The following is a 57192-nucleotide window of genomic DNA, read 5'->3' on the forward strand; positions in this document are numbered from 1 at the left end:
CAGCATGAATGGTGAATCATAAACCCGCTGATTTGGGAATCCTCAACGACTCCCAACAATTTCATCCCGCTCTAGCAGCAATCCCAAGGCGGCGCCGGGACGCCCTGGGGCTGTACCCGTTATAGTGGATAGTGGGCATTCTCTCAGGGGGCTGGGGCAAAATGAACAAGCAATCGTGGAAGACTGCGGTCGAAATCGTCGGCGAATTCAGAAGCAGGCATTACGTCCGGATCATCGAAGACGGCGTTGTGAGCATTAAGGCATTCGATTCCCATACAGAAGCCGAGACCTTCGCCGCGAGCGAAAAGGCGCGGCTCGAAATTGTGCCATCTCGTTGAATACCAAAGGGCGAAAAGGACCAGAAGCCGAAGCCACCGGGCCAAAAGAACCCCAACTTGGAGAGTTCACCGAATCCGGTTGAACGCCATCACACATTCGCGATTGCCCGGCCACAAGAGCAGCCGGGGCCTATGCGCAATCGCGGGGTTGCCCTGTCAGCGAACCGCCACCATCACAAACCGCGCTTGGTGGTCCGTCAGCACTAGGAATTCGGAGCCGTGGATGGCTTCCATCTTCTCAGCGAGTACGCGGGCGAGTACCTCGATTTCTCGCGTTTGGCCTTTGCCTCTGCGACGGTCTTCTTGAAAGTCAGTCGCCATAGGCCGGCACACCACCATCGCCGGCATCCTCCTCGCGGTCGCTGCGAGAGCCGGCAGCCCAATGAAGCTGACAGGCACGTTTGAGATCGCTAAGGCTGGGCTCTGCCGTGCCGTCGTCCTCATCGTCGCAGTTGTCGACTTCAAGGTCGAGCGTATTGCCTGGCCCACCGCCAGCGCACCAGCCTAGCGCCGGCTCGTCGTCCAGTCCCGGCCGCCTTCGGCAGCTTCTCGGCCGCAGCGATGATAGGCGAATACCTTTGCGACCAGTCGTGCAAATTGCGGGAGAAGGCGCGCTCGCCGGCCCCGTCGAGGATGACCTGGGTTCTGTAGCCGTCATATTTGATTTCGTGCAGCCAATCCATCGCTGACTGGCGGTGTTTCAACCTGGATTGGCTCAAGAGGCCTAATAGAGGACAGCCGGGCTTCGCCGGCAGGCTTACGCATACGAACCCCAATGCAAAACTCGAATTTGATTCAATATCGAATGGCGGCTTCGGTTCCGTTAGCAGTTACTGAAACACCTTGCCGCGATTTGGCATTCGCACTAGACTCGGCGCTTCTCGCAGCGTGCCACGCTCCTCCGGTTTGCCCAGGAGATGCCGAATGCGCGACGTTTTGCTTTTCATTCTGTTACTGCTTCTGCCCGTTCCGACGGCATCTTATGCCGCGGCCATCCACGACGCGGCCGTGAAGGGCGATATCGGGGCGATCAAGGCAGCTCTCGACGCAGGTGCCGGCGTCGATGAGAGTGACGGGAAAGCGACACCACTCTATCTTGCGGTCAAGGGCGGGCATTTTGCAGCGGCAAAAATGCTTATTGAACGCGGTGCGGACGTCAACGCCGCCCCGACACCGGTTTTGGGTCCTGCCCTCATGCCAGCTTTGGCAAAACGCAGGATCGACCTGATCAATCTGTTGCTGGACGGCGGCGCGAATCCAAATTCGAAGCGCAGCCGCGAAAACGCTATCCACATCGCGGTCAATCTCGGTTGCATCGATTGCGTTAAGGCACTGGTCGAGGCCGGCGCGGACGTGAATGCGAAGACAAAGGACGGCAAGACACCGATCCATCTCGCAAAACGCAAGGGGCAACGCGAAATCGCTGACTATCTCATGTCGCACGGGGTCGTCTTGCCCACACCAGCTCCGATCTCGATGAAGTTGGCTGTTGCCGACGTCGAGAATGGCCGAACCTACTTCACCCATGTGTGTCACGGTTGCCACAATGGCGAGCCCCAGGCAGGGAGCAAAACGGGACCGAACCTGTGGGGGGTCGTCGGCCGCGACAAGGCTTCCACGGCAAATATGGACTACTCCGACGCCTTGCTAGGCTGGGAAGGTGTGTGGACGTATGAGGACCTGAACAGATATCTTTTCGGGCCTATGCTCACCACGCCGGGCGTGAAGATGGAGACGCCTGGCGTTCCGGACGAGACTGAACGGGTCAACCTGATCGCCTACTTGCGCACACTCAGCGACAAGCCGGTCCCGCTCCCCTGATTGCTCGCAAAGGGAGCCCCGTTCATGAAAGCATACGCGCAGCACGCCTTGGCCGGCTGAGACCAAACATCTGTTTTGTTTTAGGACGGGAATGCTGGCGCCAGTCTTGCATCGAAGAGATTGCCGGTTCCTCCACCGGACTCCTGATGGGGATCAGGATGAGTGCGCCGGGCTTGAGGATTTGGGGTTCCTCGCCCGGCGATCTTCTTGTCGCAGTCGCTCATGATCTTGCTCATCATGAAGACCCCGCGCGGGCTGACCAAACAACAATTGATATCGCCCGCCGTGACGCTATGGTTAACGCTGTCCGGGGTTTTGGCTACCCACTCCCGGACCACCTCGGCCCGGCGGTGCGTCACCGCTTCCCCCCGAAGCAAGACGGCTGCCGGGCCGTTCTACAGCCTCCAGGCTCGTGAGCGCGGCAGGTTCTAGCCGAGGCCATAGCCCTGGCTATGTAAGTTGCCCGCCATTCGAGAGTGCAGAACGAAAAGAGACCAAGAGCGTGGCGACCACCCTATAAGCCGCCGAGGAGAAAGACGGCACTGGTGCCCAGCCGGGTTGAGGCTTCCGACATTCATCTGAAACCTTATGAACGGCCCCGCGTTGGCTTCTCACGATTTCGTTACCGCGGAGGTAAGATGCAAGGTGTGAAGCGGTCGCGCTGGACGGAAACCTACGACCCAGACGAGTTCGCGGCAAAGCACGGTTTGACAACCAGGCAGGCCGAAATTGTCATTCAGAGCAATGGTCCATCCAAGCGCAAATGCGACTTGGCAGCCGAGGCATTTAGGGCCGCGCTTAAATATTGCCGTCACTCGCGAGAAAAAGGTGCGAGAAGATCTCCTCTAAAGTCGGGAAGCAATGAAGCGCCTCAGGGTTGAAGTCATGTCCGGGCGAAACCTCAAGGTGGGCCGACCAGCCTGATGAGGCTCCGGGCTTGTTCCTCCGTGATCCCGGTCTCCCTTGCCGGCCGGTGCGCATAAATAAGCAACGTCGGCGTCCGGTGGCCGCCGGTCGGTTTCAGGACCGCGCGTGTCGGCTTCCGGCGCGACGGCGCCCATCCGTCGCAAGGTCTTCCATTGACCGAGCGGGCTTTTAGGTTCGGTGGGCAATTCTAGACTAGTTTTCCGCAGGGCTAAAGACGACCGCACCGTTATCCCTGCGGACTTCAACGGATATGACCCCGTCATCACCCTTTCGGGTCTGGAACATGGAAATTGCATGATCCCTGGCCGTCTTTTCGGCGTCGAAGATCACCTTGTCGATGATGCCTTTTCGCCCATACCAGATAACAGTGTAGGCCATTGGGGCTCCCAGCTTTACGCTAAGCATATAGGAGTTCGATGCATGGCGCGACGGTCTTTGAGTGCGCCCCAAGATGACGGATCCTCAGATACCTCTTCGGGCCTATGCTCACCACGTTAAGATGAAGATTACGGGTGCCCGGACGATAGCGAACGGGTCAACCTGATCGCCTACTTGCGCACATTCAGCGAACAAGCCAATCCCGCTCCCCTGCTTCCTGGCCGGAGGAGCCTATTTATTGCGTCCGTTCGATGCGGTGATCAAACAAAATCGGGGTCATACCTCGTCCAACGACTACGAGCAGCAGCGTATCTTCCAGTGATTTCACTTTGGCCTGACACCTGACGAGTATCGCGAGAAGGGAGGTGACCTCACCCGCCGGCAAAATAGAACTGCCGATCGCTATCGAGGGCCAAGGATCTGTTGCTTCGAATGAAACGACGGTTCTTCAGTTCGCGCTTGGTTTTGCCAAAGACCTAGAGGCTTCGGTCCGGCTTCGCCTTGGAGTGCAACATAGCGGTCTCTAGCAGCGACGAGTCACTGTGCCAATGCATCATCGGCGAGACCTTGGCCGTCCAGTAACGTCGCCAGTCGCTTTTCTGTCCCCAGCAGCGGCTTCCACGATTAACGCCGACCGAAGCCTTGATCCTGCTTTGATTCCCACTTCCTTCGCTGCGCCCTTAACTTCGTCTCTGTGCATCGTTCTCGCCTTTTGAGCAGCGAAGTCTGCTTACGGCCGCCGGGCAAGCTAGCTCCAATGGCCGGACGGAGGCGCAGAGCTGCCGTCGCGGCATTTTCGCGTTGGAGACGCCATCAATCTTGGGCAATAAGAATTCGAGAAGTGCTGATCCGGTGCGCAGGGCTGTTTAGCCAGCCGCATCCAGAGTGCCTTGGCGCTTCCGTTTTGCTAGAAGTCCCGTCAGCCAATCCGGATCCATTGCCGGGACGGAGGAGAGTAGCAGTTCGGTGTAGGCAGCGTGGGGTGACGTCAGTATCTCGGTTTTTGGACCCTGCTCCACAACCTTCCCTTGGTGCATGACGACGACTTCGTCCGCGATTGCTCTTACTGTCGCGATATCATGGGTGATAAAGATGTAGCTGACGCCGAGTTCGCGCTGTAGGCGTATTAGAAGCTTCAAGATTTCTTCTTGCACAATTTGATCCAGAGCCGAAGTGACCTCGTCACAGATGATGAGCTCGGGATTCGCGGCGAGCGCGCGCGCAATGCAGATCCGCTGTTTCTGGCCTCCGGACAATTCACCGGGCAGCCTGTCGAGGAAACTTTCGTCCATCTCGATCATATGCATGAGTTCGCCGATCCGGCGGTCGCGCTGCTCCCCTTTTAAGCCTAAATAGAACTCGAGCGGACGCGCGATTACCTCCTCGACAGTCTGGCGAGGGTTAAGCGCGCTGTCCGGCGATTGATAGATCATTTGTATACGCCGCAGCAGGTCTTTCGAGCGCTGCTTTAAAGACAAGGGAAGCGGCTGGGCGTCAAATGAGATCGACCCGGACATAGCAGGCAGCAAACCGGTCACGACACGGGCGAGTGTCGATTTCCCGGACCCTGATTCACCCACCAACGCGACTGTCCGGCCACGCGGAACCCTGATGGACACGTCCGACAGCACCTTGACCCCTCCGGCATATGCGGCGGTGACATTGTCGATGGTAAGTATGTGGTCCCGGGCCTCAATCTCCGGCTTGGCAAGTTTGCGCACAGCCCAGAGCGTCCGAGTGTATTCCTGAGCAGGGGCCGTGAGCATCTGCCGTGTACCCGCTTCCTCGACAGTTTGTCCGTGGCGTAGAACCATGATCCGGTCCGCCATCTGCGCCACTACCGCCAGATCGTGTGTCACGTATATCGCTGCAGTGTTAAAATCTTCAACGACCCTGCGGATCGACGCCAAGACCTCGACTTGCGTTGTCACATCGAGCGCAGTTGTCGGCTCATCGAACACAATCAGGTCGGGTCGGCAAGCCATGGCCATGGCGGTCATGGCTCGCTGCAACTGGCCGCCGGATACCTGATGCGGATAGCGGAAGCCTATGGTCTCTGGCTGTGGAAGTTGGAGGCGTTTATAAAGCTCCACAGCATCACGGTTGGCCTCGCCTCGGCTGGCGATCCCGTGCGCAACCGCCGTTTCCACGGTCTGATCAAGGAGCCGGTGAGCCGGGTTGAACCAGGCAGCCGCGCTTTGCGCCACATAAGCAATGCGGGAGCCTCGGAGCCGCCGACGGCGTGCTTCGCTCATCGACAAAAGATCGACCCCATCGAACAGCACCGAGCCGCGGGTAATGCGGCATCCTGGCTTGGCATATCCCATTGCAGCAAGGCCGATAGTGGACTTGCCGGCTCCGGATTCCCCAATCAGGCCCAACACTTCTCCGCGCTTGAGCGAGAAATCCACACCGCGTACGATCGGGTGCCAGCGCTCGTCGGAGAATCCTTCAACGTGAAGGTCGCGGACCGTGAGAAGATCTGTCCCCCTTTCGCGCGCGATGACACTGCTACTTTTCATCACGCAGCCCGCTCGTTGAATGCAGAAACCAGTCCACGACGAAGTTCACCGCTACTGTGAGAAGGGCAATGGCGCCCGCGGGCAAAAGCGGCGTGACATCGCCATAGGTAATCAGCGTCGCGTTTTCCCGCACCATCGATCCCCAATCGGCGGATGGCGGCTGTATGCCGACGCCCAGGAACGACAATGCTGCAATGGTCAAAAAAACAAAACAGAATCGCAGACCAAACTCTGCGATGAGCGGCGGCAGAATGTTGGGCAAGATTTCCTTGCGGAGAATCCATGCGGGGCCTTCGCCCCGCAGCTGTGCGACCTCGACATATTCCATCACCACTACGTTCAGGCCAACTGCCCGGGCCAGACGGAACACGCGCGTCGAATCGAGCAGCGCTATCACCAAGATCAGGCTGGTTATCGAAGAGCCGAATATCGAAAGCAACATCAGCGCGAAAATCAGGCTCGGGATCGACATCAACACGTCCACGGCGCGTGACAATAGTTGGTCTAGCCACCCCCGGTACATTGCAGCGAGAAGGCCGAGCGTCACACCCGCTGCAAAGGACAAGATAGTTGTGATGAAGGCGATGCCGATCGTGTTGCGGGCGCCGTAGATCAGTCGCGTAAGTATGTCGCGACCGAGTTGGTCAGTCCCGAACGCAAACTCGTGGCTCCAGGGCGCGAATGCCTCGCTAAAGACCTGTGTTTCTCGATATGGAGCGATGAGAGGCGCAAACAAGGCGACAACAGCGTAGCAGAGGATCACGCCCATACCGAACCAGGCGCTGAGCGGGGCCTTCTTCAGGGCTATTCTGATGCGAGATCGGCGCGTCCGCCTTACCCTTGGCGCCCTGGTGGTCTGGATCACGGGCTCTGCACTTGTCATCGTGGGTGCAAAAGTCTCGGGTTGGTTGCGATCGAAATGATGTCGGCGATCAGGTTGAGCAGGATGTAGGTAGCGGCGAACACCAGCGCGCAGGCTTGAACAACCGGTACGTCTCTCGATCTCACGGCATCGACCATCAGTTGGCCGACGCCGGGGTAGACGAACACCACCTCGACAACCACGACACCGACGATGAGATAAGCGAGATTGAAGGCCACAACCGTCACAATCGGGGCCCAGGCGTTTGGCAACGCGTGCCGAAGCACGACCACCATTGGCCTCATTCCCTTCAACCGGGCCATGTCGATATAGGGGCTCGAAAGCATGTTGAGAATCGCTGCGCGCGTCATCCGCATCATGTGAGCAACGATGACAAGCGTGAGCGTGGCGGACGGCAGAGCGGCGCGCCAGACATGGTCCCAAAAAGGGGTCTGGTCGTTGATATTGGCCAGTGTCGGGAACTTCGGCACGACGTTCAGGGTCCAGTTGATCGAAATTGCCAGCCAGACGGGTAAAGACTGTGCGAATTCGCTGCCCTCAAAGGTATCGCGCGAGATAATCAGGAAGGCGAGCATGTAGGCTACGAAGAATTCCGGGAACGAAATGGTCGTAAGTGTTACCATGTTTACAACCCGATCGAACCAGCTGTTGCGATACAGGGCCGCGACAATGCCCAGCCCCAGCGCCAGCGGCACCGCGATGAGAGCGGTCATGACCGCCAGGAACATGGTGTTGTAAAGGCGAGGTGCGATGATCTCGGCGACCGTCCGCCGGTAGCCGGTTCGACTGGCAAAAGAGGATCCAATGTCACCCTTCGCCATCTTACCGATCCAGCTGAAGTAACGCTCAACTGGGGGGCGATCGAGGCCGATCTCGTGTTGAAGGGCCGCGACCGTTTCCGGGGTGGCAGATTGACCGAGTGTCGCCTTGGCGAAGTCGCCGGGGAGCATTGCAATCGCCGAAAAAATGATGATCGAGACGACGAACAGGGTAATTAGGCCGAGGCCTAACCGTTGTAGAACCGTCTTTGCGACCGGATTCAAACGCATGCGCGCATTCCCAGGATTGCGCCGTCCGCAGGGCGAGCGACGCAGCTGGCAAACACCCCCTACGCCTCCGCCATCCACCAGCGCTCTGCCATCTTCAGTCCGTCATTTTCCCAATTCGGCGCCACATCGCCATGGCCTAGTTTCTTGGATTGGGCGCTGACGAAGTTGTTAAACACCAGCACGATGCTACCGCTATCGTCGTGGGCCAGCTGTTGCATCTCGCCATACATAGCGGCGCGCTTGGCTTCATCCGTCTCGGCTCGTGCTTGGACAAGCAATTCGTTGAAACGAGGATTTTTCCAGAATGACTCGTTCCAGCTGGATTCCGCTGCGAAGGCTTGTGTGAACATCCAGTCGGCTGTCGCGCGACCGCTCCAATAGGAAGCGCACCACGGTTTCTTGAGCCAGACATTGTCCCAATAGGCGTCCTCCGCCTCGCGCACCACATTGACGTCGATGCCGCACTGTGCGGCAGTCTCGCGAATGAGCGCCCCCGCGTCCACCGCACCTGCGAAAGCGGCATCGGCAACCGAGAGATCAACCTTTAGCTTTTCCATTCCCGCCTTCTTCAAATAATGGCGGGCTTTTTCAGGATCGAAACGGTGTTGCGGCTCCGGGTTCTTGTAAAACTTGATCGCCGGCGCGATCGGACTGTCATTGGCAACGGTGGCATGTCCGAGGAAGATTTTGTCAGCGATCTCTTGACGGTCGATCGCCCACTTCATTGCCATGCGGACGTCCGGATTGTCGAAGGGTGCCATAGTGACGTTCATCGGCAAGGTATAGTGGCCGTAGCCGGTGACTTCGATGATCTCGATTTTTGGATTGCGTTTCAGCATGCCGAGTGTCTTCAGATCGGCGCGGCCAATGTAATCCACTTCCCCGGTGGAGAGGGCAGCCATGCGTGCCGCCAAATCAGTAATGGCGATGAACTCCACCTCATCCAAGTAAGGCTTGCCGTTCTTGAAATAGTTCGGATTGCGCTTGAGCTTGGCCGAAACCCCAGGCTGGAAATTCTCGAGCACGAATGCGCCGGTTCGTGTTCCTGATGCCCAATCCGCCTTCCCGTCCACGCTCGGCATGATGACGAAATGATAGTCGCTCATGATGTAAGGGAAATCGGCGTTGCCGCTGTTGAGGGTGAAGACCACCGTTTCCGGGCCATCCGCCTTGATGTCGGAAACGGATTCAAGCAGAGACTTCGCCGCCGATTTGGTATCGACACCCATGTGATACCGCATCGAGGACACGACATCTTCGGCCGTCACTTTCTTGCCGTTGTGGAAGGTCACGCCCTTGCGCAGCTTGAAAACCCACGTTTTTGCCCCGTTCGAAGATTCGAAGCTCTCGGCCAAGTCCGGCTGTATGCCACCCTTGGCATCGACCTCCGTGAGCCCGTTGGACATAGCGCCCGAAAAGGCCGTTTGCGTGAAGGTATCCGGGTAGCCGGCCGGATCGATGGAATCTGTCGTCGCGCCATGGGCCATACCAAGTTTGGCGAAGCCGCCTTGCTGCGGTTGTGCCCGCGCTGCGGTGACGAAGATCTGGTCGGAGGCAGCGACGGTTAGGCCCGCGGCTAGTCCCAAATGGATGAAGTCGCGGCGGGAAACCTTGCCCCGCCCGATCAGACTTTGCGCGATGCGAAATTTGTACTCAGATTCAGACATTTCCGTTCTCCCATTTGCGGATTTTCCGCGTATTTTTTTGAAACGCTCTTAACAAGCTAGTCCGGGATTTGTTCGTCCCTTGCTTACGTCTCCCTGCACAGGACTACTGATCGTTTTTTGCGGTCACGCCGTCACATAGATATTGCCGTCCTCAACTGTGACCGGGAATGTTCGCGCACGCACAGTTGGGTCGACGAGTGCCGAACCCGTCTTGATGTCGAACTCCCAGCCGTGCCAGGCGCAGCGCACGATCTCGTTTTCTCGATGATAGATGAACCGCGCATCCTCGACCGGCGCAGTCGTGCCGCATTGCGGCCCTTCACAGAGGGGCGCGCCGCGATGCGGACAGATGTTGAGCAGCGCGTGGAAGCTCTCTCCGATGCGGAACACCCCCACCGAAAGGCTGCGGACTTTGGCAATGACGGGTGTCCCGGCTTCGATCTCGTCAACGCGGCAGACGAAGGTTTTCTCGCCCATATTCTACTCCGTCAGGCGGCGTTCGCGGTCAGGATGGCAGGAATGCGCTTGTAGACGTCGAGCGCATTCTGACCCATCACCTTCGCTTTCCAGGAAGGCGGGATGTGGAGCGTATTGGCGTCGTCATAGTCCCAGTGCGGATAGTCTGACGCGAACATCAGCGTGTTCTCGCCATCCATGGCTTCCAGAATGGACCACAGATGCTGCACGTTGGCTGGCTGCTCCAACGGCTGTGTTGAGAAGCGGATGTTACGGCGGCAGTATTCCGATGGCAGCATCTTGAGCCATGGCGTTTCTTTACGCAGCGCCTTGTAGTCAGCGTCGAGGCGCCACAGCACCGTCGGCACCCATGCGACGCCGCATTCGATCACGACGAAATAGAGCTCTGGCCATTTCTCAAAGACGCCGTGAGCGATCATGCTGGCGACGTGGCTGATCGCCGACATGTGCAGGATGGCGTGCGTTTCCCAGAAGAAAGTAGTGGGGGCAGGCGCGACGGCGTTCCAGTTGACGCCTCCGTGCCCGCCGAGGTGAATCGCGAACGGCAATCCCATTTCCGCGCAGGCTTCATAGATCGGGTGGTAGAAGGGATCACCATACGGTTTCACTGAGCCTTGGGAGGCTAGAACCTGGACCATGCGAGGATGACTGCCCAGCCGACGGATTTCAGCGGCCGCCAGCTTTGGATCCTGGGGCGCAATGACGATCGACCCCATGAAGCGGTTGTCCTTCGGCAACCACTCCGCGATCTGATAGTCGTTGTAGGCACTGACCAGGGCGCTAGCGTAATAGGGGTTTGCCAAGGTTGAGGCTTCAATGGGCTCGTCGCCGGTCAGGACTGCCACCCCGACATTATACTTGTCGAGATGTTTTTCCTTCATGATCCGGTAGTTGTCCGCCTCGGTCTCGGGCCGCACATCTTTTCGGGAGAAATCCTGCGGATGAAACCAGGGGCGATGGCCGTGTGGGAAAGATCCTTTGGGGCCAGTCTTCTCGCCCTCGATGAACATGTCCTTCCAGATGCCCGAAAGATACGGCTCCAAAACCGTGGCGCTTGACCAGTAGTTGTGACAATCGCAGTCGACGATAAACACTTTAGCTTTCGCTCCCTGTCTGGCTTAGCCGCGCCGAGCCGTTTACTGCCTCCACCTTCCGCCTTGACAATTCCCGGATCAAGCCAATGATCTCTGGCTAATGATCGGCTTTTTCGATTAAGGCGTGCTGCATGCAGTTGGACCACATCGAGACGTTTCTCGACATCATTGAATCGCGCAACTTCAACCGGACTGCGGACCGGCTGAACATTACTCAGTCTACGGTGAGTTCTCGGATCAAGGGTCTGGAAAGCGCGGTTGGGTCAGAGCTTTTCCATCGTGGTCGTGCTGGCGCTGAGCCGACCGCGGCAGGGCGACGTTTCGAAGCCTACGCGCGCGCGATGCTTTCGACGTGGTCGCAAGCGCGCCATGACGTTCGCGCGTTCAACCGATTCGAAGGGACGCTACGTGTGGCCGCACAGGTTGGCATGACACGCTCGGTGCTGCCTGGGTGGGTGGAGGCGCTCTGCCAGGTTCTTCCAAAGGCCTCGATACATGTAGAATCCGACTATTCCAATCAGATGGTGACCGATCTCAGCATGGGAAACCTAGACATAGCCGTGCTCTATGCACCCCGCTATCTTCCCGAAATTACTTATGAGCACCTCATGGTCGAGGAATATGTGATGGTCTCCACCCTTGCGAGGACACTATCGGAGGTGAATCCTGACAGCTACATTCGCCCGGGGTACACCGTCCTACTCGAGAAAACCCATTCGGAGCTGATCCCTGCCCTGGCAATTTCAAGGCTTTCCATGGGATCCGAAAGCTTGGCCGAAGCGATGCTGCGGCGAACCGGGGGGAGTTGTTATATGCGCAATGACGATGCCCGCAGGTTCACGGCCGAGGTCCCGTCGTTCCTGGTCGAGGGCGCCCCGACGCTTTACCAGCCCGTCCATACGGCCATGCTCGCCCGGCGCAAGCATGAGCCGATCATCCGCAAGGGGCTTCGTGCGCTCCAGCTCGCGGTGATGTCGCTCGAGACATAGATCGAAATACCCGATCAAAAAGTAAGGCTCAACCCGCTGTTCCGCAAAGGCTTCGGCTGGCATGTTGGCGCGTAACTGAGAGCCCAAATGAACGCACACACCTCGGTTCCGGCTTCCGAATTTGTTGCTGCGATGCGGCAGCGGCAATGGGCCGACTCATCGCCGCAGGCAATGATCTGCCGTCGGGTGATCGACGAGACGCACGACGTGAAAACGTTTGTCTTTTCGGCTGCGTCAGACCGCATGTTCTGCTTCAATGCGGGGCAATATGTGCTTCTTCGCCCGAGCGTTGACGGGCTCAATGTGACGCGAGCCTACTCCGTCTCCTCTCCACCGACTCGGCCACTTGATTTGCACATCACGGTAAAGCGGACACCTGGCGGGCTGGTCTCCAATTGGCTCCACGACAATCTGCGGTCTGGCGATGAAATCAAGATTGAAGGTCCCCTGGGTTCGTTCAAACTCGATGGCGATGCCAGCGAAAAGCCTCTCTTTCTTGCAGGCGGCAGCGGGATCACGCCTCTTATGTCGATGCTGCGAATGTTGACAGATCGAGCATCCGATCTGAACCTTCGGCTCATCTACAGCGTGCGGTCGCCACGCGATATCATCTTTAAATCGGAACTCGATGCACTCGCTGCCCGATTTCCCAACGTCGAGGTGACATTCCTTTGTTCCAAGGGAGATTCCTCGTGGGCAGGACCGAGTGGCCGGTTAAATGGCCCCCTGCTCCTGCGCCTTGTTCCCGATCTTGCCAATCGTACAGTCTACACTTGCGGCCCCGAACTCTACATGAAGGCAATACGAGCCAGTTTTGATGAAGTTGGCATTGAACCGCTGGCCTATTACGAGGAGAGCTTCGGAGGCTACGCTGGCGGTGCTGCTCCGGATGAAGCCTCTGCCATTTCGTCTTTTGTCCACTTCACCAAGTCTGGAATAGAGCATTGCTGCGCGCCCGGAGAGACCCTGCTGGATGCAGCGCGCAAATGTGGCGTCCATGTCCCCACCGCGTGCCAGCAAGGAGTTTGCGGCACTTGCCGAATAGCCAAGCTCTCCGGCGAAGTGTCGATGTGTGATCTTGGCGGGCTCACTTCCGAAGAGAAGTCTGCGGGTTATGTGCTGGCCTGTTGCAGCCGGGCGCAAGGCAATGTTTCAATCGATCTTTGACGGCCCCGGCGTGTGCCCCCCTGTGCAGTGTCGGGGTAAAGCGCAGCTCTACGTCAAAGTCCGTCCTTCTGAACGGAGGCGCGGCAAAGACCTTCCGGCCGTCGCGTCCGTGCGAACTTCACTCGACTGCTGAAACCGGGCTGATTGCGGCCGCTCGAGCACATCATCGCCTCACCATTAGGCACAGTTTCAGCCGGCCAAGCCGCCCTCGCGGTGCTGCATCGCCTCGAAGACGACTTCGAACACGCTATCGACCTCGTCGTGGAACGCTTCGGGCGAGATGCCTTCGCGCACTGCAGCCACCATCCGTGGCCGCCTGCGAACGTCCCGATGCCAGCATTCTCGAAAGGGCGCACAGTCTCTCAAGGCATGCTGTGAACGACCTTGCCGGCTTGTGATTCCGGCTCGGATGAAAAACCAACAAATGTTAATGTGGATCAGGGTGACCGACGCCACAATGAGTCAGGCCTATCGCAACGCAGTTTGCTGACCATATTGGGCCCCTTGTTTTCCGACGACCGTCGACACACGCCAGGTCCCCCGCTCCGCTCGGCGGTCGTCTTCTTGTTTCCAGAGCAATCCAACAAATGTGAGCGACGACGCACCAGCGCTGCTCATGGCCGGAACCTTTCCGTGTGCCAGACGATCTTGCCGTCTCCCTTCATGGGCTTGTGGATCATAAGCTTCCTCGGCAGATGCTCGGGGTGAACCTCGACGAGCGTCACCTTGATCTCTGGCTTGCAGCGGCTGCAGTCGAACCTCAGGCGGAATGGATTCGCGCCCCCGCCGTAAACCATCATGAGGTCAGCCGACCGGCAGTAGCGTACGTTCCCGCAGGCGCACTCCAGCTTCAAAAGCATGTTATGCCGGGTCGCCTTGCCCAGCGTGTCGATCATCTCATGCGCCATGAGAACAGAAAAAGAACAAAAAACTTGAACGTCAAGCCGGCCTATGGAATCTTTTTTGGCATGAGCGACGAACCGACACGCACCGGCGAGCCTTTGCAAACGCGCGAGCGCGGGCCTCTCGGTCACGCCTGCGAGCACGAGGGATGCGGGAAAGATGCGGGCTGGGGCTTTGCTCGCCCGAGGCAGCCATCCCACTGGTTTTGCTTTGAGCACCGTGGGGAGGGGGAACTCTACCTGTAGCGGAGGCAAATCATGACACGTGAGACGATAGCAACCGACCAGGAAGTTGCAGCCGACCAGATTGCAGAGATCTCGAGAGCCGACCTTCAGGTGATGCTCCGCGACCCGCCGTCCAATCATCACCTCGGACGTTCACTTCTATCCGTTGGTCGCCCGCTCTTAAGTTCACGTGCCGTCTTCGGCATTCAACCGTAATGGAACTTCGGCTTTGGCTCGGTACCCTCAAATTCGACGCCGACGCGGTCATTCTTTCGCCAACGAACGACAGCTTTGTAAGCGATCCCGTCGACGGGAACGTAGAGCAGAAAGCGTGCTGGGATCTGAATGTCTGCGGCTACCTTCAGTTCGGCTCCTTGGGAGTGCTGATTGCGTAGAGAGCAGCTGATTTCCGAGTTTCGGAAACCAGTGATGATCGTTCCGCCCTTCAGCACGCGCGGGCGGTGTTCTCGACGGGGAGCGTCTGGAGGTGGGGTTTCCATAGACTTATAACGTGAACGGCGTTCCAGCGCTCCGTCGAGCCGAAAATTATGGCTCAAGCAGGGCGGGACCACAGAGCGCCCAACCTGCTCACAGTTACCTCGTCAGGCTCGGTGTCGGCGGTCCTTTTCCTATTTGAAGGCAAATTTGTAGACCGCTCGATTGGTGTCGTCGGTGACGCGAACCCATTGGGCCTCGTCTCGACGGTCCTGTACCTGGCGGCCGGTCACCCATTCAGCGGCTGCTTTCGGTGAGGTGGTCCTCGCGTAGGCAACAGAGACCGCTTCGATCCCCGACATCGTTTCAACGGTATAGTTGTTCATTTGAAAAGCTCTTCAAATAAGCGCCGCCAATACATTGAAAGAGCCCGAACCGGTGCGGAAAGGGCTCTTTTGTCGGGTCTCCTCCTGACGAATCAGCCCGTTCCAAATGGGGCCCACATGCCATCCCGACGCGTCGCTATAACAGCGCCGCTTAGATGCCGAACTTCGACAAAGGACAAAGGTTCCTAGGAGTTCCTCACCGGCGGCTTTTGTTGAGGTCCTTCCGGCTGGTGTCAGGCGAATAGGTCAGGGTGATGCGCCTTCCGCCGCATGCGGCGCATTTCATCTTCGGCCACAAGTTCCATTGCTGGCGCATCAGCGCCCACGCGATCGCGTAGCGCCGGCAGATCGAGCTTCTGATGACGATGGGAATCGAGGCACCGCTGTGACGAACATGCCCGCGTTGATGTTATTGCGTCCAGCCGTCGCTCATCTGAACGACACAGGTTTCCAAGGTCAGAAGACCAAGAGCCCGCTCGCTGAGGGACAAGCAGCGCTCCAGGGGTCTCTGCTACCCAACGGCACAACCTCTGCTGGCATCGCGCCGCGAGCCCGAACTCGCAAGCTGCTAGAATGTTCCCCGATGCAATCGAAGTCGGAGTTTACCATCAGGTGAAGCCGAGGCGACCCGGCCTGCGAGCGGGGAAGTCGGGGGACGACTAGAGCGGGACAGGCCGGGCCTTTACCCCGTGTTGCGAGCCGGGGCAGATGCACATTATGCGCTGCCTTTTTAGCGACTGACATTAACATTTTCTAAGGCTTAGCTAATAAAGAGCCCGGCGCAGCTTTGTATTGCCGAGGGCCAGCTACGCTCGTCGGCGCTTAGAAAGCGCTCGCAGTAGGTCTGCTTCCTCGGTGGTGCCGTCATCGAAGGCTTGAAAGACCTCCCTAGCAAGATATTCCCGCTGTTCGCGATCCTTCTTGGCTAGGCGTCGCTCGTCGCACAACCGGTCAAACACCCGCTGGAGCAATTCCAGATCAGCCGGCCTGTATACGCCACTGCAACGCGCCGATGACATGAACGTCGCCCCTTGTACGCGGCATGTGCAGATTATCTCAAACCCGCTTTTCTTAGCTACGCCTAAAGTTCTGATGTCAGCCCCCCAAAAGGTGGCGCATTCTGAGGCGAGGTCCGCAGGAAGAGCCCGCCGCACCTCCTCTCCGCCCGGGCTCTTCTCAAAGCCGTTTTGCCTATTTTTGTGGGCCGCCGATACGCGACAAGCGGTCGAATGTCCATTGAGACACTACCAAGAAGTCCTATCGGTCGAGCTTCGGGCCAGACGGGGAAACCCGAACCCTCGCTACAGCATTTGACGGGCCCCCTCACCTTGCTGGTCGGTAGCAGCTAGACTGATGCCCGCCATTCCGTGCCTGGAGTGACGGGCATCGGCTGCATCAAGGGATCGGGTCTCTGATTCGCATCGTCAACCTCCTCTAGTCTCCAAGGGCTAAGCCATCTTGAGTTGGATTTTGCGGGCCTTGGCCGGCGCCGCCTTGGGCAGCACTAGACGCAGGACGCCGTTCTTCTGCGACGCCTCGATGCCGTCGCGGTCGATGTCCTCGGATAGCGTGAAGACGCGCTCATAATCGCCGGCGCTGTATTCGGCATAGACCTGACGATAATTTTCATGCTGTTGATCGGCCGCGTAGCCGCGGATCGCCAGTGTCCGTTTCTCAAGCGTGATATCCACTCCATCCGGGGCGACGCCGGGCATATCGACGAGAAGGACGACATTGTCCTGCGTCTCATAGATATCGGCGCGCGGCACGAATACGGACCGCGAGCGGGTCCGTTCGCCGCCGTCAGGCTTGCTGATGACCTGGCGATCGGTGGTCTTTAGTTCCTGAGCCATGTTTCCCTCCTCTCATCCCTTGATCTGGATCTTCTTCGGCCGATCCGCCTCCGGTCGATGCAGTTCGACCTCGAGCACCCCGTTGCCGAAACGCGCCTCGACCTGTTCCGGATCGACGCGGAACGGCAGTTGCACCGTCCGGGAGAAGCTTCCAAAGGGGCGCTCGCGGCGATGCCAGACGGCTTTCTCGTCCTCCGCCCGAGATTCGCATTCGCCCTTCAATGTTAGTGTATTGTCGCGCACCGTAAGATCGACCTCATCGGGCGCGATCCCAGGCAGTTCGGCTGTCAGCGCTACGCTATCCTCTCCGACCCAAAGATTGACCGGGGGAAACTCCTGGGCGGCACTGGTCAGGCCGGCCAGGCGCTGATTCACTTCCTGTTGCATGCGCCGCATTTCCAGAAACGGATCGAATCCGACGCGGCCCAAATCCGATAGCAGCATGGGTATCCTCCTTCGATTGACACCAGACGTTGCAACGCACGAAGCACGCGTGCACCGGAGCGAACTGGATCGAAGGCAGTGGGGGCGCGATCAGGCATGACCGAGACGGCCGAGAGCGCCACTCGCAATCGCGAGGAGGGAGGTTCGGGCAAACGCCGGAACACATCCTCTATGCGAGCGACATGAACCGAACTCGATCCATGATAGGACCGTTGTTCCCGTGCCAGGACCCGATAGCGGCATCCGGCAAAAATGAGTTAGGGAGGGCCAAATTGCGTTTCAAGAGGTGATCTTTGAGACGCTCCGCGATCGCCGACCGGGCCGGTTCCGCCGTGACCGTGAGCCTCACGGCGCCTTAGTAACGGAGCGCCAACCCAAAGCTCGACGGCCCTGCATCGATTGCAGAGAGGCCGTCGGGAACCGTCAAACCGGCAAAGAGCAAGCCGGCATCGGGCTATCGAGTTCTAGGCCCGCTTGGCGCGGAAGGCATAGCGGCCCTATTTCGGCCGTGACCAACTTTCGGATCTATGCCCCGCCTACCGTTGGTCACCGGCAGGGCAGCGCCTAGCTCGAGCACAGGATCGCCAATTGCATAGGTGGTGCTGGGGCGAGATTTCGCGGTGCTAGCGATTGTCAAGCAAGACGGCCAACTGTGTGGTGCCGGCGCTTTCTACAATCAGTTCTTCCAGCCATAGCTCGCTGGCACGAGTAGCAGGTGCGCGACGTCTGACGACACGTATCGCGTCTGATATGGAAACTGCTGTGGTCTTCGCATGATCATCCAGGTATCGACCCACTTCAATCACGACATCCGCATCGACGTTGGGCGGCAATTCTCGCATGGCACCCTCCTGGAAGCACGAGCCCCAAGTATCGCGCTGAGGAGTCGGAGAGTCGACACGGACCAAAGGCCGTAACGAGACGAGATGTTTTATCGATACAACATGAAGCCGCTGAACGCTCGCTTCGGCTTCTCTGATTTTCTCTTGCGGTGTGCCCACGCTTGCACCTTCCCAACGAAGGCGCCGGGCTGATCTGGGCGAGATAGATCATGCCGGCGAGCGTATGGCTTGCGACAGGCCAACCAGGCGAGGCGTCATCCAACCAGGCTTATCTTGGTTCGCTCGAGTTTGGGCCGCCGGCGTTGCCGGAATCTCCTCGCGGCATATCTATGGCAGAGAGCAGAGCGTCGCGAACTCCTGGCTCTCAAGCGGATCGGCAACGGATCACGAGCTGCTGTTTTGACGTAATTGGAATACCATGCCGCTGACTAGCGTTTAACCAATGAGCACGAGGCGAATCCGAACGGAGGACGTTCGATGCATGCCGGCTTCCCACAAAACTTGATCCTAGCTGGATTGGGAGCCCTCATAGTCAGCTGCGCTAGCGTCCCAGCTCAGAAAATGGTGGCAGTAACCGGCTATGGCCCCGACCCCACCCTGCCGAAACCGACACCCACGCTGATCCCGACCGTCAACATCGCGGAGGCAACAGGCTGGCAGAAAGGTGGTATGCCGACTCCGGCGAAGGGGCTGAGGGTGACGGCGTTCGCCGCCGGCCTCGACCATCCGCGCTGGCTGCACGTGCTGCCGAACGGCGACGTGCTCGTGGCCGAAACCAATGCCCCTGCCAAACATGACGATGGCTTCAGCCTCAGAAAGCTCGTCATGAAACAGGCCATGAAGCGAGCCGGCGCTGCGACCATCAGCGCTAACCGCATCACGCTCCTGCGCGACACCAATGGCGACGGCGTTGCGGATGTGCGCAGAATTTTCGTGGAAGGCCTCAATTCGCCCTTCGGTATGACGCTTTCCAAAGGCAAGCTCTATGTCGCCAACACCGACGCGCTCGTAGCTTTCCCCTACTCCAACGGCCAGACCGGAATAACCGCGCCGCCGGAAAAGATCATCGACTTGCCGGCCGGAGACATCAACCATCATTGGACAAAGGACGTGATCGCAAGTCCGGACGGACGCAAACTCTATGTCACCGTGGGCTCCAACAGCAACGCTGGAGAAAATGGCATCGCCGCGGAGAAAAACCGCGCCGCCGTCCTTGAGGTGGATCGGTCCAGCCGCAGCACCCGGGTTTTCGCATCCGGGCTGCGCAACCCAAACGGGCTCTCCTGGAATTCTGAAACCGGCGAGCTTTGGGTCGCCGTAAACGAGCGTGACGAGCTTGGCGACGATCTCGTGCCTGATTACATCACTTCAGTTCGCAACGGCGCCTTCTATGGCTGGCCCTACAGCTATTATGGGCAGAACGTCGACGAACGCGTCAAGCCACAGCGTCCTGATCTTGTGGCGGAGGCGATCAAGCCCGATTATGCGCTCGGCTCCCATACCGCCTCTCTGGGACTGGCCTTCTCCAGCCGCGCGTCGCTCGGCACAGTCTATGGCAACGGCGCATTCGTTGGCCAGCACGGCTCATGGAATAGAAGCGTACACAGCGGTTATAAGGTGATCTTCGTGCCATTCCGCGGTGGTAGACCGAGCGGGTCCCCGAAGGATGTGCTCACCGGTTTCCTCGGACATGATGGCAAGGCGATGGGCCGTCCGGTCGGCGTTGCTGTCGATCGGGCCGGCGCGCTGCTCGTCGCCGATGATGTTGGTAATGTCATCTGGCGGGTCAGCCGAGCGAAGGTGCGTTAGCGCCAGTGCCTTTCTGGCCGCTTTTTCCGCAACCGCGATCTCCAGCGCCGAGTATGGCCTTGCCGCCTATATCTACGCACGCGTCTTGCAAGGCACCCGCATGGCATCGAAGATCGAGTCCGTTATGATCGCGCTCAATCGCGGTCTGATGTCCGACCCTGCCGCCCCTTCGGCGGCGTCAAGCAGAGCGGGCTTGGGCGCGAGGGCGGCCAGAAGCATTACAAGCCGAGTTCATGGAGGCGAAATACTCGCCGTGATGATCTGATGAGAGAGATGGCGAAAGACCCATTCCGCACGCGCGATCACGTCCCCGAGTTCGACGACATCGTCGCCGAGATCCGCCGCAGAAGTGCGGAGACCAGGGCGAAAATCCCCATGATCGCTGATGTCGCTTATGGAGCCGGCCACGCTGAAACTCTGGACCTCTTTTTCCCGGAAGGCAGACGCGATCGACTGCCGGTGCATATCTTCATTCATGGCGGCTACTGGCGCATGTTCTCCAAGACAGATTTCTCCTACGTCGCGGCGCGTGTAACCAAAGCAGGAGCGATCGCGGTCATTTTGGGCCATGCGCTGATGCCGGCGGTGAGGATGGCCACGATCGTCGACCAGATACGCCGCGCCAAGCAGTGGGTGGATGAACAAATCGAAAGCCACGGCGGCGACCCCGGCAAATTGACCGTCAGCGGCCATTCCGCCGGCGCGCACCTCGCGACGATGCTTTTCGACGACGACAGCCGACCATCGGGTATCAAAGGAGCGCTCCTGCTCGGCGGCATCTACGATTTAAGGCCGTTGCAAGAGTCGTTCCTCGCTCCTGAAATAGCCATCACCGATGAAGAGGTTGAGCGGTTTTCGCCGATCGACCATCGTTTCGATCCGTCGGTGACAGTCCACATCTCGGTCGGGGCGGATGAAACCCCGCCTTTTCATAGCCAGGCTGCCGCTTTTGCGGAGCATCTGAAAAACCAAGGACTGGGTGTTTCACGAACGAGCCTGGCGAGGATGAACCATATGAGCAGCGTCCGCGATCTGGGCGTACCCGACACAGATGCTGCCCGGTCTTTGGTGCATCTGCTGGCATCTGTTTCAGGAGTGTCGCAATAATCGCGCGGGCTGTGCAGTGTCATGCAACCACGATGGAGGTCCTGCCAGCCTCCGCTTGCGTTACCCCCTTCCGACGAAAGAAGGTGAGCGCTCGAGAAGGAACAAGCTGATCGAGTGCAAGTTGGGACGCTCCTTTGTTGGAGTGAGCCTATGAGGCTTTACAGGGTGGAAGAGATGGTCGGCGACATGCCGATATCCCAATCGCGTAGCCAGCGCAGACACCCCTTGGGAGGCCGCCAGAAAGGCCACCGGCAAGGACGTCACGGCCCGGACAGATGAACGCTTTTGGGTGCGGGTGACCGATGAAGGAAACCGCACGGTTTACAAATATGCCTTCAAGTCTGGTGCCTCGGGCCGCCTTTAGGGTTCTGGCCGGCTTGGCCACAAGACGGACTTAGCTGGGTCCGCAGAAGAGCCCGCCGCACCTCCTCCGCGCGCGGGCTCTTTGCGTCGGGACCGACCCGACAGGGCGCGCTCGACCGTTTCCCGGGAGCCGCGACCAGGAACCGAACTGCAGCGGCCCCGAAGTGTTCCAAGACAACAAAAGCCCGCCGACCGGAGCCGACGGGCTTTGATCTGGCGACTCGAAGGGCCGAACTGGCATTCACTGCATTCCCGTAGCTGCGACTATGACGAGTCCCATCACAGCCGCAACCATGACAGCGATCATAGCGATCTCGAAGCCGCTTCCGCCATCGACAATTTTTTTGCCGGCCATGCGTTTCATACTTTCCGCCTATGCCCGTCTCTGGGCGACAAGCCATCAAACCCCCTTGCTGAAGTCTGCGTAGCGAGAAGGGCGCCGTCATTTAAAAATGATTGTAGGTCGGGCGGGCATGCCGGTCGCCATCTCAGCCGGCCAAGCCGCCCCCACGATGCTGCATCGCTTCGCTCAGAAGACGAAACACGCTGTCGATCTCCTCATATATCTCCTTGGGCGCGATGCCTTGACGCCCGGCAGTAGCCAGGAGTTCGACGACAAGATCGGCAATGACCCCTGGGTCTTCGGTGTTCACGTTTGGCAGATGTTCTGCCATCCATCGGTCCAGAAATTTCAAAGCCCGCGCGCTCATACTGAGGATAATCTGGCCGCTACCTTCGGGTCCTTCCTCGAAATCCGACCCATGCAAGAACCCGCTCGTTTGAGGGGGACGAGCGGGCTCCATGCTTTCAGACGGCACGGATAGAATGCGAGGTCGACCCGTGCCGTCGCGACCATGATCGCATGCCGGTTGAGATGTTCTATTCAGACAGAAGTCGTAGAGACGGACACTTTGGTCCCTACGCTGAAACCTTCGCCTCGCTGCATCATTTGATAGAGTCGGCGAGCATGTGTCCCCTCGTTCGGCGGCTAGTGGCGGATGCCCGCCATCCCTTGTTGCCTGGATGACGGGCCATCTGTGTGAGTACAAGTACCGCGTAAATGGCTAAGGCCCTGGCGCTGATTACCGCTCAGCGCTGGGGCCCTTCATGTATGTGGAGGGCTGAATAGCCCGGCCGTTCCCTCAATCGCGGTGACACAGGATTTCGGCAAGCCGGGCTACCCAGCAGGGCTAGGCGTCGCTGCCTAGCCTACCCTTTCAAGCTCTATCGTCAGTTGGGCGGGGTCCTCGAGGCCTTGTTCGAAAAGGCAGAAGAGCTTGCGCGCGATTTCTTCCCGCTCCTCCCGACGGGTGATGTGATGCTTCTCGCAGTATTCGTCCAGGACTTTGGTGAGCATGTCGAGCTGCGCGGAATCTGCCATGCCATGTGACAACATGCTTGCCCTCCAAGTTTTGGAGCGAAAGCCATGGTGACTGCTTCCAAGCGTCCGCGTGCCTGTACTCGGTCCGGACGACATGAGAACTGTATTCTTGGAATAAGGCCGATACGAGTCAATTTATCTCGACTGAGGTCCGATGGCCCGTAGACCTATTCGAAAGGCGTAGGGGGAGCGGCAAGCCTCCAATACCCTAACCTGCCAAGTGCACGGTGGCGTGGCGCTTGTGCTCGCCGCGAAGGAACTTCAAACTCGGCCGATGATGCCTGGCTTCACCCATTCGACATCATCGGCAAAGGCGCTCGGCCGCGCGACCTGTTCAAGTTCCTGTCAGTGGATGCGCCGATTGCTGGCGCGGAGCCTCGTCGGATGGGCACTCTGACCGAAAGCAATATTCAGTCTATAGCTCTCCGTTGCACAAACGCGGCCATTGCGCCGCTGACTTCCCTAGAGGGTTTGTCAGACAAAAGAGATTTCACATGTACCTAGTGGACCTCACCGCCGACATAGTCTCCGCTTATGTTAGCAATAATCCCGTCCCGGTAACCGGCTTGGCGGATTTGATCGCGTCGGTGTATTACTCGCTCATTGGCGTCGGACACCAAGCGCAGCCCTGCTGCCAAAGCAGGAGCCTGCCGTCAACCCGGAGCGCTCGGTCTTCCCAGACCACATCGTCTGCCTTGAAGACGGCAGGAAGTTCTCAAGTCTCTCAAGCGGCACCTGATGACCGATCACGACCTCACGCCCGAGCAGTCATCGCGCGAAATGGAACCTGCCGGCAGACTACCCGATGGTGGCGCCGAACTATGCAGAGCGGCGATCGGCGTTGGCGAAGGCGTTGGGCTTTCAGCATAAGGCTGCAGCTAAGCCGGCGAAGAAGGCAACCAAGCGGAGCGTGAGGTGAAGGCCCTCTGCGCGGCGGGTGCAAGAGCCCGCTCGTGAGAGAAGGATTGCGAGCGGGCTCCATGCTCTGCCTTCAGGCGGCCCGGATAGAATGCCGGAACTACCCCGTGCCGCCGAAGCCATATTCGCATCCCGCTGGGACGTTCCCTATTCAGACACAAGGCGTAGAGAATGACGCTTTGGTCCCTCCGCTGAAACCTTCGCCGCGGTACATCATTTGATAGAGCCGGCGAGCGGTGATGCCCTATCGTCGGCGGCAGAAGGAGTGATAGATGCCCTTGCCTGGAGTGGCCGGCATCGTCCTTTATCGGGACGCCGCGCCGTGCCATGTTGACCATAAGGGTGCGAGCGCGGCTGTCTTGGGCCAGAAGCGGATTGGCAGCTTCGAGGCTGCGCTCGGCTGCGAGGTCCTGAAGGGTTTCTCACGACGCGACCATCAGACGCCTTCAAAGGCGGCGTCGACGGTCTTCGCCGGGAGCAGCACGCGCCACGGTTCGACGAGACGGCGTGGCCGGGTTTCGCGCCCAGCGCGTAGTGCTTCGATCGTGGGAGCCGTGCCTTCAGGCGCTCCAGGACATCGTCGGTGACGCCGAGCGCGGCGCGTCGTTTCGCGAGCCACCAGCCGGAAACGGAGGCAAGCGACCGGTTGTCCAGCAGTTCGAAACCTTCGCCGACCTGTTCGGGCTGCTCCGCATTGTAGGGCTTGCGGTAGGCTTGATCACCATGAAGGCGAGACGGTACTCGTCCGAATGCGGTGCAAACCTGTTGAGGCTCCACGGCTATTTAGCTTGGCTCAAGGACTCAGTATCGAAAGCACCGCAGTAATGGCAAATCGAATTGCCCCGGCGGCTTGCGCCACCGGAGCTTCTTTGCGTCGTCAAACCCCGGCGTCCGGTCGGCCTGGCGCGGCTACTTCAGCGAATTGTAATCAGCTTGCAATTTTGGCACGGTCAACCCAGGCATTGAACTGTTTCTGATGGGTTTCGATCCATTCATGCGCCAGCTTTTTGATGTTGTTGTCGCTGCCACCCTTTTCGCTGATCGTTTGTTCCCAGGTCGACCAGTCGGCCAGCGGGAACGACATCTGCTCCACGAGCTTCTTGACTGCCGGATTGGCTGCAATGAACTTCCGGTTGGCGACGGCGTTCCAGTTCCATGCCGCCATGGCCATGCGGCATGGATCAGCACCGCCAGCGCAACCGCTGACGCCTGGCACCAGGGCAGACCCCTTGTTAGGGACCGATTCCGGCAAGGCATCGAAGGGCGTCGGCAACCAGACGACATCCTTGCCGGGCACCAGAGCCTTGTTCATCCACGAAGGGCTCCAGGCATAGAAGAATACCGGCTCGCCGCGCTTGACACGGGCGACGGCCTCGACCATCAGCGCCTCATATTTGCCGCGGACCGAATTGACGCTGCCCTTGAGTCCGAATTTCTCAAGCTGGAAGTCGACGACGTCGCCGCAACTCCAGCCCGGATCGCAATTGATGAGGTCGGCTTTGCCGGTCGTGCCGAAAAGAGCAGCGATCTTCGCATCCTTCATCTGATCGAGCGTGGTGATGTTGTTTGCGTCGGCGGTTTTCTTGTCGATCAGATAGCCATTAATGCCACCGCCTTGAATTAGGCCACCGCCGACGATCTCCGCCTCCGCCTCGACCTTCTTGTAACCCGGCTCGCGCTGCGGGAAGTTTATATCGGTCGCGATATCGAGATCGCCCTGGGCCGCCGCCTGGAAGAACAAGGTGGTGTTGAGCGTGCTAAGCTTGACGTCGTAACCGAGTTCCTTCATCGCCGCCATGCCGATCTGGGCAACGACATAATTGGCGCCTAGGCTGTCGGACTGGGCGTACCGCACCGTCTTGCCGCTCCCAGGCAGGTCTTCGGCGAAAGCAGTTTGGCCTAGAGAGGCCGCCAGCACCATGCCGGTGACAAAAAGGGAAAAGGCTTTCAGGCTGTGCTTCATCGATGTTCTCCTTCTGGATTTATCTTTGGACTTCACTGAGTTCGAGGTTCGGCTGTAACGCGGGCGCTTTAAGGGATAGGCAAGTGAATTCCTGGCCGGCGGAACGAGCCGCCGGTGTCTGTTGTCATTCCGGTGGTGGTTGCCGCCGGAGCGATTCCGCTCAATGCGTGCGGTTCGCTGCGGATGTTGCGATGGCCTCCTGCGATCGCTCACCCTTGAAAACATTGAAAAGGTAGCGCAGCACCGACCTGCGCTTGCGGTCGGTCGGCTGGGCAAGCTGCTGGGTGATCCGATCAAGCATCATGGCGAGCAGGACGATGGCGATGCCACCGACGGCGGCGCGACCGACATCGAGACGTCCGAGACCTTGGAGAACCACGAGGCCAAGGCCTTCCGCGCCGATCATGGCAACGACTACGGACATCACCATCGCAGTCAGCACGGTCTGGTTCAGTCCTCCGAGAATGGTGGGGATAGCCAACGGCAGCTGTATTTCCCACAGAAGCTGCCGCTTATCGGCGCCGAATGCGAGACCTGCTTCGACCATTTCCTGCTCTACCATGCGAATACCCAAATTGGTGAAGCGGATTAGCGGCGGTGCAGCTGCTGTTACGACCGCCACTTCGCCCGGCACTGTGCCCACGCCGAACAGCATGACGACCGGCACGAGGTAAACGAACGTCGGTGTCGTCTGCATAATGTCGAGCACTGGCCGCACCACGCTCCAGACCTTGTCGTTACGAGCACACCAGATGCCGGTCGGCACGCCGATGGCGGTGCAAAACACGATGGCCGTGGTAATCAGCGAAAGCGTTGTCATGGCCTCGGTCCAGACACCGATGGCTGCGATCACGACAAGTGAGATGGCGCTGAACACCGCGATGCCGATGCTGGCAAACCGATAGGCGGTCAAGAACACCAGAACGACGAAGATCGGAAACGGAATTTCGTGCAGTATGTAATCGTTGAACGACAACAGGTTTTCGACCGGCCACTTGATTGCAAGAAACAGTGGACGGAGGTGGAGCGCGACCCATTGGACGGCGTCTGCAATCCACTGGTCCACCGGAAAGACGGCTAGATCATCGGCATCAAGCATTGTGGCCTCCCATCGAAGCAGGCGCTGTCGATCTCGCCGCCGAGGCGATCCGTCCAAGGATATGTTCGGGTTCAAGCATGCCGAGGAAGCAGCCGTCCTCGTCAATGACCGCCATTGCCTTGCCGCTCTGATACAAGCCAGCGACATCCACGAGCTTGGTGGTGCCGCTCACCGCGACGAAATCACGCGTCAAAAGGGCATCCACCGGCTTGCCAGCCTTTACCTGTTGCAGGGCCGCAGCGTCGAGACAGCCGACGATGCGGTTCGACGCGTCGACGGCAAAACTCATGGCCTCGGGATGCTCGGCGTCGCCGACGATCCGCGCCGAACCATCGCCTGACACCGTCGAACCGGTGCGCATCACCGACCGTGCGTCAAACAATCGCGACCGGTCGACTTCGCGCGTGAAGGCGGCGACATAATCGCTGCCTGGTTCGAGCACGATCGATTGCGGTGTTCCCTCGCGCACCAATTCGCCCTCGGACATAATGGCGATGCGCGTTCCGAGTTTCAGCGCCTCCTGGAAATCATGAGTGATGAAGAGGATGGTCTTCTTCAGCGTGTGCTGCAGCCGCAGCAACTCATCCTGCATCTCGGTCCTGATCAGCGGGTCAAGGGCGCTGAAGGCTTCGTCCATTATGAGGACGTCGGCATCGGTCGCCAGCGCCCGCGCCAAGCCGACACGCTGGCGCATGCCGCCGGAGAGTTCATGCGGGCGATGATAGGCCCATTTGGCGAGACCGACGATCGCCAGCACCTCTTCAGCGCGCTTGCGTCGCTGCGCGGCGGAAACGCCACGCAACTTCAGGCCGAATTCGGCATTTTCGATCACCGATTTGTTTGGCAACAAGGCAAAATGCTGGAAGACCATGGAGATGCGCGTGCGCCGCAATTCGCGAAGCGCGTCCTCGCGTAGTGGCACGATGTCGATGTCGTCGAGCAGGATCTTGCCTGCCGTTGGTTCGTTCAGCCTGTTGATGCAACGCGCCAGCGTCGATTTGCCGGACCCCGAAAGGCCCATGACCATGTAGATCGCGCCTGAGGGAACGGAAAGCGAGACGTTATTCAGACCGACGACGGCGTCGGTCTCCGCAAGGACGCGCGCCTTATCCGCGCCGGTGGCGAGCAGCGTCATGGCTCTGGTGGGTGAAGGGGCGAAAATCTTATACAGATTCTCTACTCTCAATCGCTCTGTCACCAATGGCTCCCATGTTTCAACGATACGGATGTTCCCGATCCGCAATTTCTTGACGAGGATCAATTAAGGGGGCATGTCAGCTAGATCGTCTTCCGCGAACACGGAGGATTTTTGCTGCTACACTTCCTCCAAACCGAGGTGCATTTACTGCAGTGCAACTCCACCGTGCGCCGGTTGGCTTCAGGGTTTGCCTTGCGTTTCCCTTCTCCTATTGGAGTGGTGAAAAATCGGTCGGAAGAAGGATACGGTTTTCCGCGCTTTCGATCGCGCCGTCAGTTTCGGAATGAAGGCCCGCCAGCGCGCATCTGCCGACAACGTGCGCCGGCGCGCCACGCGATCGGCGAAATCGACATATCGCCACAGATGGACCACCTGGTTCAGCGGCCCGACCTCGGTGACGAAATAGCCGATCAGTCCGCCGAGAATCGGTTCCTGGATTGCCAGCCCCTCCTCGCGCACAAGCTTCAGATATTCGGAAGTTTTGCCCGATCTTATGCGATAGATACGCTCTTCAACGATCATTTCACGGTCTCCGGCACGGTCAAAAAATCCGCCATCATCGATGCGACGAGATCGGGGGCTTCCGTCAGGATCGAATGCCGCAGCCCCGGAAGGACGCGGAGCTCGGAGCCTGGGATGCGCTCATGCATATATCTTGCCATGCGCGGATTGGAGCCTGCATCCTCCTGGCCGGTTGCAATCAACGTCGGGCAGCGAATCTGGTCGAGAAAACCGCCGAAGTCGGTCTCGGCGAGAACCCGGTAGGCAGAAGCGTAACAGTCCGGATCGTTCTGAGAATTTCGGTGCCTAAGCGTCGCGATCAGATCGGGATTCTTCTTCTGGAAATCATCAGTCAGCCAACGCGACAGGGAGGCGTCATAGTGCGATCCCGGTTCGCCGCTGCGGAGAGCGGCGAGGCGGGCGAGAACGCGCTCCCGCTCCTCGGGCGTGCGTCCCGCGACCGTCGAGAGGAGAATCAGGCGCTGAATGCGCGGAAGATGCGTCAGTGCCAACCGCTGTGCGATCAACCCGCCAAGCGAAAAACCGGCCAGATGGAAACGGTCGAAGCCGACACTGTCCGCCAACGCAAGTGTTTCGGCAACGAAATCGTCGATCTCGTAGCGGCCTTTGACGCGCGACGAGTTTCCGTGACCCCGAAGGTCGAACGTCAAGATGGTGAACCGATGCTTCAGCCGCTCGACGACCCCGCTCCAGGCTTCAAGGTAGGAACCGACACCGTGGATGAGCACCAGCGGCTCTGCCCCATTGCCGTCAACCCTATAGTTCAGGACCACATCTCCGACCGTATGACACTGCGTATCAGTCATCCTAATACCCTGCCGCGGCCAATTGCTGGGTTTCGCGCTCGCGTTGCGCAAAGAAGGGCATGACCTCGTCTGTGAACAGGCGAAGCGTCTTCTTCTGCAGTTCGAAGGGCAGATTGAAGCTGAGGCCGAGACAATATTGATCGACGCCAGCTGCTTCGTAGTCGAGCAGCTTCTCGATCACTTCGTCGGGCGTTCCGAACATCAGGTTCTTGCGGATATTTTCCGGGTTGTAGTTGTCGCGGCCCTTAACGCTTTCGAAGGGCACGGCCTCCGGGAAACCGTTCTTCACGGTGCCAATGTTCTGCATGAGGTTTTCGAAATAGCGACCATAGTTCATGCTGTGCTCGACGGCGAGATGCCAGTCGTCGGCCCTGTCGTAGACACAAGTGCGCCGCTGCATCATGAATTTTGGGCGTTTCACCTCGGGATGATCGGCGACCGCCTTGTTGAACTTGCTGGCGAGCACGCCGATTTCCGCCGCCGGAAGCGAGAGCGGCGTGGAGAGGATGTTGGCGCCGATGCCGATCGCCCAGTCGAAGGTGCCAGGATCGCGGGCGGCGACCCAGATGCGAGGACCTCCCTTCTGTAGCGGCTTCGGCACCGAGGTCGCTCGCGGAAAATTCCAGTACTGGCCCTCATGCGCATAGTCACCGGCCCAAAGCTTCTGGACCGCTGGCACCAGTTCCTTCATGTAGCCGACGCCCTCCTGCTGCTGGACGCCCGGCGCCATACGGTCGAACTCGTACTGATAGGCGCCGCGGGCGATGCCGAATTCCAGGCGCCCGTTCGTAAGGTGATCGCACAGTGCGGCTTCGCCAGCGAGACGGATTGGATTCCAATAGGCGGCGGCAAGCGTTGCCGTTCCCAGGCGGATACGGCTCGTATGCTGGGATAGCCACGTGAGGATCTGAAACGGATTGGGTGATATCGTGCACTCGATTGTGTGGTGCTCCGGCGTCCAGATCGTCTCAAACCCGCCGGCGTCCGCGATTTTGGCAAGTTGCAGCAGATTGTCCATTACGGCCGTCATCGAGGTTTCTGGCGAGAAACGCTCCATGCCCAATGAGACGGCAAATTTCATTTCAATCTCCCTTGGATGGTTTGTCCCAGCGTTTCTGACGGTCAGCGCAGTCGAATGACAAAGGGATCCTGCATGGCGCCGGAATAGTCGATGACGACATTTTTTGCCCTGGAGAACTCGCGCATGACGTCGAAACCGCCACGCCTGCCGTAACCACTTTCCTTAAAGCCGCCATTTGCGGACATGTAGGCTGCTGACCGGTAGGTGTTGATCCAAACGGTACCTGCATCGATGCGGTTGGCGAAGCGCATCGCCCGGTCGATATTCTGGGTCCAGATCCCGGACGCGAGGCCGTAGCGTGTGTCGTTGGCGAGTTCGATCATGTCTTCTTCCGAGGAAAAGGGCATGACACCAACGACCGGTCCGAAAAGCTCATCGCGCATGAAGGACATATCGTTCTTGGCGTCGATCATGACGGTCGGCTCGAAATACCAGCCGCGGGCGAGTTCTTCCGCCTGAGGACGGTTGCCGCCTGACGCGATCCGTGCCCCTTCCTTGACGCCCGAAGCAACGTAGGACTCAACTTTCGTCAGCTGCGCCGCCAGGGCCAGCGGGCCGATATCCGTCTTGTCCTCCAACGGGTGGCCGACGGTGATGCGGTTGGTGCGTTCCACCAACGCTTCGATGAAGCGGTCGTAGACGCTGGCCTCCACGAAGCAGCGCGAGCCGGCGACGCAGGTCTGGCCCGCAGCTGCGAAGACGCCCGAAACGACCCCATTAACGGCCTTTTCGATATCAACGTCGGAAAAGATCACGTGGGGAGATTTGCCGCCGAGTTCCATCTGGCACTGCGCAAGGTTGGTCGCCGCGTTAGCAGCAATTTTACGGCCGGTATCGGTGCTGCCGGTGAAGACGTATTTTGCGATGCCCTTTTGCCGCGTCAGCGCGTCGCCGGTTACCGCACCCGTTCCCGAGACGACGTTGACAACGCCGGCCGGAAACCCCGCTTTCATGATTAGCTCGGCCAAGGCCAGCGTCGAGGCCGTCGCGTGCTCGGAAGGCTTGATGACGATGGTGTTGCCAATCGCCAAGCAGGGAGCGAGCGTTCCTGTCAACATCATCAGCGGCGAGTTCCAGGGTGTGATCATGCCGACGACGCCGATCGGTTCGCGCATGTTGAAGTTGAGCTGGTCCAGCTTGTTGACCGGGATCGTATCGCCCTGCAGTTTGTCAGCCATGCCGGCAAAGTAAGCGTAAGAGTCCGGGATCGAGCGCATCTGCGCCCGCATTTCTTTGATCAACTTCCCATTGTCGCGTGTTTCGATCAGCGCCAGGTCGTCGGCGTTGGCAAGAACCAGATCGGCCAGCTTGCGCACCAGCTTTCCGCGATCGGTCTGCGTCATACGTCGCCAGGCAGGATTGACGAATGCCTTTTGCGCCGCCTCAACCGCCAGTCGCACATCGTTGGCGTCGGCTTCCGCAAACTGATACCAGGCCTCCGCGGTGGTCGGGTCGAAACTGTCCAGGTAGCGACCGGATGTCGGTTCGACAAACCGGCCGTCGATAAAGAGGTTGAGGCGCATTCCCTCGAGCGATTTCACCGTTGTCTTCATCGTCGCTTCCTGATTTCGGGTTAGTCTTGAATGGCCTGATGCCACGAACGGGCCTCGCCCTCGATCATTGCGAGTCGCCCGCCGTCGCCGGAATCCATGTAGATGCCAAAGCGTTCCTGCTTGCGCTCGCGGACATAGCGGCGGAGCATCGCCCGCAATTCCCGGGTCGGGATGAGGTCATAGGGCAGCTTGTCAATGGCAAAGAACCGCAGGTCTTCCGGCAGGTCGCGCCCTTGTCCGCCATCGGCAAGTCGGGCGCGATAGATCAAATAACCGGGGTCGCAGTCGGCAACATCGAAGATCGAGTAAAGAAAGGTGTTGTCCGACAGCAGCTTGAGGGATTTGCCGTCGTCGAGCGGCAGTTCGCTGCCGGCCTTACGGCGTTTGGCCGTTGGCAGAGCCCAGCCACCGCTTCCATCCGCTCGCAGCAGGATCTCACCGCTAGCTTCGATCAGATATCCGATGATCATGTTGTGCGAGGCCAGCCAGCCGGACGGCAGCGGATCCTTGACGCTTGCGTATCGGCCGCGGCAAAAGCCGAGCGGCGCTGAAGGGCTCGTACCGAAAGCCTGCACCTGGCCGATCAGGACGACATGATCGCCTGCATCGACCCTGTTGTAGGTCGTGCAGTCGAACCAGGTAAGGCTGTCCGTCAGGATTGGAGCGCCGGTATGAACGCGGTCGTGATTCACGGAGTGGAACTTATCGGGGGATTTCGAGGCGAAGGTCGCCGAGATGTCGACCTGTCCCTCATGTAGCAGGTTAACGGCAAAGGAATCCGCCGTCGTAAAGGCAGCAAAGCTTGACGCCGATTTTGCGACGCAGACCAGCAGTAGCGGCGGATCGAGCGAAACCGAGGTGAAGGAATTAGCCGTCATGCCGCGCGGATCGCCGTCCGTGTCCCGCGTGGTGATGACGGTGACGCCGGTGACAAAGGTTCCGAAAGCCCGACGCAACGCGATTGGGTCGATGGCCGTCGGAATCTTTGCGGTTCCCGTGGTCAACATGGGATCAGCGCCTCCTGGTGGTTGATAGCGGGAAGGCTAATCGCAAGAAGAGCGACCTTCTTCCTTCATTCAGCCGGAAGGGCGCGGAAAATATTGCTGCTGTTTGCGGTAAGAGAGGAAGGGTGCCGATCTGCCGTCCCGAGGGTCAGGTCGATTGACCTTCAGCCAAGGAACGACCTTCCGTGACACCATGCAGGTGAATGGCCAATTCGATGGCAAAGCGCCGCTCTGGCGTCTCGACATCGATGCCGAACATTTCCTCGATTCGCGACAGGCGATAGCGCAGCGTGGTTACGTGCAGGCCCATCGCATCGGCGCAGGCGCCGCTGCGACAGCCCTCCCTCAGATAAGTCGACAGCGTTTTCAGATAGGGCGTGCCATGCTGGCGGTCATGGGCGGCGATGGCGCCGACGCTTTCCTGCACGAAAGCGCGTACGTCGTCGACGCCCGCGGCTGCTACGAGCATCGGCAACGGCCCGAAATCCTGCCCGGACAGCGCACCGGTGCGACCGAACGAACGGGCGATGGCAATCATGCGACTGCAGCGATCCCAAGCTAACGGATAATCCGTCAGCGTGGCACAGACGTTGCTGGCGATGACGATCGGTTCTTCGTCAAAATATTGGCCCAGATCCGCTGCGATGCGCCGCATCAGTTTCGATGTTCGCTCCTGTTTCCAGACCTCGTCATAGGGAATGAGGCACACCAGCCCGCCATCGATGGCCACGACGCACGCGGGAACGGAAGCTTGCTGCATGATACGGGCGAGACTGTGATGCAGATCGACGGACGTTCCGCCAAGATTCTTCGCGCTCTCGGGAAAGTCGACAACGACGATTTGCTTGGTTGTCATGAAATTGATGCCGAGCCGCTGGGCCCGCTGCTGGACATCTGCCGCGTCGCGCCAACGCCGCTCCACGACCTCGAAGAAAAGCTCGGTCTGCGTGCGGGTTTCGAAACGGAATCGGATGAAACTGCGCATCATTTGGACGCTGAGCGCAAACTTGGCGCTGTCAAGCAACAACTGGTCCAGATCGCTGAAGGCACGCGACGTGGAAAAGATGATCAATGCCCCGACAAGTTGGCGGTCGACCGTCAAGGGCTCGATGCGGGCGGCGAGATTGAGCCGCGAGCTGCCGTCATCGAGAAAAAGCGTCGCCCCGCTGTTGCCGCCCCGCTCAATTGTTTCGCGTGCTGTCTTTCCCAGTTGTCGGCTCAGCGGACCGGCCGCTGCTGATTGCCAAGCGGCATCATCGAACTGCACCTCGCTTGGCGAGCGGCCGGCGATAATCTGGTTCGCAGTAAAATCGACGACGACGACCGGATTGGGCAGCAGGTTGCCGACCATCGCCGACAATGAAGAAACTGAGCCGTCTGCAAGCACGTGTTCAAGTAGGGAGGTGTGCGCCTTGAGCGCCTTTTGCAACCTGTCTCCGGCCTGCCGTTCGGCTTCCAGCCGCTGCTCCCTCTCGATCGCGATGGCGCCGAGATGGACGATCATACCCAGAAACGCCAAATCCTCTCCCGGGACCTCCATGATATCCCGCGACACAACGCTCAGCACCATTGGCCGGCCCTCGAAGTCGCTGCAGTTCATAGGCATGACAAGGACGGTACGGTAATCTCGCTCGAAAGCTTCGCGGCGATAACCTGGAAACTCCTCGGATTCGCGCACGTCGCGGATATAGACTGGCTCGTTCCGCTTCAAGGCGATCAGCGAGGGGCTCGTCGCCAGTTCCCAACGGTCAGGGAGCGTTCGCTCGATCAACGTCGGATCATAGCGAACCATCACATGAGCATAACCATGAGCGGCGTCGATCGACATGATCGAACCGAGCGTCCAGTTTGCATGGCGGCAGGCGGCGAAAACCAAGTGCTTCAGGATCATGACAAGATCGCCGCCGGAATTGATCTCACTTGCGACATCTTTGAGAACCGAGATTTGCGCCTTCCTGTCCACAATCGCTCCCTGCGCCACGACCCGCTGAGTTAGGCATGTGCGGGAGCTGAATTCTACATCGTTTCGAAGTGCCGGCCATTCTGTTTTTCCTCCCTAACGGAGGAAGACAGTCACCGTCGTTGCTCATTAGGTTGCGCCACAATCCAGCGAACAGATGAGGAATCCATGGATCTCGGAGTGAGAAAGTTCTGCACATTCATCGAGCAAGTATTCGTCGAGGGTGGCAAGAAAGCCGACCAACCGATCTCCATGGTGGTGGTCGCAGCCGTCTTGAAGAACCCGTGGGCCGGTCAGGGGTTCGTTGAAAATTTGCGCCCTGAGATTCTCCGGTTGGCGCCGGGTCTTGGCGCCGAAATGACCAAGCGGTTGGTGGCGCTCTTGTCGGCGGATAAGGTCGAAGCTTACGGCAAGGCGGCTTCGGTCGGCGTCAATGGCGAGATCGAACATGCATCGGCGCTGATCCATACCTTGCGGTTCGGCAATATGTTCCGCACGGCGGTAAACGGCACGACCTATCTGAGCTTCACGAATACGCGCAACGGGCCCGGCGCCCTTCTTTCCCTGCCGATGACCCACAAGAGCGAAACCGGCAAACGCTCCCACTTCCTGACGGCCAACTTCCAGGTTCCGGACGCACCCGGTGCGGATGAGGTGCTGATCGCCATTGGCGCCTGTGATGGCGGGCGGGCGCATCCACGTATCGCCGACAGGTTCCAGGACATGGCGGAAATGGAAGCTGAGGGGCAGGCACGCTGAGCTTCGTCTTTCGCAGCAATCCCGGGGCGCCGAAATGACCTTCCTCTATGATGCCAATGCCGAACGCGGCGCCGAGTGGACAGCGCTCTTGCCTTCCACTATTGCGCGGACGCGGTCGACCCGCGTTCGGTGAAGTATCTTGGCGTCTGGCATCCGCCCACAGACCTAAGCGCGAAGTACCCGAACCTTGAGGTGCTGTTTTCGCTGGGGGCTGGGGTCGACCAGTTCGATGTCGACGCCTTGCCGGCCGGGTTGCCCGTCGTGCGGATGATCGAGCCAGGCATTTCCGACGCGATGGCAGAATACGTCACGCTGGCAGTACTGGCATTGCATCGTGATCTCCTCGCCAATCGTGTGCAGCAGGCGGGCGGCGATTGGCAGCCCTTGCGTTTCCGGCCGCCAGGTGCGTTGCGCATCGGCGTGCTCGGAACCGGCGTGCTCGCGAAGACTTCACTTTCGGCGCTTCAGCCCTTCGGCTTTCGGTTGAACGCCTGGAGCCGGTCTCGCCAATCGATTGGAGGCGTCGAATGTTTCGCCGGTAAAGCCGAGATGGATAAGTTCTCAGTCAGCGCGATATCCTCGTTTGCCTGCTGCCGCTGACATCCAAGACGGCTCGAATTCTGAATGGTGCGTTGTTCGCAAAACTCCCGCCCGGCGCGGCGATCGTCAACTGCGGGCGTGGTGGCCATTTGGTGCAGCCGATCTTCTCGTCGCGCTCGACAGTGGCAGGCTTTCCGGCGCAGTTCTCGACGTCACCGATCCGGAACCCCTGCCGGCGGATCATCCTTTGCGTCTGCATGAAAGAGTGCTACTCACCCCGCGCGTAGCCAGCATGACCCAGCCGGAAACGGCCGTCGAGGTGGTGATAACAATATCCGCCGGCATCAGGCCGGACAGCCACTAATCGGTCTCGTAGACCGCCACCGTGGACAAGCCGCAAAAAAAGGGAGGCGCACCGGCGCCAGCTAGTTGGGCTGCGCGCCAGACGGACAGGGTTCTTGCCCGCTTGCATTGTGGCTGCTGCGAAAGGCTTGAATTCCGCCGCGGCGCTAAGTACGGCACAAGTCCATGGTTCCGCCGGGAGTATGCGAGGTGCCCGTCAACCCAAGCGCTTCGTTTTAGAGTAGGCCGGCGTCTTGCAATGGCCGGGGTAATAAATGCCAGGATCAAAGATCGTCGAGGAGCGTACGATCCTCACTTGAGGATAATGCCGCCACCGACAAAGCCCGACACCCTCCCCGCGATGAGCGAGTGTCCGCGCGATGCAGCAAGGGCCTCGCGAGGAGGGTCGCTGCCCGCAATAAATCGCTTAGCCGGTATGTGAGACCGCCGAAAGAGCGTCAACAACGCGTCGGAAGCGCGCAGCGGGCCACCCGGTCTTTGAGGGTCGTATTTGAAATGCATGAGCCTAAATTGCTAGCCGATGGAGCGAGGCAGCGGCCATCCTCAACAGGCGCCTCTCGGCTTGGGACGGCCTTTACCACAGAAAATCAATAGCTTGCGGGGTGGTTCGCCAATTCATGTCCTTCGTATGATTTTGTGTGGTCTGGCGAACTCATTTTAGGCCCTTGGATTAAGACGTCCGCCGCATCACGACGCGGAGCATATAGCATCGCAAGTAGGTTGGTTGCGGGGACACGCAACCACCGATACCGACACTCGCTGATCGTGGCTGTTTGAGTAAGGTCCGATAATCAACCCGATTCGCAAGATGAGTCTCTGGCAGACTCAGAGGGTCGTCGTTTTCTTCGGAAATCAATACGTGGATGGTTCGCCAACCCATTTCCTTCGTATGTGCTCACTTGGGACGGCAAACCGGAAGGCTCCGAATAAGAGGGACCGTAGGCTACGAACACCAAGGTTGTGATAGAGAATGCTGGCGCAATCAGAGCGCGGCAAAACCTCTTGAGGCAGCAAGCACGGGTCATGCGATATCTTCCGGAAGTTTTCTTCATCGAAAGTCTCCAGCCCGAGGACGAAGGCAACGGCCGGTTTGAAGGCAGCTACCTATCCGGGATACTGGGGCTCCACGGAAAGCATCCCGTCTATCGCTACGTCAGAACGAGACATGATTTCGAAGAGGCAGTGATCGAGTTTGGCAATTCGGAATGCCGCTACCTTCATATTTCGGCGCACGGCGAAGCGGAGGGCATGAACACGACCAACGGTGAGGAGATAGATTTCGACGAACTCGCCGAGCTTCTGAAACCCCACCTACACAACCGCCGCCTGTTTCTCTCGGCCTGCTCGATGGTCCACAAGGATCTCGCCGAAGAGATCATGCCGGGCAGTGGCTGCTATTCGCTGGTGGGTCCGACCGAAGACATACGTTTCACCGATTCTGCGGTCGTGTGGTCATCGATGTACCACCTCTTGTTCCGCGAGAATGCCGAGCGCGTCACGCGCGGGCCGATGCAGGACATTCTCCAAAAGGTATGTGCGCTGTTTTCCGTCAAGTTCGCGTTCTTCACAAACGACAGCAAAGCGCAGAGAGGCTATTCAGAGGTACGTATTGAATGAGGCGCGGCCAGACAGCCGGTCCGTCATGCTCCTGCGAGGAATCGTAGTTCAGCGATCGTACGCGAAGCGGGGCGTCCAGCTTTTTTCCAGCTCGGCTTCCTCGTCTTCTTCTTCAAGCGGATCTTCCGGAAGATGCTCGCCGGTCAGCACCGTCAGCGTGTAACCATAGCTGCCAAGACCGATGATCTCTTCGTCAAGGACAACTCTTCCGGACCCATCAAACCAGGTGGCGAGGTCAGTTTCATCGACCGCGCGCTCGGCGCGCAGGACGTTCTTGGGATCAGAATTGAAGCGGCGTGTCGCGCTTAGCGGGAGCGGTGCACCCTTGCGCAAGAAAGCAAGCTTGCCGAGATTCTTGAAGGTATCGGATGTGAAGGCATAGGCGATCTGGTCGCCTTTGCTGACGATGACCGCCATGGGATAGGCGCCGCATTCCGCGGCTCGGATCGCGGCGGCGGTAACCGAGCAGCGGGCTTCTTCGGCGAGCTTCAGGATGCCGTCGAGACCGATCTGGTTATCCGACAAGAAGCGCCGTGTCAGCTTCGAGGGCAGCAGCAGCCCGCTTGCAAAATGATCGGCCTCCAGTTCGATCGATGTGTTCTGCGTGAAGTTGGCACGAGAAAAGTGCGTGCCGCCGGCACCGATGATTTCCTCCGGGTGTCCTGGTAAAAACCAGTGGCCCAGTTCATGGCAGATGGAGAAGTTCTCGAATCCCTCGTTGTCGTGTTCGGTCGAGTAGATGATGGTGGCGTTATCTCCGGCAAAGATGATCGCGCCCGAGACGCCTTTGACATCAGCCGGCTTGGCGACGAGGGCGATGTCTCTTGCCTTCGCAATCTCATGCGGTTTGACGGGAAACTGCGTGTATCCGAATTCTTCCGCAATCTTCTCGCCACGCTGGGTCGCCATCCTGAGCTGAAAACCGGGCATAACCGTCCCTATGTCTTGTCCTTGATCATGGTGTCGATTAGATTCTGAATGAAATCGCGATCCCTTGTGCTGAGCTTTTCTTCATCGCGGAAAGCGGTGGTCGCGGTTTTGGTGCCAAGAAGATAGTCGGCCGATACATGGAGCGCCTTGGCGAGTGCACGCACGTTGTCGAAAGAAGGTTTGCGTCGCCCTGCCTCGAAGTGGGCAATGGCACTGGGTTGCATTCCGGCGTCCCGCGCCAGTTCGGACTGGCTCATTTTCCGGTCGTCCCGGACCTTGCGGAGACGGTCGGCGAAGCTGGCTGGCATGCTTGACTGGGTCATGACGAAAGCGTATAGTATCCTTTGTTAAATCGTCAGCCCCACCGGGGCCTTTTTTCGGCGCCTGCCTATGACAGAACGTCAAGAATTGTATGACGATACGCAGGAATGGTCAAGAATCAGGAGCTGATTATGACAGGCAAGAACCAGCATGTCGTTCCGCACGGCGAAGATTGGGCCGTGCGCGGCGCAGGGAACGAAAGGGTGACCTCGATCCATCCGACGCAGGCCGACGCCGAGCGGGCGGCACGCGAGATCGCGATCAACCAGCGCAGCGAGGTTGTCATCCATCGCCCGGACGGGCGGATACGCGACAAGAACTCCTACGGGAACGACGATTTCCCGCCGGAAGGATGAGCGCGTGACGCCGGCTGCCTCTTCTCCTGAGAACCCGCCCATCCGTCGGATTCTGTCCATTGATGGCGGCGGAATCATGGGGACGCAGCCGGCTTCGTTTCTTGCGGCTATGGAGGAGGACCTTGACCACCCGATCGGCGACTATTTCGACCTGATCGCCGGCACGTCGACCGGCGGCATCCTCGCCATTGGACTTGCGATGGGGATACCGGCAAGGGAGCTGCTCGACCTCTACGTCCGGCGCGGGCCGCATATTTTCGGTCAGTCCGGCGGCATGCTGGAAAACCTTGCCGGCGATCTGTGGCGGAGGCTGAAGCATGCCGTCGCGCCGAAGCATGATGCCGAGCTTCTGCGCAAGGAGCTCGTTACCGTTCTGGGCGACCGGCGGATCGGAGATGCCAGGAGGCGGCTGCTGGTGCCGGCGTGGGATGCTGACCACCGTGGCGTCTACATCTACAAGACCGCGCACCATCCGCGCCTCAAGACAGATTTCAAGCGGCACGCCGTCGATGCCGCCATGGCGACGGCAGCAGCGCCCACTTACTACCGCCGGCATCGCACGGCCGATGATGTCGGACTGCTTGATGGTGGCGTATGGGCGAATAATCCGATCGCACTGGCGGTGGTCGAGGCGACAACGCTTCTTGGCTGGCCGGCCGGCAGCCTGCGGGTCCTGAGCCTTGGCTGCGTGAACGAGGTCTACATGCTCGGCGAGGCTCCCGGTCTCGGCGGGCTCGCGTTCGATGTGACGCGGCTTTTCATGGACGGGCAGTCGCACGGCGCGCTTGGCGTGGCCAAGCTGATTACCGGGCATCAGTACGAGCGCGAGGCCATTTTCCGGTGCTGCCCGGATGTGCCGAAAGGCTTCTTCAAGCTCGACGACACCAGGAAGATTACACAGCTGAAGGGGATGGGGGCCTCATCGGCACGCAAGGAACGTTCGCGGCTTGAGCCTGTGTTTTTTTCGGAGCCGGCAGAACCCTTCGAACCCGTCTACAAGCTGAAAGGCCCCAAGCCATGAACCAGATGCTTCTCGCATCGTCCACCGCATATTCTCCGCTGCGCAAGGCGGAGATTTATTCGCTCCTCGACGAAATTTGCCAGATGCTCGAATTGACGGCCGCCCAGTTCGAGGCGGCGCGCACCAGCTACGAGGCCGTGGCCGAGTGGCTGTCGGCGTCGGACAACCCGATCCTGCGACTGATCGAGGTCTATGCGCACGGGTCGGCCGGCCTTGGTACGACCGTCCGCCCGATCGCGCGCGAAGATTTCGATGTCGACCTGATCTGCAAGGTGTTGCGGTTCACCGCCGATCGCCTACCGGCCGAGCTCAAGCGCATTGTCGGCGACCGGCTCAAGGAGAACGCCCGCTACGCCTCGATGCTCGAGGAGAAGAAGCGCTGCTGGCGCCTCAACTATGCGCGCGAGTATCACCTCGATATCTCGCCGACCATCGTCAACACCGAGTGCGCGAACGGCGGCGAACTCGTCCCGGACAAGAAGCTCCGTGAGTTCAAGCCGACCAATCCCAAAGGGTACAAGGCGCTTTTCGACCGGCGCGCAAGCCTGCGGCCGGTCCTGCGCATCAATAAGGCGCTCGCGGCTCAGGACCGGGCGGCGGGCGTTGAGCCCTTCCCCGTCCACAGCGTCGCCAAGGGTATCCTGCGCCGCATCGTTCAGTTGTTGAAGCGTCACCGCGACATCCATTTTTTTGAGGTGACCGAGGATGTCGCGCCAATCTCGATCATCATCACGACCCTGGCGGCCCAGGCGTACGAGTATTGCGTCACGAACTTCCCCTTCGACTCCGAACTCGATGTGGTGATCGAAACCATCCGGATGATGCCGCACTTCATCGAGCGGCCGTTTGTGAATGGTCGCCGGCTTTATGTCGTCGCCAACGAGACCGCGATCGGCGAGAACTTCGCGGAGCGCTGGAATACCGAGCCGGCGCGGGCCACGGCGTTCTACGCCTGGCACGGGAAAGCGCTGGCGGACTTCGAGGGGCTGCGGGATCTGGAAGGCGTCGATCTCATTGCAAGAAGCCTTGGCAAAAGCCTCGGCGATTCCGTTGTCGAAAAGGTGATGGATTCCAGGACGCAGGCGGTGTCTCAAGCTAGGGTCGGCAACAAACTCTACGTGGCGCCGGCGGTTGGCCTGACGCTGTCGACGCCGGCTAACGCGACCCAAGTACGGCCGAATACATTCTTCGGAGACTAGGCGTGCGGCCCGGCACCCGTCCCGATCTGACACCGGCGCAGCAGTTCATATTTCTGCGCGCCAACCCGGTTTGTGCCGGAACAGGCCGGCTGTCTCCTACCGGATTGACCTGGGAATATCGCGTAAGGCCGACGCCACTGAGTCGGGAATACCTGGTGCGCATTGCCTTCGATCGCGGTGATGTCCCCGACGTGTTCATCATTGAGCCCGACCTTCTCAAACTCGCCGACGGCCGCCCACTGCCGCATGTCTATCATAACCCCTTGCGCCTGTGTCTGATCCTGCCGGGAACGCGGGAATGGACCGGCACGATGCGGATCGATCAGACCTTCGTTCCTTGGACCGCGACGTGGCTCTTTTATTTCGAGGAATGGCTGGTGTCTGACGAGTGGAAAGGCGGTGGCCAGCATCCCGAGGAGAATGATGCCGAGCAATATAGTCGCTCCGTGAGGCGAGCGGTGCGATGAACAGTCCGAAGCGAAGCCGCGACATCTGACGAAGACCGGCACGACCCGCCTCACCATCGAATACAACAAGACAAAATGGATGGCGACGCGGACGACTGGGTAATCGCGGCAGCGTGCTTTCACAGCACTCTGCCGCTTGCTGAAGAACAAAATGCGCAGCAATAATTTGAATAACCCGATCCCCGGCTGAACACGTTGGTTGCACATCTGAGGGTTGGGCGATATGAGCCTATTGGTATTCAATCTAGGAGCATGACGATGTCCGAAGACGCCAATAATCTCATCGAGCTTACTGCGGATATCGTTTCCGCCTATGTCCAGAAGAATGCGGTTCCGGTCTCTGGATTGCCCGACCTGATCGCTAGCGTAAATTCGGCATTGATTAATATTGGACAGGCAACTCCAATCGAAGAACCGGCTCCAAAGCCGGCAGTGAATCCCAAGCGCTCCGTGTTTCCGGACTATATCATCAGCCTTGAAGACGGCCAGAAATACAAGTCACTCAAGCGCCATCTGGCAACCCGGCACGGAATGACGCCTGATGAATACCGGGCGAAGTGGGGGCTGGCGAAAGACTATCCAATGGTCGCTCCAAACTATTCGGCTGCCCGATCAGCGCTGGCAAAGTCGTCGGGTTTGGGAAGGAAGACTGCTCCGCCCAAGAAACCTGGCTCCAAACGTAAGGCGAAAGCCTGACTTGTAAAACTTGGCGGGCCGATTGCAGAGGCTGAAGGCTGCGTGGCTAGTTTCAAGAGCCTGTCCTCCCCGGAACATCCCGCACTACGCATTGTCTGCTGTCGAAGCTGATCGCCGGTGCGGTTTCTCCGACGCGCCGGCGCCAGGTACACCTTCCTTTCTGGCCTTGGCAAATGCCCGGTCGCTTTCCAGAAACTCCAGCAGCATGAACGGAATGAGCTCAGCCACTGTTTCAGACTCGCCATACGCCTGCCGGTAAAGGACGGCATAGTCGTTGAGTGCTTGGCTTAAGTCGGCGCTGACAGTGATGGTGATCTTCGACGGTGTCCTCTCCGGAAGCTTTCCTAGTTTCAGGTTTGCCATGAGCCCTCCTTTTCAGCCCGCGTACGGCCGGAGCACGATGTCCCTGTGCACGATCACGCGCAGCGGCCAACCGGGGCGCACTGTGATTGTCGGCTGAATATTGAGGTTCATTTCGGTGATGCGCTGGCCGGCTTGACTTACGTTTTGTTGAGTGGATTCCCGGATCGCCTTGACGAGGTCGCTTTCGTTTTCTCCAAAGCTCAACTCGGTGCCGACGCCCAGCAATGTGGCCAGCGCAACGCCCTTGATCAGCTGCCAGGTGTGGAAATCCACCTTGTCTTCAAGCCCCGCATAGCCGGCAGTGTCTGTCGCCGGCAGATTGTCGATTTCGATCGAGGAACCATCGGGCAGGATTATGCGCTGCCAGACCAGCAGCGCGCGCTTCTGCCCAAAGGCGACGACGCTGTCATAGGTGCCGATCAGACGCGAGCCTTGCGGGATGAGCAAGGTGCTGCCGGTGACGGTGTCGTGCACATTCTCGGTGACCTGCGCAACGACCAGCCCGGGCAAGTCGGAATTGATCCCTGTGATCAGGCTTGCCGCGATGACGCTGCCGGCCATGAGCTGATAGGGTGAAGCTGGCGTTTGCAACGCATGCGGATTGTAGATCCCGTTTGTGTCTCGCTGGCTGATGAAATCCAGTTTGCGCTGCTGATTGTTCTGGTCGCCTTCGGCTGGTGCAACCGAAGCTGACGTGCCGGCGGCACCGGTTTGCGGAAGCGCTTCAAATTGCTGCTGGCGGGCTCGCCCGTTGTCCGGAGCATCGGCCTGCTTCGGTCGATTATCGATCCGGAACATGACTTGCGACTCGCGCGCCGAAATCGCCTGCTGGGCGAGCCGTTGCTCTTCCGCGGAAACCTCCTGCCCGGGCGCGATGCCGAGCTGGCGTTGCCGCTCAAGAATGGGGCGGCCGAGATCGCCGGGCAGCGGCGGTCCAAGCACCGGCGGTTTTGGCTTGATCGCGGAATAGTCCTTAGGCAGGCTATCGAGACCCTCAGCTGTCGGCTTGCGTTCAGTGTTATAGCGGTCTTCCGTCAAGTCCTGGATGCGCAGAGCTGGCCCCCTCAGCGCGATCATGATGACGCCGAATATTGCGCCGGATCCGAGCGCCGCGATTGCGGCGATCACGCCGCGCCTGAAACGCACAGCACGACGAGGCGAAGCGCGCAATTGCAGCTGCTCTGGATCGAGCTTCGGCGGGCTGGTGGAATGGGACGTGTCAGTCATGGGCCCTCCCCTCACCTGCCGAAACGGGAAAAAGGCGAGATCCGCCGCTCCGGTTGCCGCCCGTCAGTCCGGGTGATGCGCACCACCTGCTGCTGCTTGGAGCCGAGCCGCAGTTCGGCGGCGGCAAAGAGCCGATCGACGATGTAATAGTTGCCGCGCATGCGGTAGTTGACGAGCTGGTTGCTGCCGTCGGCTCCGACGATGAAGAGCGGCGGCGCCTCGCCCTGGTCGATGCGGCGAGAGAATTCGATATAGACCTTGCTGCCGTCGTCGAAGGCACGCGTCGGTCTCCAGGGCGGCGTGTCGCCAGTAATCGCATAGCGGAAGCGGATGTTCTCGAGCGCCACATTCGACGCCACGGGCGTGGCCGCTTCGGCCTGAGCGTTACGCTGGCGCAGCGCAATGATCTGGTCCTCGCTATAGGTCCACGAGAGAGCCGCCATTGCGGTCTTGTCGGTGCTTTGAAGCTGCAGGTGATAGGTCCGCCGCTCCGTGGTGATCACGAGGTTGGTGCTAAGCCCCGGCGCGAAAGGCTTTACCAGCACATGCGTGCGCTGATTATCTCCGGTGCCGCTAACGGTATCGCCGATGACCCAGCGCACCGTGTCACCGGCCGACACTGACGTCAGCTTCTCACCCGGTTGCAGAGCGATATCGGTGATGCGCTCGGGTGCTGCGTAGAGCTGATAAAGCGCGCCATCGGCAAAGGGATAGACCTGGACCGCATTGACATAGCCGTATTTGGTGGGCTGCTGTGTCGCCGCCTTGTTGGCGTCCGCGACACGTTCTTCTGGGGAACGTTTGTCCTCGACGACCTTGCCTGGATCAGGCTGCAACTGACCGGGCAAAGGCAGCGGCTTCGGCACCTCGACGATCTTGACCGGCTTCTCCGGCGGCTTCTCGATTGCCGCTGCTTTGAAGTCGGCAGCATCATAAGAAAACTCAGGCGGCGGCAACGGCTTCGATGCGCAAGCCGAGACGACGGCTGCCGACGCTGACAGGATCAGCACGGCACGGAGCGATGAGGCTCTATTTCTCATTGGCGGGCTCCTTCGGGGAAACGGATGCAGGTGCTGCGCTGTCGAGCTCACGCGACCAATCGATGGCGTTGATGAAGACGCCGAGCGGGTTGCTGCGCAGCTGCTCGGTATTGCTTGGCGGGCGGATCACGATGGTGAGGATTGCGGTCCAGCGCGCCGTGCTCGCCAGGCTGCCGCGCTCAAAAATTTGCTCGGTCCATTTGACCTGGAACGAGCTGTCGGAGGCCCTGACTACGCTGGTCAACTGCACCGACACGCTGCGTGTGCCGATCTGCCCGAACGGGTCGTTCGCCTTGGCGTATTCGTTGAGGAAGAGTGCTGCGCGGTCGGTGGCAAAGTCGTAGGCTGCTAACCAGTTCTGCCGAACCAGCACCGGATCGGTGGAAACGGAACGGACATTTTGGATGAAGCGGCCGAGATGCCAAGCGATCTGGGCGTCAGTGGGCTCATAGTCCCGGATCGCTGGTGCCACGGCTCGCACCTCACCAAAACGGTCGACCTCGACGACGTAAGGCACGACTCGACTTTGCATCGACTGCCAAACGAGACCAATGGAGAGCCCGGTCGCCAAGGAGAGGCAGCCAAGGGCCATCAGCCGCCAATTGCGGGCCTGTACCCGCGATGCGCCGATGCGCTCATCCCAGAGCTGGCCGGCCTTCTGATACGGCGTGACCGGCTCGGGCGTCTTGCCGTAACGTTGAATGGGTCGTTTGAAGAGCATTTAGTCGTCCTTGTCGTTGAGAGAAGGATTGGCGCTGCCGCCCGGTCTGTCCCCGTCGCGGACAGCCTGCATGGCGGTGTGGCGATGAGCACGGGCGGTCTGTTCGGAACGCATGCGTCTCGCCCAATTGGGCGCGGTATTAGAACCGGCCTGACCTCCGGGCATTGACGCGGTCGGCGCACCGCCGGTCGCGGTCCATGCAGCTTCGCGTCCGGCGTTGGCGCTAGCCCTGAAGCTTCCCGCGGCAGATCCTGCTGCTCGCAGCACGGCACCGCCGGCGGCACTTGCCACGCCCTGCATTCCGGCAGCCACACCGGACAGGCCGGAGTCGGGCGAGGTTGCACGTCCCAACTGCCAGGCCGAGGAAGCTGCCGAACCCATGGTCGTGCCGGCTCTGACGGCGGCAAGCCCGCCGCCAGTTGCCATGCGTGCACCGGCAAAGGCAGCTCCCCCGGCAACAAGCGCCGATCCGGCAGCCGCCGCCGTGGTGCCCAGTGCTGCGCCCGCACCAAGCTGCGGCGCGCCGGAGACAAGACCCGAGGCGATCCCAGGACCAAAAATGCCGAGCCCGAGAAGCGCCAGCGCGCCAAGCACCTGCGACATGGCGGCCGCCAGGTCGGGCTCCTTGCCTTGCAGTGCGGAAGCGAAGTCGCCGAACAGCGTAGAGCCGATGCCCACGATGACGGCGAGCACCATCACCTTTATGCCGGACGAGATCACATTGCCGAGCACGCGCTCGGCCAGAAACGCCGATCGGTTCCACAGCGCGAAGGGCACCAGAACGAAACCGGCCAACGTGGTGAGCTTGAACTCCAGGATGGTGATGAAGAGCTGGATCGAAAGAATGAAGAAGGCGATGATCACCAGGAACCAGGCCACGAGCAGCACGAAGATTGTGAGTGCATTGCCGAAGATTTCCGGGAAACCCAGAAGCTGGCTCGCTTGATCGAGCAGCGGCCAGGCGCCCTGGAAACCGGTGGCGGCGATGCGGCCCGGGTGCAGGAGGTTGTCGGCGGAGAGATTGCCGGAGGACGCGTTGATGCCGAGGCCGGCAAAGGAGCGGTAGATGATGTCGGCGAGGTTCTTGAAATTGTTCAGGATGAAGGCGAAAACGCCGACATAGAGCACCTTGCGGATGAGGCGACCGAGAATGTTGGGCTCGCCGCCGAATGCCCAAGCGAGGCCTGCCAGCGTGATGTCGATGCCAATGAGAGTCGTGGTAAGGAAGGCGACGTCGCCCGAAAGCAGACCGAACCCGCTATCGATATAGCGGACAAAAGTCTCCATGAAGCGATCAATGACGCCAAGGTCGTTCATGCCGCCGCCTTCCTCAGGTTGAAGTGCTAGTGATCAGTTGCCCGAATAGGCGGTGCCGGTGCCCAGGAAGCGCTTTGTCGTCTGGCGGGCGGCTTCCTCGGACTGCGCTTTGCGCGCCGCGTCCTCGGCCTCGGCCCGAAACTGCGTCGCAAGCAGCGTCTGGATCTGCATCTGCTGCTTGGTCGAAAGCGCGATCAGCTGATTGGTGGCCTGGCTTGCTTCGAGCGCACCTGCTGCCCCTTGGCTGCGGTTGACGAGATCGGCAAGCAGGTCGCCGTCGCCGCGGACATTTTCCACGATCTGCGACTGGACATTCATGGTCTGGCGGAACGCCTGCATCGCGCTCTGCCAACGCTCGCGAGCAGCGCTTGCCACGTCGCTGACCTTGATCGTGGCATCGTAGCTTTCTGGATATTGCTGGCGCCACTGGTCCTGAAGCTTGCCGAGATCAAAGCTCAGACCACTTGCCTGGTCCATCAAACCGTCGATCCGTTGCAGCGAACCGGTAAGCTGGCCGACCGAGGAAAAATCCAGGTTCTGGAGGTTGCGGGCCATGTTCTCCAGCATAGTCGCCTGATTCTGCAGCGACTGGATCTGGTTGTTGATCTGTTCCAATGCCCGCGCCGCCGAGAGTACGTTCTGCGCATAGTTCGAGGGATCGAACACGATCAGGGCATAGGCTGGCTGCACATAGTCGGCCAGCGGCTTGGCGATAAGAGAAAGAGTGATCAGGCCGGAAAGAAAACGGCGCCGCATCATGACGATTGCTCCATGTCTGCTTGAGGAAATTGCCGGAGAAGCTCGGCGGCCCAATCGAGGCCGCGCGCATTCAGGAAGTGGAAGGCAAAGCCGCCCTGCCCGTGCTCGGACAGGACGCTATCGATGAGCGTCTGCGTGGCTGGATCGGACGCGCCGCAAAGCGCAAGCGCGATGGGGCCAAGGCCGAGCTCGAAGAGACGGTTGCCGCGACGCGATTGCAAATAGTACTGCCGCTTTGGAGTAGCGCGGGCGACGAGCTCGATCTGGCGTTCGTTCAGACCGAAGCGCTCATAGGCGGCTCGCGCCTGCGGCTCCACGGCACGATCGTTGGGGAGAAAAATGCGCTGCGGGCAGCTCTCGATGATTGCCGGCGCGATCGCCGAGCTCGCGATGTCGGCAAGCGACTGCGTGGCGAAGATCACCGAGACGTTCTTCTTGCGCAGCACCTTCAGCCATTCGCGGATGCGGGCGGCGAAGAGCGGATTGTCGAGATAGACCCATGCCTCATCAAGCATGAGCAGCGTCGGCCGTCCGTCGAACCGCTCTTCGAGACGATGGAAGAGATAGGTGAGCACCGGCAGCACAGCGGCTTGGCTGTGCATCAGCTCCTCGGTCTCGAAACACTGAACATCCGACAAGGCCAGCCGATCGTCGTCGGCGTCGAGCAGCCGGCCGAAGGGGCCATCCAGCGTGTAGGGCATTAAGGCGGACTTCAGCGCATTGGACTGAAGCAGGACCGACAGTCCAGTCAGCGTGCGTTCCTGCGCCGGCGCGGTGGCAAGGCTGCCGAGTGCAGACCAGATTGCCTCCTTCACCTCGGGCGTGACGGAGACGTTCTCATGGGCAATGAGGCTGGCTATCCATTCTGCCGCCCAGCTGCGCGTGACCGGATCGTGGATGTTGCGCAGCGGCTGGAAGGCAAGCGCGCCGTCAGCCCCTAAGGCGTGGTGTTCCCCACCCAAGGCGAGCGTTGCGGCACGAGCGGAATTGCCTTTGTCGAAGACATAGACCTGCGCGCCGGCATATCGCCGAAACTGCAGCGCGATCAGCGCAAGCAGAACCGACTTGCCCGCCCCGGTCGGACCAACGATCAGCATGTGACCGACATCGTCGACATGAGTAGAAAGTCGGAAGGGCGTCGACCCACCCGTCTCGGCGAAGAGAAGTGGCGGCGCTTCGGTCTGGGTGACCTTGGCGAGATGCTCGTTCGCCGCCGGGCCGGCCCACACTGACGACAGCGGCATGAGGTGGGCCAGGTTCAGCGTATGAACGAGCGGCTGGCGAACATTTGCGTAGACGTGGCCGGGCAACGAGCCGAGCCACGCCTCGACCGCATTGACGCTTTCGCGGATCGTGGTGAAGCCGAGCCCATTGACGATGCGCTCGACCGCGCGAAGTTTTTCGGCGGCGGCTTGATGATCTTCGTCCGACACCGTCACGGTCGTGGTGAGATAACCGAAACCGACGTGATCGCCACCCAAGGCCTGAAGCGCTTCGTCGGCATCGAGGGCCTTGTTGTCCGCATCGCTGTCGACCAGCGGAACGGGTTCATTGCTTACAACCTCGCGCAGGATAGCGACGATCGATTTGCGCTTGGCAAACCACTGCCGGCGCAACCGCGTCAGCGCTTTGGTGGCTTCAGGCTTGTCGAGGGGAATGAAGCGCGTCATCCAGCGATAGGCAAAATCCTGGTTGTTCAGCGCATCGAGGATTCCGGGCCGGGTGAGGTTCGGGAACCCGAGGATGGTGAGGGTCCGCAGATGCAGATCGCCCAGCATCGGCTCCAGCCCGCCCGTGAGCGGCGCATCGACCAGAATGCCGTCGAGATAGATCGGCGTTTCCGGCACGGCGACCGGATGCGAGCGCCCCAACAAAAATGTCAGGTTTCACGATGGGAAGGGTCGTGTCCCATCAGGTGGTGTAGCTGAGGGTTATGAAGCCGCTCGCGAGCGCGCCGTTAGTAGCGCTGTAGCGAGTGAGCGGCCTTTCGATGGTCATCGGCGCTTTCCGGTAGGGTTTGGTTGTTGACGCCAACCCATTTCGGAAGGACCACCGATGACCGACGACATGATGAACCTGCGCACGCTCGTGGAGAAGACCCCGGATGCCGATCTGCTGCGCGAGATGATCGGCTTCGCCGCCGAGCGGCTGATGGAATTGGAGGTGGGCGCGGCCACCGGTGCCGGCTATGGCGAGAAGACTCCGCTGCGGCTCGCTCAACGCAACGGCTATCGCGAGCGGGATTGGGAAACGCGGGCGGGAACCGTCGAACTTCGCATTCCCAAGCTCAGGAAGGGGTCCTACTTCCCGGGCTTCCTCGAGCCGCGCCGCATGGCCGAGGAGGCGCTCACCGCCGTCATCCAGGAAGCCTATGTGCAGGGCATCTCGACGCGCTCGGTCGACGATCTGGTCAAGGCGATGGGCATGAGCGGCATCTCCAAGAGCCAGGTCTCGCGGCTGTGCGAGGAGATCGACGGCAAGGTGAAAGCCTTCCTCGAGCGGCCGATAGAGGGGGATTGGCCATACTTGTGGATCGATGCCACTTACCTGACGGTGCGCCGCGGTGGGCGCATCGTATCGGTCGCCGTCATCATCGCCGTCGGCGTCAATGCAGACGGCCGGCGCGAGGTGCTTGGCATGGAGATCGTGCCTCGGAGGCCGAGCCGATCTGGACCGAGTTCCTTCGCAAGCTGACACGTCGCGGCCTGCGCGGCGTCAAGCTCGTCGTCTCAGACGCACATGAAGGCCTCAAGGCGGCCGTCACCAAGGTGCTGTGCGCCACTTGGCAGAGGTGCCGCGTCCACTTCATGAGGAACGTGCTGGCGCACGCCGGCAAGAGCGGCCGCAGGGTCGTCGCGGCCTTCATCGCCACCGCCTTCGCCCAGGAAACGCCCGAGACCGCGAGCACCCAATGGCGTGCCGTGGGTGATCAGATCCGGCCCAAGGTCCCTAAGCTGGCGACAATCATGGATGACGCCGAGCCCGACGTGCTGGCCTATATGACCTTCCCGAAGGAACATCGCGCCAAGCTCCACTCGGCGAATCCGATCGAGCGTCTCAACGGCGAGATCAAGCGACGCACCGAGGTCGTCGGAATCTTCCCGAACGACGATGCGATCGTGCGCCTCGTCGGGGCGCTGCTGCTCGAACAGAATGATGAGTGGGCCGTCCAGCGAGCCCGCTATATGACCCTTGAGACGATCAGCCAAATGAGTGATGATCCCCTCATCAGCCTGCCAGCCGTGGCACGCTGATCAGCCCGGCCCATGCCGGAGAGCTCGGCGACCAATGCCGCCAGCTACACCACATCCCGGGACATGATCATGGGAAGAGCGGACTTCAAGGGCGACATTGAGACGCGAAGCTGCCGTTAAGACTGAGCTAATTTTTGAATGCGCGTCGAGTCGGAGGCGGGGCTCGGCGCAGGCTGATCAGAAGTGACCCTCACTTCCTCCAACATTTGGATAGATCGCAATCTGTGCCCGCCGCGAAAAAGCGGCCAACCCTAGAGGCCACGAGATCGAAAGCCATTTTAGTTGATCTTGTAGGTGCGTAACAAACAACGGCGTAACAATCGTCAGAAAAAAGTTAATATTTTCAATAGCGTAAGGGTCAAATCAAACGACGCCTTGTCCGCCAGCGGGCGCCACTGCGCGCCCCGACGGGAGATGCGAGGGTGGCCTGTGAATAGACCTTTCTCAACTGCCATGGCGAAACCGGGGGCGCCGCCTGCATCACGTATACTGGTGAACCCTCGCGACAGCATGCACCCAATACGCGGGAAGACTTGGCCGCTATCAGATAGGGAAGCAGTCCTTGGAGCGCGCTCACGTCGTCTTCCAGCATCTGGGCTCAACTAGCGGAGCCTTCCCTTAGGTTACCCTCGGCGGGTGTCGCCTTTGGCACAGCTTTGTGAAGGTGCAAAGAACAGGATGACCTATGGCCACGCGGTTGACGCATGGTTCCTCATAGTCCAGGGTCCTTAAATCGGTTTAGCCCGAGCGCGACCCACTTTTGAAAAATGCAGGATAACGTAGCTGGAACCAAAAAAGGTAGCGGGGTCCGGAAGGGGCCAGACATCAATGTGGACTTGATCGCGGTTGTCGCCGCCGTGACCGACACTAAGCCGTGTGTCCTGACCATCGGGCAGCAGGATGTCTTGCCGTCCGGTCCCTTCGAATTCAGTCATCGTTCCCTGCAGTCGGGCTTGAGGGACTGGGTCGAGCAACAGACGGGCCACCCGTTAGGCTACATCGAGCAGCTATATACCTTCGCTGACCGCGACCGAATCGGTGCTGACCGCGAGCAGCGCAACATTTCCATCAGCTATCTCGCACTGACTAGACAGGACGCGATGGCCGTGTCGCGCAAGTCTCATTGGAAAAGCTGGTATGAATATTTTCCCTGGGAAGACCACCGATCCGGCACGCCGGAGGCGCTTGGCATATTGCGGCCGCGCCTCATTGCATGGGCGAAAAGCGGAAGCGACGCGGCGGCGCGACGTGAACGCCGACAACGTTCGGCAATAGCCTTCGCGTTCGACGACCGTCCCTGGAACGAGGAACTCACGCTGCAGCGCTATGAACTACTGTATGAAGCCGCGCTGGTCGGAGAGGCTGGTGGCGCGCTTGATTCGGTACCCGCTGCGACTGTGTGCGGCAAGACTATGGTAGGCGACCATCGCCGTATCCTCGCAACCGGCATCGCGCGGCTTCGCTCCAAGATCAAATACCGGCCGGTTGTGTTCGAACTCATGCGACCGACCTTCACGCTGCTCCAGTTGCAGCGAACGGTGGAGGCGCTCGCCGGCAGGCTGATCAACAAGCCGAACTTCCGCAGGCTTGTCGAACAGCAAGAGCTCGTTGAGGAGACTGGCGAGACCTCTCTCGATACGGGCGGCCGGCCGGCAAAGCTTTTTCGGTTCCGCCATGTGGTCCACGACGAACGGGCAGTCATTGGGACAAAATTGCCGCTGTCCCGGGCTTGACAGACTTTATAGTCAACGTGGATATATACCCCTTATAGCCAGATGGACTATAAGCGGAGGCGTCGATGACCGCGGCATTACCAACGGCTGCGGCCCTTTATGAACGCGTCCGGCGCGTTATCCCGCCGATCGAATGGTCGGCCTTTTCCAATGACATCGAAGCCATCCTGGCGCTGAAGCGCAAGCGCAATTCGGTAATCCTCGCGCACAATTATCAGACACCCGAGATCTTCCATTGCGTGGCTGACATCGTCGGCGACAGCCTAGCGCTCGCTCGCAGGGCGATGTCGGTCGATGCGGACGTCATCGTGCTCGCCGGGGTCCATTTCATGGCCGAAACCGCCAAGCTCCTCAATCCCGACAAGACCGTACTCATTCCCGACCTCGCCGCGGGCTGTTCGCTGGCCGACTCGATCACCCCCGAGGACGTGCGGCTGATGCGGCAGCGCTATCCCAACGTGCCAATCGTGACCTATGTCAACACATCCGCGGCGGTGAAAGCCGAGTCCGACATCTGCTGCACCTCGGGTAATGCGCTCGCAGTGGTGAAATCGCTCGGCGCTCCTCGGGTGATCATGCTGCCCGACGAGTATCTGGCAAAAAACATCGCTGCCCAGACCAAGGTCGAAATCATCGCCTGGAAGGGGCGCTGTGAGGTGCACGAGCGCTTCACCGCGGCGGACATCCGCGAGCTGCGCGAAGCGCATCCGGGCGTCACTGTGCTGGCCCATCCCGAGTGCCCGCCGGAGGTTGTCGCCGGAGCGGATTTCGCAGGCTCGACGGCGGCGATGGCGGACTATGTCGGGCAGCACAAGCCCGCGCGGGTTGTGCTGATGACCGAATGCTCGATGAGCGACAACGTCGCGGTCGAGCATCCGGACATTGAATTCGTGCGCCCGTGCAATCTGTGCCCGCACATGAAGCGCATAACGCTCGCCAATATACGGACAGCGCTTGAGGAGAACCGTCACATAGTCACGATCGATCCGCGTGTTGCGGAGCGAGCCCGCTGGGCCGTCGAGCGCATGCTCTTCGTATGACGCCATACATCCATGACATTGGCGGGGCGCCGGTCATTGTCGGCGCCGGCCTTGCAGGCCTGATGACGGCGCTGCATTTGGCGCCACAACCGGTTGTCCTTCTCTCCAGGACGCCGCTCGGAACCGAAGCATCCACCACGCTCGCCCAGGGCGGCCTAGCAGCCAGCCTCGGCGAGGACGACGGCACGGAATTTCACCTCGCCGATACGCTTGCCGCCGGTGATGGTCTTTGCAACGAACAAGTGGCTAGGCGGGTAGTCGAGGCTGTACCTGAAGCTATCCACCACCTCATACGGTTGGGAGCTCCCTTCGACCGCGCGTTGGACGGAAAACTGCAGCTTGGTCTGGAGGCGGCGCATTCGCGTCGCCGCATTGTGCATGCCGCCGGGGACGCCACCGGTCACGAGTTGTTCCGCGCGCTGCTCGCTGTGGCGCGGCGGACCCGCTCGATCACGATCATGGAAGGCGTAACAGCCCTTCACCTGGTCGTTTCAGGGGGCAGCATCGTCGGCTTGCTGGCTGTCCTTAACGGCAGCGTCTTCGCGTTGCCCACTCGCCGAGTAGTGCTTGCGTCCGGGGGAATAGGTGGCCTGTTTCGTGACACGACGAACCCGCTTTCCTCGTTTGGACACGGCCTCGCTCTGGCCGCCTGTGCCGGCGCGGAGCTCGCCGATCTCGAATTCGTGCAGTTTCATCCGACAGCGCTCGATACTCTGCGTCGGCCAATGCCCCTTGTGAGCGAAGCGGTGCGCGGCGAAGGGGCCGTTCTCGTCGACGAGCGCGGTCACCGCTTTCTCACCGGAGTGCCCGGGGCCGAGCTTGCAGCGCGTGATGTCGTCGCTCGGGCGATTTGCGATCAGCTGGCGGAGGGACATCGTGTGTTCCTCGACGCCCGACAATGCCTCGGACAGAAATTCGCAAAACGCTTCCCGGCGATAGACGCCGCTTGCAAGCACGCCGGCATCGACCCGGCCCTCGAGCCGATTCCGGTGCGACCGGCGGCGCACTACCACATGGGCGGTGTGGCCGTAGATGCTGAGGGACGAAGTTCCGTCTCCGGCCTGTGGGCATGCGGTGAGGTCGCTTGCACCGGACTGCATGGCGCGAACCGGCTCGCCAGCAACTCGCTGGCTGAAGCAGTCGCGACAAGTGCTTGGGTTGCGGCAAGCGTCGCCGGCACCTGCGCGGGCTGGCAGTGGCCCAGGCTTCCGGCGGTCGTTCCCTTGCGACCCGACCCTTCACCTATACGTCAACTCGTCTCCAATGCGCTTGGCATTGTCCGCAACGGCAATGCGCTGCGCGACGCCCTTGTAACTCTCCTTCCGATAGCTGTTGGCGACACGGCCGCGGCCGACCCGGCGCTGGTGGCGCTGCTGATTGCGATCGCAGCCCTTAGGCGCGAGGAGAGCCGCGGTTCGCACTGCCGCTCCGATTTCCTCGGGCGCGCTGCTGCCGCCCTCCCCTCGCGTCTGACGCTCAGCACGGCCTTTGAGAATGCCGTCGCGCTCAGTTGGCAAGCCTCCGAAAGGGGCCGTTGATATGACTTCACTTGCACCGCTTCCCCAGATCATCATGGAACCTATCGTGCGCAATGCCCTTCTGGAAGATCTGGGCAGAGCCGGCGACATCACCAGCGATGCGATCATTCCCGCCGATTGCAAAGCGACATTTGCGTTGAACACACGGCAAGCTGGCGTCATTGCCGGGCTCGATCTGGTCATGTTTGCCTTCCTCCTCGTCGATCCTGCAATCAGCATGCAGCTGCGCTGTCCCGAGGGGGGCAGAGTTTCGGCCGGGGAAACCATAGCGAATGTCAGCGGCCCAGCGCGCAGCCTGCTGACGGCCGAGCGGACAGCGCTCAATTTCCTTTGCCGGCTGAGCGGCATTGCGACTGCTACTGCCGCGCTCGTCGAGGCAGTGCGCGGGCATAACGCAAAGATCGTGTGCACAAGAAAGACGACGCCCGGCCTGCGTGTCCTGGAAAAATACGCCGTGCGTGCCGGTGGCGGCGCCAACCACCGTTTTGCGCTAGACGACGCCGTACTCATCAAGGACAATCACATCGCCATTGCCGGCGACATTCGTACCGCGATCGAGCGCGCGCGCGGCGCCATAGGCCACATGGTCAAGATCGAGGTCGAAGTCGACACGCTGGAGCAGCTGGAGATGGCGCTTTCAGCGGGCGTCGACGCCGTACTCCTCGACAACATGTCCGTCGAGGACCTTGCCCAGGCTGTCGCAATGGTCGGCGGCCGCGTAATTACGGAAGCCTCCGGTCGGATAACACGGGCGAGCGTTGCTGCTAT

At 59.9% G+C, this 57192-nt stretch carries 51 protein-coding genes and 5 pseudogenes (1 of these 56 only partly in view); 21 read left to right on the forward strand and 35 right to left on the reverse strand.

Annotation, left to right across the window (positions count from 1 at the left end):
- Positions 1–161 precede the first annotated feature (161 nt).
- On the forward strand, positions 162–338 hold the full coding sequence (locus tag CK221_RS30430; protein WP_176478070.1) for a hypothetical protein: 177 nt from the start codon (positions 162–164) through the stop codon (positions 336–338).
- Between the two features lie 461 nt (positions 339–799).
- Here the strand turns inward: CK221_RS30430 and CK221_RS29960 are convergent, their stop codons facing one another.
- Complete coding sequence (locus CK221_RS29960) at positions 800–1021, reverse strand: hypothetical protein (RefSeq protein WP_245430739.1); 222 nt, start codon at positions 1019–1021, stop codon at positions 800–802.
- 241 nt (positions 1022–1262) lie between these two features.
- On the opposite strand from CK221_RS29960, the gene CK221_RS25040 reads away from it, so the two are divergent.
- Entirely contained in the window at positions 1263–2159 is an 897-nt protein-coding gene (locus tag CK221_RS25040; RefSeq protein ID WP_095779644.1) for an ankyrin repeat domain-containing protein, read from the forward strand.
- 1119 nt (positions 2160–3278) lie between these two features.
- Here CK221_RS25040 and CK221_RS25055 read toward each other — a convergent pair.
- The 7 genes from CK221_RS25055 to CK221_RS25085 all read right to left on the reverse strand — a co-directional run bounded on the left by CK221_RS25055 (position 3279) and on the right by CK221_RS25085 (position 11156).
- The gene (locus CK221_RS25055; RefSeq protein ID WP_095779647.1) at positions 3279–3464 is read right to left on the reverse strand and encodes a hypothetical protein; all 186 of its coding nucleotides are present in this window, start codon (positions 3462–3464) and stop codon (positions 3279–3281) included.
- A gap of 866 nt (positions 3465–4330) precedes the next feature.
- Positions 4331–5986 carry an ABC transporter ATP-binding protein gene (locus tag CK221_RS25060; RefSeq protein ID WP_095779648.1) on the reverse strand — a complete coding sequence of 552 codons (1656 nt, stop codon included), beginning with the start codon at positions 5984–5986 and terminating at the stop codon, positions 4331–4333.
- Entirely contained in the window at positions 5976–6869 is an 894-nt protein-coding gene (locus tag CK221_RS25065) for an ABC transporter permease (protein WP_095779649.1), read from the reverse strand. The genes CK221_RS25060 and CK221_RS25065 overlap by 11 nt, the downstream gene beginning before the upstream one ends.
- The gene (locus CK221_RS25070) at positions 6866–7912 is read right to left on the reverse strand and encodes an ABC transporter permease (RefSeq protein WP_095779712.1); all 1047 of its coding nucleotides are present in this window, start codon (positions 7910–7912) and stop codon (positions 6866–6868) included. The genes CK221_RS25065 and CK221_RS25070 overlap by 4 nt, the downstream gene beginning before the upstream one ends.
- A gap of 65 nt (positions 7913–7977) precedes the next feature.
- Entirely contained in the window at positions 7978–9585 is a 1608-nt protein-coding gene (locus CK221_RS25075; protein ID WP_095779650.1) for an ABC transporter substrate-binding protein, read from the reverse strand.
- 123 nt (positions 9586–9708) lie between these two features.
- A complete protein-coding gene (locus CK221_RS25080; protein ID WP_095779651.1) occupies positions 9709–10062 on the reverse strand; it encodes a Rieske (2Fe-2S) protein in 354 nt (117 codons plus the stop codon).
- Between the two features lie 11 nt (positions 10063–10073).
- Positions 10074–11156, reverse strand: coding sequence for an amidohydrolase family protein (locus CK221_RS25085; protein ID WP_095779652.1), 1083 nt, complete (start codon positions 11154–11156; stop codon positions 10074–10076).
- Between the two features lie 131 nt (positions 11157–11287).
- Here CK221_RS25085 and CK221_RS25090 point away from each other — a divergent pair, with 131 nt between their 5' ends.
- Both CK221_RS25090 and CK221_RS25095 read left to right on the forward strand, forming a co-directional pair.
- Positions 11288–12145: a LysR family transcriptional regulator gene (locus CK221_RS25090; protein ID WP_095779653.1), complete on the forward strand. Its 858-nt coding sequence runs from the start codon at positions 11288–11290 to the stop codon at positions 12143–12145.
- A gap of 87 nt (positions 12146–12232) precedes the next feature.
- Positions 12233–13312, forward strand: a complete 1080-nt coding sequence (locus tag CK221_RS25095) for a hybrid-cluster NAD(P)-dependent oxidoreductase (RefSeq protein ID WP_095779654.1) — start codon at positions 12233–12235, stop codon at positions 13310–13312.
- Between the two features lie 614 nt (positions 13313–13926).
- Here the strand turns inward: CK221_RS25095 and CK221_RS25100 are convergent.
- From CK221_RS25100 to CK221_RS29975, 6 genes are all read right to left on the reverse strand, one after another.
- Entirely contained in the window at positions 13927–14208 is a 282-nt protein-coding gene (locus CK221_RS25100; protein ID WP_245430740.1) for a hypothetical protein, read from the reverse strand.
- 437 nt (positions 14209–14645) lie between these two features.
- On the reverse strand, positions 14646–14939 hold the full coding sequence (locus tag CK221_RS30880; RefSeq protein WP_095779656.1) for a PilZ domain-containing protein: 294 nt from the start codon (positions 14937–14939) through the stop codon (positions 14646–14648).
- 129 nt (positions 14940–15068) lie between these two features.
- On the reverse strand, positions 15069–15260 hold the full coding sequence (locus tag CK221_RS25115) for a hypothetical protein (RefSeq protein ID WP_095779657.1): 192 nt from the start codon (positions 15258–15260) through the stop codon (positions 15069–15071).
- 1448 nt (positions 15261–16708) lie between these two features.
- The gene (locus tag CK221_RS25125) at positions 16709–17113 is read right to left on the reverse strand and encodes an Hsp20/alpha crystallin family protein (RefSeq protein ID WP_095779658.1); all 405 of its coding nucleotides are present in this window, start codon (positions 17111–17113) and stop codon (positions 16709–16711) included.
- Between the two features lie 12 nt (positions 17114–17125).
- Positions 17126–17557 carry an Hsp20/alpha crystallin family protein gene (locus CK221_RS25130; protein WP_095779659.1) on the reverse strand — a complete coding sequence of 144 codons (432 nt, stop codon included), beginning with the start codon at positions 17555–17557 and terminating at the stop codon, positions 17126–17128.
- A gap of 623 nt (positions 17558–18180) precedes the next feature.
- Entirely contained in the window at positions 18181–18399 is a 219-nt protein-coding gene (locus CK221_RS29975; protein WP_143749100.1) for a hypothetical protein, read from the reverse strand.
- Positions 18400–18876: 477 nt separating this feature from the next.
- On the opposite strand from CK221_RS29975, the gene CK221_RS25135 reads away from it, so the two are divergent.
- The 3 genes and pseudogenes from CK221_RS25135 (at position 18877) to CK221_RS25145 (ending at position 21315) form a co-directional block, all read left to right on the forward strand.
- Positions 18877–20208, forward strand: coding sequence for a sorbosone dehydrogenase family protein (locus CK221_RS25135; protein WP_095779660.1), 1332 nt, complete (start codon positions 18877–18879; stop codon positions 20206–20208).
- Positions 20209–20245: 37 nt separating this feature from the next.
- Positions 20246–20465: pseudogene (locus CK221_RS30885) on the forward strand (aldehyde dehydrogenase family protein); the annotation flags it as partial.
- Between the two features lie 7 nt (positions 20466–20472).
- On the forward strand, positions 20473–21315 hold the full coding sequence (locus CK221_RS25145; RefSeq protein ID WP_348628447.1) for an alpha/beta hydrolase: 843 nt from the start codon (positions 20473–20475) through the stop codon (positions 21313–21315).
- Between the two features lie 604 nt (positions 21316–21919).
- Here CK221_RS25145 and CK221_RS31125 read toward each other — a convergent pair.
- The 3 genes from CK221_RS31125 to CK221_RS25155 all read right to left on the reverse strand — a co-directional run bounded on the left by CK221_RS31125 (position 21920) and on the right by CK221_RS25155 (position 23074).
- Positions 21920–22042 (reverse strand): hypothetical protein, encoded by a 123-nt coding sequence (locus tag CK221_RS31125; protein WP_280952194.1) that lies wholly within the window; start codon positions 22040–22042, stop codon positions 21920–21922.
- A gap of 124 nt (positions 22043–22166) precedes the next feature.
- Complete coding sequence (locus tag CK221_RS25150; RefSeq protein WP_245420717.1) at positions 22167–22352, reverse strand: hypothetical protein; 186 nt, start codon at positions 22350–22352, stop codon at positions 22167–22169.
- A gap of 530 nt (positions 22353–22882) precedes the next feature.
- Positions 22883–23074, reverse strand: a complete 192-nt coding sequence (locus CK221_RS25155) for a hypothetical protein (protein ID WP_095779662.1) — start codon at positions 23072–23074, stop codon at positions 22883–22885.
- A gap of 479 nt (positions 23075–23553) precedes the next feature.
- Between CK221_RS25155 and CK221_RS25160 the strand changes: the two are divergent.
- A pseudogene (locus CK221_RS25160) lies at positions 23554–23978 on the forward strand (MucR family transcriptional regulator).
- A 927-nt stretch (positions 23979–24905) separates the two neighbouring features.
- Here CK221_RS25160 and proX read toward each other — a convergent pair.
- The 9 genes and pseudogenes from proX to CK221_RS25210 form a co-directional block, all read right to left on the reverse strand.
- Positions 24906–26153: a glycine betaine/L-proline ABC transporter substrate-binding protein ProX gene (proX, locus tag CK221_RS25170; RefSeq protein ID WP_245430741.1), complete on the reverse strand. Its 1248-nt coding sequence runs from the start codon at positions 26151–26153 to the stop codon at positions 24906–24908.
- Positions 26101–27039: a proline/glycine betaine ABC transporter permease gene (locus CK221_RS25175; protein ID WP_095779665.1), complete on the reverse strand. Its 939-nt coding sequence runs from the start codon at positions 27037–27039 to the stop codon at positions 26101–26103. The genes proX and CK221_RS25175 overlap by 53 nt, the downstream gene beginning before the upstream one ends.
- Positions 27032–28300, reverse strand: a complete 1269-nt coding sequence (locus tag CK221_RS25180; RefSeq protein WP_245430742.1) for a glycine betaine/L-proline ABC transporter ATP-binding protein — start codon at positions 28298–28300, stop codon at positions 27032–27034. The genes CK221_RS25175 and CK221_RS25180 overlap by 8 nt, the downstream gene beginning before the upstream one ends.
- 145 nt (positions 28301–28445) lie before the next feature.
- A pseudogene (locus CK221_RS25185) lies at positions 28446–28759 on the reverse strand (NIPSNAP family protein).
- Positions 28756–29565, reverse strand: coding sequence for an alpha/beta fold hydrolase (locus CK221_RS25190; RefSeq protein WP_095779667.1), 810 nt, complete (start codon positions 29563–29565; stop codon positions 28756–28758). Before CK221_RS25190 ends, CK221_RS25185 begins: the two are co-directional and overlap by 4 nt.
- A gap of 1 nt (position 29566) precedes the next feature.
- Positions 29567–30646, reverse strand: coding sequence for an LLM class flavin-dependent oxidoreductase (locus CK221_RS25195; RefSeq protein WP_095779668.1), 1080 nt, complete (start codon positions 30644–30646; stop codon positions 29567–29569).
- Positions 30647–30687: 41 nt separating this feature from the next.
- Positions 30688–32199, reverse strand: coding sequence for an aldehyde dehydrogenase (locus CK221_RS25200; protein WP_095779669.1), 1512 nt, complete (start codon positions 32197–32199; stop codon positions 30688–30690).
- A 20-nt stretch (positions 32200–32219) separates the two neighbouring features.
- Entirely contained in the window at positions 32220–33206 is a 987-nt protein-coding gene (locus tag CK221_RS25205; RefSeq protein ID WP_095779670.1) for a flavin reductase, read from the reverse strand.
- Positions 33207–33351: 145 nt separating this feature from the next.
- Complete coding sequence (locus tag CK221_RS25210; protein WP_095779715.1) at positions 33352–35166, reverse strand: helix-turn-helix domain-containing protein; 1815 nt, start codon at positions 35164–35166, stop codon at positions 33352–33354.
- A 165-nt stretch (positions 35167–35331) separates the two neighbouring features.
- Here CK221_RS25210 and CK221_RS25215 point away from each other — a divergent pair, with 165 nt between their 5' ends.
- The 3 genes and pseudogenes from CK221_RS25215 (at position 35332) to CK221_RS25225 (ending at position 38442) form a co-directional block, all read left to right on the forward strand.
- Complete coding sequence (locus tag CK221_RS25215) at positions 35332–35922, forward strand: amino acid synthesis family protein (protein WP_095779671.1); 591 nt, start codon at positions 35332–35334, stop codon at positions 35920–35922.
- Positions 35923–35956: 34 nt separating this feature from the next.
- Positions 35957–36891 (forward strand): annotated as a pseudogene (locus tag CK221_RS25220) (glyoxylate/hydroxypyruvate reductase A).
- 957 nt (positions 36892–37848) lie between these two features.
- Complete coding sequence (locus CK221_RS25225) at positions 37849–38442, forward strand: hypothetical protein (protein WP_095779672.1); 594 nt, start codon at positions 37849–37851, stop codon at positions 38440–38442.
- Positions 38443–38490: 48 nt separating this feature from the next.
- Here the strand turns inward: CK221_RS25225 and CK221_RS25230 are convergent, their stop codons facing one another.
- Together CK221_RS25230 and CK221_RS25235 are read right to left on the reverse strand one after the other, a co-directional pair.
- Positions 38491–39372 carry an ImmA/IrrE family metallo-endopeptidase gene (locus CK221_RS25230; protein ID WP_095779673.1) on the reverse strand — a complete coding sequence of 294 codons (882 nt, stop codon included), beginning with the start codon at positions 39370–39372 and terminating at the stop codon, positions 38491–38493.
- A gap of 8 nt (positions 39373–39380) precedes the next feature.
- Positions 39381–39695 (reverse strand): helix-turn-helix transcriptional regulator, encoded by a 315-nt coding sequence (locus CK221_RS25235; RefSeq protein ID WP_095779674.1) that lies wholly within the window; start codon positions 39693–39695, stop codon positions 39381–39383.
- Positions 39696–39824: 129 nt separating this feature from the next.
- Between CK221_RS25235 and CK221_RS25240 the strand changes: the two genes are divergently transcribed.
- The 5 genes from CK221_RS25240 to CK221_RS25260 all read left to right on the forward strand — a co-directional run bounded on the left by CK221_RS25240 (position 39825) and on the right by CK221_RS25260 (position 43432).
- A complete protein-coding gene (locus CK221_RS25240; RefSeq protein ID WP_095779716.1) occupies positions 39825–40049 on the forward strand; it encodes a DUF2188 domain-containing protein in 225 nt (74 codons plus the stop codon).
- Between the two features lie 4 nt (positions 40050–40053).
- A complete protein-coding gene (locus CK221_RS25245; protein WP_245430743.1) occupies positions 40054–41070 on the forward strand; it encodes a CBASS cGAMP-activated phospholipase in 1017 nt (338 codons plus the stop codon).
- On the forward strand, positions 41067–42269 hold the full coding sequence (locus CK221_RS25250; protein ID WP_095779675.1) for a nucleotidyltransferase: 1203 nt from the start codon (positions 41067–41069) through the stop codon (positions 42267–42269). Before CK221_RS25245 ends, CK221_RS25250 begins: the two co-directional genes overlap by 4 nt.
- A 2-nt stretch (positions 42270–42271) precedes the next feature.
- A complete protein-coding gene (locus tag CK221_RS25255; RefSeq protein ID WP_095779676.1) occupies positions 42272–42736 on the forward strand; it encodes a hypothetical protein in 465 nt (154 codons plus the stop codon).
- A gap of 258 nt (positions 42737–42994) precedes the next feature.
- A complete protein-coding gene (locus CK221_RS25260; RefSeq protein ID WP_095779718.1) occupies positions 42995–43432 on the forward strand; it encodes a MucR family transcriptional regulator in 438 nt (145 codons plus the stop codon).
- An 84-nt stretch (positions 43433–43516) separates the two neighbouring features.
- Here the strand turns inward: CK221_RS25260 and CK221_RS25265 are convergent, their stop codons facing one another.
- Genes CK221_RS25265 through trbE form a run of 7 tightly spaced genes read right to left on the reverse strand, consistent with a single transcriptional unit; the run spans position 43517 to position 50733 of the window.
- On the reverse strand, positions 43517–43795 hold the full coding sequence (locus tag CK221_RS25265) for a DUF2274 domain-containing protein (RefSeq protein WP_095779677.1): 279 nt from the start codon (positions 43793–43795) through the stop codon (positions 43517–43519).
- A gap of 12 nt (positions 43796–43807) precedes the next feature.
- A complete protein-coding gene (locus CK221_RS25270) occupies positions 43808–45022 on the reverse strand; it encodes a TrbI/VirB10 family protein (protein ID WP_095779678.1) in 1215 nt (404 codons plus the stop codon).
- 11 nt (positions 45023–45033) lie between these two features.
- A complete protein-coding gene (gene trbG / locus CK221_RS25275; RefSeq protein ID WP_095779679.1) occupies positions 45034–46062 on the reverse strand; it encodes a P-type conjugative transfer protein TrbG in 1029 nt (342 codons plus the stop codon).
- The gene (gene trbF / locus CK221_RS25280; RefSeq protein ID WP_095779680.1) at positions 46052–46783 is read right to left on the reverse strand and encodes a conjugal transfer protein TrbF; all 732 of its coding nucleotides are present in this window, start codon (positions 46781–46783) and stop codon (positions 46052–46054) included. Before trbF ends, trbG begins: the two co-directional genes overlap by 11 nt.
- Positions 46784–48100, reverse strand: a complete 1317-nt coding sequence (gene trbL / locus CK221_RS25285; protein ID WP_095779681.1) for a P-type conjugative transfer protein TrbL — start codon at positions 48098–48100, stop codon at positions 46784–46786.
- A gap of 33 nt (positions 48101–48133) precedes the next feature.
- Complete coding sequence (trbJ, locus tag CK221_RS25290) at positions 48134–48859, reverse strand: P-type conjugative transfer protein TrbJ (protein WP_095779682.1); 726 nt, start codon at positions 48857–48859, stop codon at positions 48134–48136.
- Positions 48856–50733 carry a conjugal transfer protein TrbE gene (trbE, locus tag CK221_RS25295; RefSeq protein ID WP_245430744.1) on the reverse strand — a complete coding sequence of 626 codons (1878 nt, stop codon included), beginning with the start codon at positions 50731–50733 and terminating at the stop codon, positions 48856–48858. The genes trbJ and trbE overlap by 4 nt, the downstream gene beginning before the upstream one ends.
- Positions 50734–50914: 181 nt before the next feature.
- Between trbE and CK221_RS25300 the strand changes: the two are divergent.
- The 5 genes and pseudogenes from CK221_RS25300 to nadC all read left to right on the forward strand — a co-directional run.
- Positions 50915–52113, forward strand: a pseudogene (locus tag CK221_RS25300) (IS256 family transposase).
- 767 nt (positions 52114–52880) lie between these two features.
- Positions 52881–53846, forward strand: coding sequence for a hypothetical protein (locus CK221_RS25305; protein WP_095779683.1), 966 nt, complete (start codon positions 52881–52883; stop codon positions 53844–53846).
- A 65-nt stretch (positions 53847–53911) separates the two neighbouring features.
- On the forward strand, positions 53912–54886 hold the full coding sequence (nadA, locus tag CK221_RS25310; RefSeq protein WP_095779684.1) for a quinolinate synthase NadA: 975 nt from the start codon (positions 53912–53914) through the stop codon (positions 54884–54886).
- Positions 54883–56424: an L-aspartate oxidase gene (locus CK221_RS25315; protein ID WP_095779685.1), complete on the forward strand. Its 1542-nt coding sequence runs from the start codon at positions 54883–54885 to the stop codon at positions 56422–56424. Before nadA ends, CK221_RS25315 begins: the two co-directional genes overlap by 4 nt.
- Before the next feature lies 1 nt (position 56425).
- Positions 56426–57192, forward strand: the 5' portion of a protein-coding gene (gene nadC / locus CK221_RS25320; RefSeq protein ID WP_095779686.1) for a carboxylating nicotinate-nucleotide diphosphorylase. Its footprint extends 115 nt past the window's final position; the window shows 767 of its 882 coding nt (coding positions 1–767); its start codon is at positions 56426–56428; the stop codon falls past the right edge of the window.

It is taken from the genome of Mesorhizobium sp. WSM3868 (genome assembly GCF_002294785.1).
GTDB lineage: Bacteria > Pseudomonadota > Alphaproteobacteria > Rhizobiales > Rhizobiaceae > Mesorhizobium.

Bases quoted from the DNA above. Each gene is read 5' to 3' on its own strand.
- CK221_RS30430 (WP_176478070.1), top strand. From the start codon at position 162: ATGAACAAGCAATCGTGGAAGACTGCGGTCGAAATCGTCGGCGAATTC.
- CK221_RS29960 (WP_245430739.1), bottom strand. From the start codon at position 1,021: ATGGATTGGCTGCACGAAATCAAATATGACGGCTACAGAACCCAGGTC.
- CK221_RS25040 (WP_095779644.1), top strand. From the start codon at position 1,263: ATGCGCGACGTTTTGCTTTTCATTCTGTTACTGCTTCTGCCCGTTCCG.
- CK221_RS25055 (WP_095779647.1), bottom strand. From the start codon at position 3,464: ATGGCCTACACTGTTATCTGGTATGGGCGAAAAGGCATCATCGACAAG.
- CK221_RS25060 (WP_095779648.1), bottom strand. From the start codon at position 5,986: ATGAAAAGTAGCAGTGTCATCGCGCGCGAAAGGGGGACAGATCTTCTC.
- CK221_RS25065 (WP_095779649.1), bottom strand. From the start codon at position 6,869: ATGACAAGTGCAGAGCCCGTGATCCAGACCACCAGGGCGCCAAGGGTA.
- CK221_RS25075 (WP_095779650.1), bottom strand. From the start codon at position 9,585: ATGTCTGAATCTGAGTACAAATTTCGCATCGCGCAAAGTCTGATCGGG.
- CK221_RS25080 (WP_095779651.1), bottom strand. From the start codon at position 10,062: ATGGGCGAGAAAACCTTCGTCTGCCGCGTTGACGAGATCGAAGCCGGG.
- CK221_RS25090 (WP_095779653.1), top strand. From the start codon at position 11,288: ATGCAGTTGGACCACATCGAGACGTTTCTCGACATCATTGAATCGCGC.
- CK221_RS25095 (WP_095779654.1), top strand. From the start codon at position 12,233: ATGAACGCACACACCTCGGTTCCGGCTTCCGAATTTGTTGCTGCGATG.
- CK221_RS25100 (WP_245430740.1), bottom strand. From the start codon at position 14,208: ATGATCGACACGCTGGGCAAGGCGACCCGGCATAACATGCTTTTGAAG.
- CK221_RS30880 (WP_095779656.1), bottom strand. From the start codon at position 14,939: ATGGAAACCCCACCTCCAGACGCTCCCCGTCGAGAACACCGCCCGCGC.
- CK221_RS25115 (WP_095779657.1), bottom strand. From the start codon at position 15,260: ATGAACAACTATACCGTTGAAACGATGTCGGGGATCGAAGCGGTCTCT.
- CK221_RS25125 (WP_095779658.1), bottom strand. From the start codon at position 17,113: ATGGCTCAGGAACTAAAGACCACCGATCGCCAGGTCATCAGCAAGCCT.
- CK221_RS25130 (WP_095779659.1), bottom strand. From the start codon at position 17,557: ATGCTGCTATCGGATTTGGGCCGCGTCGGATTCGATCCGTTTCTGGAA.
- CK221_RS29975 (WP_143749100.1), bottom strand. From the start codon at position 18,399: ATGCGAGAATTGCCGCCCAACGTCGATGCGGATGTCGTGATTGAAGTG.
- CK221_RS25135 (WP_095779660.1), top strand. From the start codon at position 18,877: ATGCATGCCGGCTTCCCACAAAACTTGATCCTAGCTGGATTGGGAGCC.
- CK221_RS25145 (WP_348628447.1), top strand. From the start codon at position 20,473: ATGAGAGAGATGGCGAAAGACCCATTCCGCACGCGCGATCACGTCCCC.
- CK221_RS31125 (WP_280952194.1), bottom strand. From the start codon at position 22,042: ATGAAACGCATGGCCGGCAAAAAAATTGTCGATGGCGGAAGCGGCTTC.
- CK221_RS25150 (WP_245420717.1), bottom strand. From the start codon at position 22,352: ATGGCAGAACATCTGCCAAACGTGAACACCGAAGACCCAGGGGTCATT.
- CK221_RS25155 (WP_095779662.1), bottom strand. From the start codon at position 23,074: ATGTTGTCACATGGCATGGCAGATTCCGCGCAGCTCGACATGCTCACC.
- CK221_RS25175 (WP_095779665.1), bottom strand. From the start codon at position 27,039: ATGCTTGATGCCGATGATCTAGCCGTCTTTCCGGTGGACCAGTGGATT.
- CK221_RS25190 (WP_095779667.1), bottom strand. From the start codon at position 29,565: ATGACTGATACGCAGTGTCATACGGTCGGAGATGTGGTCCTGAACTAT.
- CK221_RS25195 (WP_095779668.1), bottom strand. From the start codon at position 30,646: ATGAAATTTGCCGTCTCATTGGGCATGGAGCGTTTCTCGCCAGAAACC.
- CK221_RS25200 (WP_095779669.1), bottom strand. From the start codon at position 32,199: ATGAAGACAACGGTGAAATCGCTCGAGGGAATGCGCCTCAACCTCTTT.
- CK221_RS25205 (WP_095779670.1), bottom strand. From the start codon at position 33,206: ATGTTGACCACGGGAACCGCAAAGATTCCGACGGCCATCGACCCAATC.
- CK221_RS25215 (WP_095779671.1), top strand. From the start codon at position 35,332: ATGGATCTCGGAGTGAGAAAGTTCTGCACATTCATCGAGCAAGTATTC.
- CK221_RS25225 (WP_095779672.1), top strand. From the start codon at position 37,849: ATGCGATATCTTCCGGAAGTTTTCTTCATCGAAAGTCTCCAGCCCGAG.
- CK221_RS25230 (WP_095779673.1), bottom strand. From the start codon at position 39,372: ATGCCCGGTTTTCAGCTCAGGATGGCGACCCAGCGTGGCGAGAAGATT.
- CK221_RS25235 (WP_095779674.1), bottom strand. From the start codon at position 39,695: ATGACCCAGTCAAGCATGCCAGCCAGCTTCGCCGACCGTCTCCGCAAG.
- CK221_RS25240 (WP_095779716.1), top strand. From the start codon at position 39,825: ATGACAGGCAAGAACCAGCATGTCGTTCCGCACGGCGAAGATTGGGCC.
- CK221_RS25250 (WP_095779675.1), top strand. From the start codon at position 41,067: ATGAACCAGATGCTTCTCGCATCGTCCACCGCATATTCTCCGCTGCGC.
- CK221_RS25260 (WP_095779718.1), top strand. From the start codon at position 42,995: ATGTCCGAAGACGCCAATAATCTCATCGAGCTTACTGCGGATATCGTT.
- CK221_RS25265 (WP_095779677.1), bottom strand. From the start codon at position 43,795: ATGGCAAACCTGAAACTAGGAAAGCTTCCGGAGAGGACACCGTCGAAG.
- CK221_RS25270 (WP_095779678.1), bottom strand. From the start codon at position 45,022: ATGACTGACACGTCCCATTCCACCAGCCCGCCGAAGCTCGATCCAGAG.
- trbG (WP_095779679.1), bottom strand. From the start codon at position 46,062: ATGAGAAATAGAGCCTCATCGCTCCGTGCCGTGCTGATCCTGTCAGCG.
- trbF (WP_095779680.1), bottom strand. From the start codon at position 46,783: ATGCTCTTCAAACGACCCATTCAACGTTACGGCAAGACGCCCGAGCCG.
- trbL (WP_095779681.1), bottom strand. From the start codon at position 48,100: ATGAACGACCTTGGCGTCATTGATCGCTTCATGGAGACTTTTGTCCGC.
- trbJ (WP_095779682.1), bottom strand. From the start codon at position 48,859: ATGATGCGGCGCCGTTTTCTTTCCGGCCTGATCACTCTTTCTCTTATC.
- CK221_RS25305 (WP_095779683.1), top strand. From the start codon at position 52,881: ATGCAGGATAACGTAGCTGGAACCAAAAAAGGTAGCGGGGTCCGGAAG.
- nadA (WP_095779684.1), top strand. From the start codon at position 53,912: ATGACCGCGGCATTACCAACGGCTGCGGCCCTTTATGAACGCGTCCGG.
- CK221_RS25315 (WP_095779685.1), top strand. From the start codon at position 54,883: ATGACGCCATACATCCATGACATTGGCGGGGCGCCGGTCATTGTCGGC.